The sequence below is a fragment of the Segatella salivae F0493 genome (genome assembly GCF_000477535.1).
Lineage (GTDB): Bacteria > Bacteroidota > Bacteroidia > Bacteroidales > Bacteroidaceae > Prevotella > Prevotella salivae.
The window spans coordinates 1-57,671 of sequence record NZ_AWGW01000024.1 but is presented as its reverse complement, the minus strand read 5'-3'; the positions used below and the strand labels follow the sequence as shown (position 1 = coordinate 57,671).

The 57,671-nt window shown below is 44.7% G+C and carries 43 protein-coding genes and 4 tRNA genes (1 of these 47 running past the window's edge); 16 read left to right on the top strand and 31 right to left on the bottom strand.

The window, feature by feature from the left end; translation table 11 throughout:
* The 10 genes from HMPREF9145_RS07200 to fabG form a co-directional block, all read right to left on the bottom strand.
* On the bottom strand, positions 1 to 1,229 hold the 5' portion of the coding sequence (locus HMPREF9145_RS07200; protein ID WP_036907025.1) for a beta-ketoacyl-[acyl-carrier-protein] synthase family protein. The gene continues 550 nt to the left of window position 1, outside the view; the window shows 1,229 of its 1,779 coding nt (coding positions 1-1,229); it begins with the start codon at positions 1,227 to 1,229; its stop codon lies off the left edge, out of view.
* A 32-nt stretch (positions 1,230 to 1,261) separates the two neighbouring features.
* Positions 1,262 to 1,522 (bottom strand): phosphopantetheine-binding protein, encoded by a 261-nt coding sequence (locus HMPREF9145_RS07195; RefSeq protein ID WP_007135963.1) that lies wholly within the window; start codon positions 1,520 to 1,522, stop codon positions 1,262 to 1,264.
* Positions 1,523 to 1,575: 53 nt separating this feature from the next.
* Positions 1,576 to 3,285 carry a beta-ketoacyl synthase N-terminal-like domain-containing protein gene (locus HMPREF9145_RS07190; RefSeq protein WP_036907023.1) on the bottom strand — a complete coding sequence of 570 codons (1,710 nt, stop codon included), beginning with the start codon at positions 3,283 to 3,285 and terminating at the stop codon, positions 1,576 to 1,578.
* Positions 3,286 to 3,308: 23 nt separating this feature from the next.
* Positions 3,309 to 3,740 (bottom strand): acyl-CoA thioesterase, encoded by a 432-nt coding sequence (locus HMPREF9145_RS07185; protein WP_021825725.1) that lies wholly within the window; start codon positions 3,738 to 3,740, stop codon positions 3,309 to 3,311.
* A 37-nt stretch (positions 3,741 to 3,777) separates the two neighbouring features.
* Positions 3,778 to 4,242 carry a hypothetical protein gene (locus HMPREF9145_RS07180; protein WP_021825757.1) on the bottom strand — a complete coding sequence of 155 codons (465 nt, stop codon included), beginning with the start codon at positions 4,240 to 4,242 and terminating at the stop codon, positions 3,778 to 3,780.
* A 17-nt stretch (positions 4,243 to 4,259) separates the two neighbouring features.
* Positions 4,260 to 5,099: an LpxL/LpxP family acyltransferase gene (locus HMPREF9145_RS07175; RefSeq protein WP_036907021.1), complete on the bottom strand. Its 840-nt coding sequence runs from the start codon at positions 5,097 to 5,099 to the stop codon at positions 4,260 to 4,262.
* 22 nt (positions 5,100 to 5,121) lie between these two features.
* Positions 5,122 to 5,364, bottom strand: a complete 243-nt coding sequence (locus HMPREF9145_RS07170) for an acyl carrier protein (RefSeq protein WP_036907019.1) — start codon at positions 5,362 to 5,364, stop codon at positions 5,122 to 5,124.
* 16 nt (positions 5,365 to 5,380) lie between these two features.
* Positions 5,381 to 6,475 carry a methyltransferase gene (locus HMPREF9145_RS07165; protein WP_021825674.1) on the bottom strand — a complete coding sequence of 365 codons (1,095 nt, stop codon included), beginning with the start codon at positions 6,473 to 6,475 and terminating at the stop codon, positions 5,381 to 5,383.
* A 176-nt stretch (positions 6,476 to 6,651) separates the two neighbouring features.
* The gene (locus HMPREF9145_RS07160; protein ID WP_021825694.1) at positions 6,652 to 7,881 is read right to left on the bottom strand and encodes a beta-ketoacyl-[acyl-carrier-protein] synthase family protein; all 1,230 of its coding nucleotides are present in this window, start codon (positions 7,879 to 7,881) and stop codon (positions 6,652 to 6,654) included.
* 56 nt (positions 7,882 to 7,937) lie between these two features.
* Complete coding sequence (gene fabG / locus HMPREF9145_RS07155; protein ID WP_007135955.1) at positions 7,938 to 8,666, bottom strand: 3-oxoacyl-ACP reductase FabG; 729 nt, start codon at positions 8,664 to 8,666, stop codon at positions 7,938 to 7,940.
* Positions 8,667 to 8,980: 314 nt separating this feature from the next.
* Here fabG and HMPREF9145_RS07150 point away from each other — a divergent pair, with 314 nt between their 5' ends.
* Positions 8,981 to 10,399, top strand: coding sequence for a glycoside hydrolase family 28 protein (locus HMPREF9145_RS07150; RefSeq protein ID WP_036907017.1), 1,419 nt, complete (start codon positions 8,981 to 8,983; stop codon positions 10,397 to 10,399).
* Positions 10,400 to 10,435: 36 nt separating this feature from the next.
* On the opposite strand, the gene tsaA is transcribed toward HMPREF9145_RS07150, so the two are convergent.
* The 5 genes from tsaA to HMPREF9145_RS07125 all read right to left on the bottom strand — a co-directional run bounded on the left by tsaA (position 10,436) and on the right by HMPREF9145_RS07125 (position 17,544).
* Positions 10,436 to 11,119 (bottom strand): tRNA (N6-threonylcarbamoyladenosine(37)-N6)-methyltransferase TrmO, encoded by a 684-nt coding sequence (gene tsaA, locus HMPREF9145_RS07145; RefSeq protein ID WP_021825679.1) that lies wholly within the window; start codon positions 11,117 to 11,119, stop codon positions 10,436 to 10,438.
* Positions 11,120 to 11,180: 61 nt separating this feature from the next.
* Entirely contained in the window at positions 11,181 to 11,858 is a 678-nt protein-coding gene (locus HMPREF9145_RS07140; protein ID WP_021825690.1) for a phosphatase PAP2 family protein, read from the bottom strand.
* A complete protein-coding gene (locus HMPREF9145_RS07135; protein ID WP_081697707.1) occupies positions 11,855 to 13,669 on the bottom strand; it encodes an LTA synthase family protein in 1,815 nt (604 codons plus the stop codon). The genes HMPREF9145_RS07140 and HMPREF9145_RS07135 overlap by 4 nt, the downstream gene beginning before the upstream one ends.
* A gap of 623 nt (positions 13,670 to 14,292) precedes the next feature.
* Positions 14,293 to 16,620: a tetratricopeptide repeat protein gene (locus HMPREF9145_RS07130; RefSeq protein ID WP_021825692.1), complete on the bottom strand. Its 2,328-nt coding sequence runs from the start codon at positions 16,618 to 16,620 to the stop codon at positions 14,293 to 14,295.
* 9 nt (positions 16,621 to 16,629) lie between these two features.
* A complete protein-coding gene (locus tag HMPREF9145_RS07125) occupies positions 16,630 to 17,544 on the bottom strand; it encodes an ABC transporter substrate-binding protein (RefSeq protein ID WP_007135948.1) in 915 nt (304 codons plus the stop codon).
* A gap of 114 nt (positions 17,545 to 17,658) precedes the next feature.
* Between HMPREF9145_RS07125 and radA the strand changes: the two genes are divergently transcribed.
* The 4 genes from radA to HMPREF9145_RS07105 all read left to right on the top strand — a co-directional run bounded on the left by radA (position 17,659) and on the right by HMPREF9145_RS07105 (position 23,134).
* Positions 17,659 to 19,041 carry a DNA repair protein RadA gene (radA, locus tag HMPREF9145_RS07120; protein ID WP_021825650.1) on the top strand — a complete coding sequence of 461 codons (1,383 nt, stop codon included), beginning with the start codon at positions 17,659 to 17,661 and terminating at the stop codon, positions 19,039 to 19,041.
* 17 nt (positions 19,042 to 19,058) lie between these two features.
* Entirely contained in the window at positions 19,059 to 19,712 is a 654-nt protein-coding gene (queC, locus tag HMPREF9145_RS07115; RefSeq protein WP_021825715.1) for a 7-cyano-7-deazaguanine synthase QueC, read from the top strand.
* 331 nt (positions 19,713 to 20,043) lie between these two features.
* Entirely contained in the window at positions 20,044 to 21,294 is a 1,251-nt protein-coding gene (locus tag HMPREF9145_RS07110; RefSeq protein WP_021825653.1) for a phosphoglycerate kinase, read from the top strand.
* A gap of 292 nt (positions 21,295 to 21,586) precedes the next feature.
* A complete protein-coding gene (locus HMPREF9145_RS07105) occupies positions 21,587 to 23,134 on the top strand; it encodes a Gfo/Idh/MocA family protein (RefSeq protein WP_021825724.1) in 1,548 nt (515 codons plus the stop codon).
* A gap of 391 nt (positions 23,135 to 23,525) precedes the next feature.
* Here HMPREF9145_RS07105 and HMPREF9145_RS07100 read toward each other — a convergent pair whose 3' ends face one another.
* The 4 genes from HMPREF9145_RS07100 to HMPREF9145_RS07085 all read right to left on the bottom strand — a co-directional run bounded on the left by HMPREF9145_RS07100 (position 23,526) and on the right by HMPREF9145_RS07085 (position 30,114).
* Complete coding sequence (locus tag HMPREF9145_RS07100; protein WP_021825740.1) at positions 23,526 to 25,421, bottom strand: RecQ family ATP-dependent DNA helicase; 1,896 nt, start codon at positions 25,419 to 25,421, stop codon at positions 23,526 to 23,528.
* 9 nt (positions 25,422 to 25,430) lie between these two features.
* Complete coding sequence (gene recJ / locus HMPREF9145_RS07095; protein WP_021825720.1) at positions 25,431 to 27,182, bottom strand: single-stranded-DNA-specific exonuclease RecJ; 1,752 nt, start codon at positions 27,180 to 27,182, stop codon at positions 25,431 to 25,433.
* Between the two features lie 172 nt (positions 27,183 to 27,354).
* Positions 27,355 to 28,560, bottom strand: a complete 1,206-nt coding sequence (locus HMPREF9145_RS07090; RefSeq protein WP_007135940.1) for a C1 family peptidase — start codon at positions 28,558 to 28,560, stop codon at positions 27,355 to 27,357.
* 153 nt (positions 28,561 to 28,713) lie between these two features.
* Positions 28,714 to 30,114 (bottom strand): aminopeptidase P family protein, encoded by a 1,401-nt coding sequence (locus HMPREF9145_RS07085; protein WP_021825681.1) that lies wholly within the window; start codon positions 30,112 to 30,114, stop codon positions 28,714 to 28,716.
* A gap of 103 nt (positions 30,115 to 30,217) precedes the next feature.
* Between HMPREF9145_RS07085 and HMPREF9145_RS07080 the strand changes: the two genes are divergently transcribed.
* Positions 30,218 to 31,060 carry a patatin-like phospholipase family protein gene (locus tag HMPREF9145_RS07080; protein ID WP_021825742.1) on the top strand — a complete coding sequence of 281 codons (843 nt, stop codon included), beginning with the start codon at positions 30,218 to 30,220 and terminating at the stop codon, positions 31,058 to 31,060.
* Between the two features lie 321 nt (positions 31,061 to 31,381).
* On the opposite strand, the gene HMPREF9145_RS07075 is transcribed toward HMPREF9145_RS07080, so the two are convergent.
* From HMPREF9145_RS07075 to nspC, 10 genes are all read right to left on the bottom strand, one after another.
* Entirely contained in the window at positions 31,382 to 31,759 is a 378-nt protein-coding gene (locus HMPREF9145_RS07075) for a YccF domain-containing protein (RefSeq protein WP_021825667.1), read from the bottom strand.
* A gap of 153 nt (positions 31,760 to 31,912) precedes the next feature.
* Positions 31,913 to 32,524 carry a 4'-phosphopantetheinyl transferase family protein gene (locus HMPREF9145_RS07070; RefSeq protein WP_021825648.1) on the bottom strand — a complete coding sequence of 204 codons (612 nt, stop codon included), beginning with the start codon at positions 32,522 to 32,524 and terminating at the stop codon, positions 31,913 to 31,915.
* A 3-nt stretch (positions 32,525 to 32,527) separates the two neighbouring features.
* Positions 32,528 to 33,850: a gliding motility-associated protein GldE gene (gene gldE / locus HMPREF9145_RS07065; protein WP_021825762.1), complete on the bottom strand. Its 1,323-nt coding sequence runs from the start codon at positions 33,848 to 33,850 to the stop codon at positions 32,528 to 32,530.
* Positions 33,851 to 33,868: 18 nt separating this feature from the next.
* Entirely contained in the window at positions 33,869 to 34,306 is a 438-nt protein-coding gene (locus HMPREF9145_RS07060; protein WP_007135934.1) for a single-stranded DNA-binding protein, read from the bottom strand.
* A 51-nt stretch (positions 34,307 to 34,357) separates the two neighbouring features.
* Positions 34,358 to 34,903, bottom strand: coding sequence for a hypothetical protein (locus HMPREF9145_RS07055; protein WP_007135933.1), 546 nt, complete (start codon positions 34,901 to 34,903; stop codon positions 34,358 to 34,360).
* Between the two features lie 27 nt (positions 34,904 to 34,930).
* Positions 34,931 to 35,003: transfer RNA gene (locus HMPREF9145_RS07050), tRNA-Gly, on the bottom strand.
* A 28-nt stretch (positions 35,004 to 35,031) separates the two neighbouring features.
* Positions 35,032 to 35,115, bottom strand: a tRNA-Leu gene (locus tag HMPREF9145_RS07045).
* 26 nt (positions 35,116 to 35,141) lie between these two features.
* Positions 35,142 to 35,223: transfer RNA gene (locus HMPREF9145_RS07040), tRNA-Leu, on the bottom strand.
* A 46-nt stretch (positions 35,224 to 35,269) separates the two neighbouring features.
* Positions 35,270 to 35,342, bottom strand: a tRNA-Gly gene (locus HMPREF9145_RS07035).
* A 108-nt stretch (positions 35,343 to 35,450) separates the two neighbouring features.
* Positions 35,451 to 36,614: a carboxynorspermidine decarboxylase gene (gene nspC, locus HMPREF9145_RS07030; protein WP_036907011.1), complete on the bottom strand. Its 1,164-nt coding sequence runs from the start codon at positions 36,612 to 36,614 to the stop codon at positions 35,451 to 35,453.
* Between the two features lie 340 nt (positions 36,615 to 36,954).
* On the opposite strand from nspC, the gene HMPREF9145_RS07020 reads away from it, so the two are divergent.
* The 3 genes from HMPREF9145_RS07020 to HMPREF9145_RS07010 all read left to right on the top strand — a co-directional run bounded on the left by HMPREF9145_RS07020 (position 36,955) and on the right by HMPREF9145_RS07010 (position 41,654).
* Positions 36,955 to 37,893 (top strand): ribose-phosphate pyrophosphokinase, encoded by a 939-nt coding sequence (locus HMPREF9145_RS07020; RefSeq protein ID WP_007135930.1) that lies wholly within the window; start codon positions 36,955 to 36,957, stop codon positions 37,891 to 37,893.
* 314 nt (positions 37,894 to 38,207) lie between these two features.
* On the top strand, positions 38,208 to 40,382 hold the full coding sequence (locus tag HMPREF9145_RS07015; RefSeq protein ID WP_021825654.1) for a TonB-dependent receptor plug domain-containing protein: 2,175 nt from the start codon (positions 38,208 to 38,210) through the stop codon (positions 40,380 to 40,382).
* Between the two features lie 36 nt (positions 40,383 to 40,418).
* Complete coding sequence (locus HMPREF9145_RS07010; protein WP_036907009.1) at positions 40,419 to 41,654, top strand: hypothetical protein; 1,236 nt, start codon at positions 40,419 to 40,421, stop codon at positions 41,652 to 41,654.
* A gap of 299 nt (positions 41,655 to 41,953) precedes the next feature.
* Here the strand turns inward: HMPREF9145_RS07010 and HMPREF9145_RS07005 are convergent, their stop codons facing one another.
* Positions 41,954 to 42,712 (bottom strand): toxin-antitoxin system YwqK family antitoxin, encoded by a 759-nt coding sequence (locus HMPREF9145_RS07005; protein ID WP_021825753.1) that lies wholly within the window; start codon positions 42,710 to 42,712, stop codon positions 41,954 to 41,956.
* 48 nt (positions 42,713 to 42,760) lie between these two features.
* Entirely contained in the window at positions 42,761 to 44,137 is a 1,377-nt protein-coding gene (locus HMPREF9145_RS07000; protein ID WP_021825741.1) for a hypothetical protein, read from the bottom strand.
* A gap of 339 nt (positions 44,138 to 44,476) precedes the next feature.
* Here HMPREF9145_RS07000 and HMPREF9145_RS13945 point away from each other — a divergent pair, with 339 nt between their 5' ends.
* The 7 genes from HMPREF9145_RS13945 (at position 44,477) to HMPREF9145_RS06965 (ending at position 57,372) form a co-directional block, all read left to right on the top strand.
* Positions 44,477 to 45,919 carry a DUF7833 domain-containing protein gene (locus HMPREF9145_RS13945; RefSeq protein ID WP_052026750.1) on the top strand — a complete coding sequence of 481 codons (1,443 nt, stop codon included), beginning with the start codon at positions 44,477 to 44,479 and terminating at the stop codon, positions 45,917 to 45,919.
* Positions 45,920 to 46,178: 259 nt separating this feature from the next.
* Complete coding sequence (locus HMPREF9145_RS06990; protein WP_155945287.1) at positions 46,179 to 49,373, top strand: SusC/RagA family TonB-linked outer membrane protein; 3,195 nt, start codon at positions 46,179 to 46,181, stop codon at positions 49,371 to 49,373.
* 20 nt (positions 49,374 to 49,393) lie between these two features.
* Complete coding sequence (locus HMPREF9145_RS06985) at positions 49,394 to 50,965, top strand: RagB/SusD family nutrient uptake outer membrane protein (RefSeq protein WP_021825708.1); 1,572 nt, start codon at positions 49,394 to 49,396, stop codon at positions 50,963 to 50,965.
* A 138-nt stretch (positions 50,966 to 51,103) separates the two neighbouring features.
* Complete coding sequence (locus tag HMPREF9145_RS06980) at positions 51,104 to 52,537, top strand: DUF4832 domain-containing protein (protein WP_036907005.1); 1,434 nt, start codon at positions 51,104 to 51,106, stop codon at positions 52,535 to 52,537.
* Positions 52,538 to 52,539: 2 nt separating this feature from the next.
* Positions 52,540 to 53,682 carry an acyltransferase family protein gene (locus tag HMPREF9145_RS06975; protein ID WP_021825719.1) on the top strand — a complete coding sequence of 381 codons (1,143 nt, stop codon included), beginning with the start codon at positions 52,540 to 52,542 and terminating at the stop codon, positions 53,680 to 53,682.
* A gap of 12 nt (positions 53,683 to 53,694) precedes the next feature.
* On the top strand, positions 53,695 to 55,449 hold the full coding sequence (locus HMPREF9145_RS06970) for a hypothetical protein (RefSeq protein WP_021825730.1): 1,755 nt from the start codon (positions 53,695 to 53,697) through the stop codon (positions 55,447 to 55,449).
* A gap of 339 nt (positions 55,450 to 55,788) precedes the next feature.
* Positions 55,789 to 57,372: a glycoside hydrolase family 31 protein gene (locus tag HMPREF9145_RS06965; RefSeq protein ID WP_036907003.1), complete on the top strand. Its 1,584-nt coding sequence runs from the start codon at positions 55,789 to 55,791 to the stop codon at positions 57,370 to 57,372.
* Positions 57,373 to 57,671 lie beyond the last annotated feature (299 nt).

Here is a 57,671-nt window from a genome sequence, read left to right as displayed (position 1 = left end):
TCTCGTTCAGAAATTGCCTCAACTGGATGTGCAGAAATCACCAAAGAGGTGTCGTTGCCTCCAAAACCAAACGCATTGCAGAGGATATGTTCTAAGTGAATATTCTCTACTCCAAGTGTAGGCGTGATGCCATTTGCCATCTGACAGCGCCAACCCAAGTTCGCTGGCACGAAATGATGTTGCATTGCTAAGATACAAATAACAGCTTCTATACTGCCAGATGCACTTGTTGTATGCCCCGTAAAAGCCTTAGTGCTGGACACTAACGGCATATTCTCGCCAAAAACTCGCTTTAATGCTACGCTCTCACTCTCGTCATTGTTAGGTGTTCCGGTGCCATGCGCGTTTACATATTGAATATCTTGGGAAGTCAAATGGGCCATTTCGATGGCTAATCTCATAGAGTTTACCGCGCCATCTCCGTCATTTGACGAGGCCGTTTGATGGAAAGCATCGCAGGCATTCCCATAACCTGTTAGAAAAGCGTGTGGAACCACGCCGCGATGTGCAGCCATCTCCTGAGATTCTAATACCACAAAGGCTGCTCCTTCGCCTAAATTCAGTCCCTCACGGGTGTCATCAAACGGACGACAACGATGGTGATCAAGAATCATCAACGAATTAAACCCATTGAGATGAAAGCGAGATAAGGCTTCTGTTCCGCCTGCAATAACGATATCAGCAGCCCCTGTTTCAAGGAGACGAGCACCAAACATGATTGCATTTGCAGCCGATGAGCATGCTGTTGACAAGGTCGTTACCTCAGCAAAGATACCAAAGTGAGCCGCCATTACATTGGTACAGCTTCCGCAGTCATGCTGTTTGAGGAACGCTAAGTTTGTGTTTTCGAGGTCATTAAAACAGAGTTCAGTCAGATCCATGCCTCCAACGGTCGTTCCAGAGACAAGCGTTATGCGCAAAGGAGAGCCCTTTTCTTTCTTCTTTAAGATGTCAGCAATCTCTAATTTGGCATCTTTTAGCGCCTGTTGTATGGCAATGATGCCCATCATTGCAGTGCGACTCATCGGCCGAGACAATGGAATGCCAAGAAGTTTCTTCATCTGTTCGTTTGACAAATCAACTTCTCCAACCGGCAATTCATGATGAGTTGACTGGAGAAACCTCATTTCTCCTATCCCACTTCGCCTCTCAAGCAATGATTGTAACACCTCTTGCTTGTTCAAACCAATTGCAGAAACAATGCCTTCTCCTGTGATTGCTATGTTCATCTCGTTCATTCTCCTTTCTTTAAAAAGGGAGTTTATTTCTTTCTATGTTTGCTTACATAGTCTGCTATCGATGCAACACTTGTAAAAATTGCCTTTCCTTCTGAAGGATTAGCTAACTTTATACCGTATTTTTTCTCCATAAGCACGATTAGTTCTAAGGCATCAATAGAATCCAAACCTAAGCCGTCACCAAAAAGAGCCTCATTTTCGTCGATATCTTCTGGTGTCATCTCTTCGAGATTCAAAGCCTTGATAATCTCTTCTTTCAGTTCTTTTATTAACTCTTCCATCATTACTATTATTTTATACGATACTATTTTTTAATCTTATTTCAGTCTTAAACATATTATTTATAAGCTATATATAGATCTGCTTCGAAATGTTTGTCGTCTTCATAATCAAGCCATCCCGTTATCATGGAAGTGGTTTGGTCGTCCATAAAAGCCGATTCTATGATATGCTGCATGAGCAATTCATTCTTCTTTGGTAGGATATAAAAAGAAGTTTCACCATGATATCCGTTGCGAATAGCAATTTCTCCGGTAACAATATTTGGCAGTGTATACACAAAAACAGAAGGACTGGGAAAATAGTTATCCTTATCTGCGATTGACGTTAAATATTTCTTATCAGACACTATCGATGAAGAACGATTAAAAAAGACTATTGCTCTCGCCTTATTTACATCTTCTTTGCAAGGTCCTTCCTCTCTCTCGGCCTGCAACAATAGTTCAGATGCCACAAAACCTAAACGGCAAAGGCCGTCCATTTTGTAATATTTCGGATAGTTTCCTATCTGCTGTTTATAAATTGCCGTAAGCAGATTGTGCTGAGTTTCGCTCTCATCAACAGCGAAAACCTTTTCATTAAGCCAAACACCTTGAGGAGAAAGGTGAACATGATGCTTCATTTCTACATGCGAAGGAAGTTTGGTTGTTTCGTCAACACACACATTTGGGGCAGTATCTGACTTCACTGAGCGAGCAAAAAGCGTTGCATTACAGCCACCAAAGCCCGATAACAGCTTGAGAAAAGCCTTCTTTTGTGTTGTTTGATGCGTTGAAGAGAGCTTCACTTTACCAGAAACTCCCACTTCTTCAAAGCCTCGTGTGCCAAGAATAAGATGGTCGTCAACCGACTTCATGCAAAGAATCGTCTCTATAATACCGGCTGCTCCCAACGTATGTCCTATGTAACCTTTTAATGCATTCACAGGAATGTGTTGTAATCCAGTGCGTTGAATTGCAATAGCCTCCATTTGGTCATTGAACAAAGTGGCTGTGCCGTGGGCATTGATAAAGGCCAGTTCCTCCGTATCTACGCCCTCCATAGTCGCTTGTAAAGCCTCAACCAGCCCCTCTGCGGTCTTAGATGGTGCGCTGATATGATAGGCATCATTCTTTACATAGCCATGACCAATCTGCCATACGTGGCTATTGGTGTGCAAGCTTGCCTTAGTTTCACGCGCCAAGACTATTGTTGCATACGCCTCTCCTAAGTTAAGACCTTGTCGTTCAATATCAAAAGGCTGACAAGAAAAGGCAGACATCGCGTTTAATGAATGAAAACCCGAGATGATAAAGCGTCTTGGACGATCTGCTCCGCAAACAACGGCATAATCATATGTATTAGATGACAACAAGCGTGAAGCCAAAACGATGGCTGCCAAGCCCGATATACAGGCATTACACACTACAATTGGCGTTTGCTTTATGCCTAAACGTGTAGCAATTCGTTGCGCAACATTGCCGAGATAAAGCGTTTCATCAGCTGTTTTGCCCAACTTTTCAATCTCTCCTTTCGTAGAACTTAGTATGAAAACAGTGCGTGTGTTCTTCACATCAACCCCAGACGCGTTCACAGCGCTTTGTGTTGAGCGCAACAATAGTTCCTCAAAATCAGAAGACAACAAGGAAGCCACAAAACCATGAGGGATATGTTCCGTCATAGGAGCATAGGCATGGAGAGCAGACTCCCCACGCTTTACAGCCTGATAAGTCTCTTCTGAGGTCTCACCTAAAGGCGAAATGATATTATCAGCCAATACATTTACCATGGTGTTTTGATTCATCTTAGCGCTCATCTCTTAGCCTCCACCTGCTTCCAACGCTCTTTCCACGCCTGATAGAAAGGGGGATTGTCCCACACTAACTGATAATCGAGATTCATAAATACCTGTACCGAGTGGCCTGTTGCAATCAAACTATCGTCTTTGGTATCGTGAATCTCATAATCAAAAACTATCTTTGCCGCCGCTGTTGGCCGATAAATGATGTCTATTCGCGGCGTCATTCCATATTTAATAGGCTTCTTATAATGAAAAGTTAGTTCGACTAAAGGAGCAAAATAGCCATGATCGAAAAAGCACATATACGCTAATCCGAATTTCTTTCCAAAGGCTTCACGTGCATCTTCGAAATAAAGAGGATAGGAACCATGCCATACTACGTTCATGGAATCAACCTCACTGAAACGGATTTCAAACTCTTTTGATGCTTTTAATTCTATCATCTTAATGCTAAATCTTATGCTTCTTTATTCAACTTCTTTACTCATTACGTTCCTTAATGGCTATCTTCATTTCTGATTTTGCCAGAAGTTTATCGCCGCATACTATGGTTGCTTCAGCCAAAGTCATGCCAAACACCTCTTCTTTAACCTCCACTCGAGTGGTAATTACATCGCCGACAACGGGTAACTCAATGACTTCAAAGTTGCGAATTCCACCAATAAAGCCCAACTGGATAGCCTTCTTTGAGATAAACTTATTAACATATCCAATACGGGCAGCACAGGTTTGCGCGATGTTCTCCATTAAACCAGATGCCGAGAAATGGTTTTCATCTACGAAGATATTATCAGCTTGGACCTTTGTTTCTGTTATTGTAAGTGCTCTATCAAAATAAACAAGAGAACCAATCATAACAAAAGGCTCTTGCTGTGGTAACAGTTCATGCACATCAATGGCACGAAGTTCAAGCTCAGAAGGATGTTCTACATCGAATTTATTCATTATATTATAGGATTAATCTAAGACCAAAAGTCGTAGAAATTAAACCATTGTAAAGGGTATTGACGCAGAACTGTTTCAAGTTCTGCTACATAACTATTCGACAACTGTTGCATTTGTTCTCGTCGTGGAGCTTTTTTATCATAGGAAAGTGGTGCAACAAACACCTTATAATGCTTCGAAGCGACCTTCACAACATTAACAGCTAAAGCGTCTAACCCCTTTATTGTCGCAATAGAAAGCGGCCCAAGGGGAAAGCGTGCAGTAGCGCCCATGAAACAAGAGGCTATAGATTTTGCAGAGCCTACAATACGATCAGCAGGCATACTGACGATTTCATTATTATCAATCGCTTCGTTTATCAGAAAGAGATGAGTCATATCGTCTCGTACTGGGACCATACGTATATTGTGAAGTCCCAATACTTCTTGACGCCCTTCCATGATAAAGGCTTTCTCTCCCCCATATACTAAAGCATTGAAACGCTTGAGTTTTGAAGTTAAAGTATAGCCCGCAACCTCATAACAGCCTACATGAGAGCTAAAGATTAAAAAGCCTTTTTCCTGTTTTTCCAAACGAAGAAACTGCTCATATCCTTCAATCTCCACCTTAAAACGCTTTCCTGCAAAGACTGCAAAGCGGTCGATAACGATTTGACTGAATAGGCAATGATTAATATATGTACTCCATGCAGCACGCAATTTTCCATATCTCAGCCTATAACGAAAATAACGATAAGCATACGTTCGGCTGTGGTTGGTGTTCAACAACAGACATACGGGCATTACAATAAGTGAAGTGAGCACATAAAGTAATCGTACATCCATCCATTGCAAAGACCAAACTAAGGATCGATGCATCCAACTATTGCCATAAGTAGTATTAGCCAACCTTGCTTTCGATATAATCACAGAACTGCGATAAGGTCACAATACCTTGCATTTCCTCTGGCTTAATCTTAAAACCGAAGTTCTTTTCTACGATAACCACAATGTCGACAAAGTCGAGACTGTCTATACCAAGGTCATCTTTTAACTTTGCTTCTGGAGCAATATCTTCTTCTTCAATTTCCAAATCCTCAATAAGGAAAGCCTTAACTTTCTCTTCTATCTCTTTTCTTTCCATCATATTTTTTAATGATTTATTTTAATTTTACTTCTAATATCGTATGTCCCTGCCCAATACTATCATGAACAGCAACCACCTTTAAGCCCGAACGATTAATTTGTTTCACCATATCATCAGAGTGATACATCTTACTATTGCCATTAGCTATAGCCGTAAAATAAACACTTGTCATAGTTAAACAAAGAGCAGCTGGCTCATATTTCTGACGATCCCAGAATGTTTCCATGATATAAAGTGTTGTATCTGTATGCATCACTTGAGCTGTACGAGAGAGTATACTGTAGATTTCTTCTTCAGAAAAGCAATCTAAGAATTGGCTCATCCATATGGCATCCCAATCTCCTTGAGGTAACTTTGAATGCTCATCAAGTATATTTGTAGGGCATCCAATGATGCGTTTTGCGCCCTCATTCCCGTCAATTTGCTTCGTCATTAGACCTATTTGACCGGGTAAATCGACTATAGTTACATTGACATTTGCGTCATATTGCACACAACGTAAAGCAAAACGGCCCGTATTTCCACCAACATCCATCAGCTGCTTTGGCCGCTTACTGAAAACGATTTCTAAAGCTTTATCAAACGAATGGTCACTATAGAAGTGGTCAAACGCAAACCAACTCTCTTGAACTTGCTTATCAAGTTTTGACAAGCCCTCATAGATTGTAGGCCAATCACCAAGAGTTTTCAGTCCGGCTGGCTTTCCTTCTTTGAGTGCTTCATCAAGAAAGAACATCCCTCTATAGTTTACATCGTGGTTAAAATCAATGTTTACACGCGTAGCTGGGTCGTTAAGTAGAAACCATCCGGCTTTAGATATCGTATAACAATCAGTATCTTTGTCTATCAATATTGTGCCGGCACTAAGTGAAGCCTCTAATAATATCTTCAAAGCATACTCAGATAGCGACGTCTTTGCTTTCAATTCATTCAACGTAAGCCCATCAATACTATCCCGCAAAGCCTCTAACACTCCCCACTTTACCATGAGACGTGACACCTGAAAGATAACAGGTCCCCACGCAATATACTCGGCAAGACGTTGTGCTTCCCGAGCAGACAGCTGCTCTTTTGTATATTTATCGCTTTCCGATTGAAACAAATTCATCTTATATATGTCTTTACTATCTTCCTTTAACCCAGTATAAGTTTACCCTTACTTGGCTTTCTTTATTCGGTTAATAACCTGTTTTGTTCACTCTCTATATGCTTTTATGCAACGCTTTTCATTAGCAACGCCAGCACAAGGAGCACCACCTATATTTATATAGGGCACTCTCTTTTCTACTCCTTAAACTTCTTCAAGACCAAAGCAGAGTTCGTTCCACCAAATCCAAAGCTATTACTCAAAACCAAATTCAATTCAGTTTCAACAGTTGTTATCGCAAGATTCATCTTCTCTGAGTATTCATCTGGATGCTCAAAGTTTATATTTGGAGCAACAAAATCATTCTGCATCATCAGTATACTGTATACAGCTTCCGAAGCACCAGCCATCCAACACTCATGCCCTGTCATGCTTTTAGTTGAAGAGATGAGTGCATGCTTGCCACCAAACATCCGATTTAATGCCATAGCTTCATACATATCACCTTGATGAGTGCTTGTAGCATGGGCGTTGATATAGTCAATATCCTCCGCTTTTACACCCGACATATCCAATGCACGCGTCATAGCAACAACACTTCCCTCGTCTGATGGCTGACTGATTCCCCCGCCATTGCTTGAGAATCCATATCCAATAACCTCAGCAAGAATATTGGCCCCGCGCGCCTTTGCATGCTCATAATCTTCTAATACCAAAGAAGCTGCACCACCACTCGGTACTAAGCCGTCGCGATCTCTATCAAATGGTCTACTGGCTTTAGTCGGTTCATCCATCCGAACAGAGAAAGCGCCCAACGCATCGAATGAAGCCATCGAATAAAAGTTTGTTTCTTGCGCCCCACCACACAACACTACGTCTTGCATTCCCTGCTTTATCAGCATATAACCTAAGCCTATAGAATGACTACCACTGGCGCAAGCAGCACTTATTGTGAAGTTAACGCCTCGCAAATGGAAGATAGTACTGAGGTTCATATTAACCGTAGAATTCATCGATTGAAAGATAAGTCCATAACCAAGCATAGCAGAATCATGCTTCTCATCCATTATCTTTGAAGCCTCAATAACTGGTTTTGCAGAAGAATCATTGCCAAAGATACAGCCAATTTCATTCTCACGAAGATATTCATCGGTGATGTTTGCCTGCTCAAATGCCTGTAAACTCGACATATAAGCATATCTTGCTTCCTCTGGCATGCCTGCACGTGTATGACGATCAAGCATCTTTTTCGTGATAACAGGTTCCTCAACAATTCCTGTTAAGGCTGAACGATAGCCATATTCTAAGCGTTCTGACTGCATGCCTATACCCGATTTACCTTCATATAATGACTGCTTTACGGTTTCTAAATCAGTGCCAAGACATGACCAAATGCCCATACCCGTGATGACAACTCTCCTATTCATTATCGTATATATTGTTTCTTTAACCTATAATATGGTTGCTAATAATTCAAAACTAACTAAGTATAAAGTCCTCCATTCACACTAATGACCTCGCCTGTGATATAGGCTGCCTCATCAGAAGCAAGGAAACCGACAACCGCTGCCACCTCTTCGGGCTTACCAAAACGCCCAACAGGCACAAGCTTTTTCAGTTCGTCTTCTGGCAATTCCTTTGTCATGTCGGTCTGGATGAAGCCTGGTGCAACCGCATTTACTGTTATTTTACGTGGCGCAACCTCTTGAGCAAGCGCCTTTGTCGCCCCAATCAACGCCGCTTTTGCCGCACTATAGTTCACCTGTCCAGGCATTCCTTTCAACCCTGAGAGTGAACTGATGTTGATAATTCGGCCTCCATGCTTACGCGGCATCATGTGTTTAAGCAGTCGACGCGTAATATAAAAGAAACCATTCATATTAATATCAAGCACACTATGCCAGTCTTCATTCGACATCATGAACATAACATTGTCCCGACGAATACCTGCATTGTTCACTAATACAGAGATATATTCTTCTGGATGAGCTGCTTCCCACTGGTCAATCGCTGCTTCTATTGCTTTAGGATCAGCGACATCAAAGGGTAAAAGCTCTGCATGCCCTCCATGAGCTTCAATCTCTTGCTTCACTTCCTGTGCGCAAGCATCATTTGAGTGGTAATTAATAATAACAGAATAGCACTTTGCTAAACGTAAAGCTACAGCTCGTCCTATCCCTCGCGAGGCTCCTGTTATTAATGCATATTTCATATTTAATTGAAGTATTAGTTAGTTTAAATGCTTAAATGAAAGTTTGGTATCTTTATGATTATGCAAAGATATGAAATATTTTTGAAATGATAGACAATCAGAACAAAAAACAACAATCTCGGTGTTCTTTCCCTATTTAAAGCCTTTTCTATAGTCTTTATTTCGTTTATCCTAAGGCTTTTTATTGAAATAGGACTGAAGAAATGACATAATAAGGATGAAAGTAGATTTTATTTTGCAACTTTTCTATGCAAAAGATGCTATATTCAAAAAATATATGTAAGTTTGTAAGGAAAACAAATAACTTAAAACAAATGAAAAAAATCCTACTCTTCTGCCTGTCGTTTCTGTTGACACTCACAGCAACTGCCGCTGAAAAAGACTATGGTAAATATTATCTGAACTTACCAAAAGCCATGCCTCAGCCCACAATGCCTACCATTCCCAACAATCAAGTAAGTCTTACTGACTTCGGAGCTGTACCAGATGGCATTACACTTAACACTGAAGCATTTCGCAAAGCCATTAGTAAACTGACAAAACTTGGAGGCGGACATCTGATTGTTCCCGCTGGAATATATCTCACAGGGCCTGTCTCTTTGAAAGATAATATAGACATTCATCTTGAGCGAAACGCTCTTATTTTGTTCTCTCCCAATAAGAAAGACTTTCTAAAAGCTACCGACAACGAACCTCAACCCAAAGTAGTTTCGGGCATTACCGCCAGCAAACGCACCAACATCAGCATCACTGGTGAAGGCACTATCGATGGAAACGGCCAATGGTGGCGACCGGTTAAACGTGTAAAAATGAGCGATGTAGAATGGAATCAATATAAAGCTATGGGCGGAACTATCACTCCTAAAGGCGACTTATGGTATCCTTTCAACCTCAAAACGCAAGAAAACATAGCCCCAAATGCCCCTGAACAGGAGAAGATGCGTGCTCATCTCATCCGCATTACAGAATGTAACAATGTGCTCATTCAAGGGGTAACTATTCAAAATTCGCCTCGTTTCCACATCGTACCCCAGCGTTGTAACAACGTAATTGTTGACGGAATAACCGTGCGTTGCCCTTGGAATGCTCAAAATGGCGACGGCATTGACGTAGGCAATTGCAGCAATGTGCTCATCGTTAACAGTACCTTTGACGTTGGAGATGACGCAATTTGCATGAAGAGTGGTACTGAAAAGGCCGACCAAACGAACCATTCTTGCGTCAACATTAATATCCAAAACAACACCGTTTACCATGGACATGGTGGCTTTGTTATTGGCAGTGAGGTCATTGGAGGCATGAAAAATATCTATGTAAACAATAACTTTTTCAGTGGAACGAATACGGGATTACGCTTCAAAAGCGCTGTTGGAAGGGGCGGAAAGACTGAAGATATCTTCATCAACAATTGCTACATGAACAACATTCTCAATGAAGCTATCACTTTTGAAACTACCTATTGGGACAATCATGTGGGTGCAACTCAACCCCAGAAACCGGCAAAAGATGCAGAGTTTGTGCCCAATTTCCAAGACATTCACATAACAAACGTAACCTGCCGAGGTGCAAAAACTGCCATTGCAGCCCATGGAGCACCGGGTATGGTGCACGATATCAGTATTGAAAACTCTACATTCTACTACACCGATAAAGCCACAGACATAGATTCTTCCTGCAAAATTACATTGAAGAATATAAAGTTTGGCGCACCAACTATCATGCCGCAACAATAAGTGGAAACGGAAAACAAGTCAAATTTACCCTGCCTTTTACTGCGCTAAAACGGTCAATCGTTTGTCATTTACATAGAAATGAACGTCTATTCCCGCAAAAGGCATTCCATAAACCTTATCAGGATTGTCTTGATATTGTGGGCGTGGATCTTCTTCCAACACTTGTCTGAGCTCGTCTATTCGCGCTACATCCAAGCCCTTTGACAACAAAAAGTCAAGTGCTTCCTGGCTAATGATTACCTCTAAGCGTGTCCATTGATGCTCATCTACAAAGCCGCTACGCGCATCGGCATGCGAATCAGCATAAGTGATATAGGGTTTGATGTCATAAATTGGCGTTCCATCCATGAGATCGGCACCCAAAACATGAATCACTGGGCCTCGTTTTGTTTCCCAATCTATCGTCTCTATTCTCACTGAAGAGAGTCCAAGTGCATTGGGACGAAACGGACTTCTACTGGCAAAAACGCCTACTTTCTCATTGCCACCTAAGCGTGGAGGGCGCACCATCAGACTGCTGGAAGCATGCCGATTGGCACTAAATTCCCAAATAAGCCATAGATAATCAAAGGCTTCAAGACCTCGAAGTGCGTGTGCATGACGATACTCGGGCATGAAAACAATCTCTCCTTTCAACGTCGCCACTAAGCCGCTTTGCTTTGGAATGCCAAACTTCGAACGGAAAGGTGAGTGAAATACGGCGATAGGTTCAATGTTCATAGGCGATGCTTCCTTATTTTTTTCAACTAAAATGCTATTCGTTTAACCGCAATTCATGGCTTTACACACGATAAAAGATAGAGACTATCATGATAATCAATATTGTTATCCCCCCTGTCCACATAGGGATATAGATGCCTTCCAACTTCTCTACATGCGGATTTCCACTGAGTTTTCTAAACAACACATAGCTCACTGAGGCGCCAACCAAGGCAAACAAACAACCAATCAAGATGTCACCAAAGTAGTGAACGCCAAGATACATGCGGCTATAACACGTGAGTAAGGCCCAAAAACAAAAGAAAAGAGCCAATCGCCAACGTCTAAACAAAAAGGTAACAAAGAAGGTTAACCCCCAAGTATTACTGGCATGATTCGATGGAAAGCCATAAGCGCCGCCGCGATATCCATCAACAATGTGCACAATCTTAGACACTGGGTTGTCTAAATTGCTTGGTCTGAGACGGCCTATCCACGGGCGAACAATCTGCGATGTGAAACTATCTGTAAACAGAATGATTAGTCCTATGGCAATAAGAATAGAGAAAACAGCCTTATACGAGTAGTTTTTCAGGAGCACATAAAGCAGAGAAACATACATCGGAAGCCACACCCATTTGTCGCTGATGAGCCACATCACACTGTCAAAATAGGCATTGTGAAGACCATTGACCATCAGAAACACAAACGTGTCCATGGCTTTTAGCCAAAGAAGTATATCTGTAAGTTCACCCATCATCGCCGTGCTATGTCATTATATAACTCTTGTAGATAGGCTTTTCCTTGCTTTTCTATCGTCGCCCTGTTCTGCTTTCCATGATAATACACCACCTTCTTGCTCACATTATCATAGATAATCTGTTGCGATTCGGTAGCGAGGCCCCAGAGATCTGGGAAGGTAAAGAAGGCAAAATGGGGCGCACGAGCGTCAAGCATGTCTTTACTGAACACGAAACGACTATGCTCAAACCCTAACTGTCCTAACAAAGTAGCCGCTAAATCCTGTTGCGAACCATAACTTTCTACGACGCGTGGCGACTTGATTACACCGCCAACCCAAATCATTGGGATTTGATAACGCGCTATGTTAAACTCACTTATGTCTGCAGGATAACAGCCTAAATGGTCTGGAATGAGGATAACCAGCGAACGATTCCAGCGTCCACTGCGCTTCAACTCACGGATAAAGCGACCCACACAAGCGTCAGTATAGGCGAAGGCATTCAGCACTTTGTCGTGTAAACGATGTGTAGGAACGTCAAAAGGTTCGTGAGAACTACTGGTTTGAATGATGCGCATCATGGGCCCACTTGGCTTTAGTTGCAATTCGTTTTCAACCTTTTCAAACAGCAAATGATCGGGCACTCCCCACTTACTTAGACGCTCTTTCAAGGGGAAATCAACGTCAGAGACATGGTCAGTAATTCCCATTCCCATCAAATATCCACGCAGATTGGTGAAGTCTATGTCGCCCCCGTAGTAATATTTCAACCCATATCCGTGCTTCGAAAGCGTGCCGGCAATAGACGGAAGATGATTGGTCTTGCGCGTTAACTTCATCAAACTCATCGTGGGTTGGGCCGGATAGCCACTCAATATGGAGAGTGTTCCGCGGTCAGTACGGAAACTATTGGCATAGAAATGATTGAAAAACACGCCCTCTTTGGCCAATTTATTCAACTCGGGCGTGGCTTTTGTCTTCATGAGTTCACGCGAAAAGCTCTCTAAAATGACGATATAGACGTCAGGACGCTTGGCATTTAACAATGCCGTTACACTGTCGCTCTTCGTATAAAGCATTGGGCGAACCACCTCAGCTGCCTCTTTTTCGCTCATGAAACGATATTGATGGGCAAAGTCTTCTTGCTTAGAATAGCTCTCCAACAAACTGAACACGGGGTTCACCGCCGCATGATTCAAGCGCATATCCTTACTGAAATAGGCCTCACCGACATTCATTGTCGAGGTCTTTATGCCTCCCCTGATGGGCAGAATTAATAGTCCAAGCAAGGCCAACTGCAACAAACTACTCCCTATTTTGCGCCTATTTATCTTAGCTTTTTCACACCATTTATTATCCAACCAGCGCTGCAACAGATAGACTCCCACGGCAAGTAACACCGCAACCAACATCCCTGCAGCCACCCACCAAAGGCTAATGCTCGCCAAAGCACTTGTGGGTGAGGAGATGAAATAATATATAGGTGTGGTGTCAAGTGGGAAGCCCCAGTAGCTATAAAGCACGAGGTTGAGCATGAAAGTCACTGAAAACAATAACGAAAACAAGGCCATATAGCCCCTATTCAGCCACAAAGTGAAACGTCCTTTCGCCCAAATCTCAATCAAAATCAATAGTCCTGTGAACGCCGAAAAATAACCAGCCACAGAGAAATCAAGCGGTAATCCATGCATCATTACCTGCAAAACATCCGACAAACGGCAATGTTTATATAACCCATGATGCACCAACATGAAACAAGGTTTCTGTAGAATGAACAAGAGTGTCCATAGAAAATAAGCAACAATGAATCTTATAGTGTTAATCAGCATTCTTTCTTTTACAATGACGTTCCACAGGTTTGTCGTGCAAAGATACATAAAAGAACAAACAAAACGCGTTGTAAATAGTTTTTTTATATAGATTAACATTGACGTCTTTTCATTTTACTGCAAAGCCGAACAGCCACAACCGAAACGCCGCTCGAATAAAGAAGAAAGCCCCACGTGATGTTTCTTGTTCCTCAATAGGTTGCAAATCGGCTTTTCATTTGCACCAAATAAGTGCATGACTTGACGCAGATGACCACACATTTTGACGCACATCACGCGCTCAGCTGACGCAAATCAGAAACTCAGTTCCAAGCCATTGTCATTCAACAAATTACAAAGACTTTTCCAATAGTTTTGAGTTGAACTTTCAACGCCATAAGCGGTTGCACCGAACGCCTATCTAAGACTATCCTATACTGCCTTCCTTCTAAGTTGAAGTAGGCATGCAAAGTGCTCCCGTTTCCCTTGTTATCCCTTACAATAACCATACTATGATGATGGTCAGTGCGTCTTTTCATGTATAAATAGGATGCGTTGCGATTACTTTTTACAGCGAATCCTTATTGAAAAATCAAGCGGAAAGCACGATAAAAAGCGATAACAAGGGAAACGAAGCCTATGGATTATGAAGTTTCAACCAGGTCTTCCATGAGCATACGGTCAATATATGTGATGCCATTATCAGCCAAAAGTTCATGATCTTGCATAAAAGCTTGAGCAATATTCCCACGAGAACACCGCCCCAACCAACTCTTAAAGAGAATCACAGCCTCATTGTTCTTGTTCTGAAACCATTTGCTGTAGCCAGCATTGAGATAGTCTTCGTCTATCATTCCGTCTGTTCCGATGAGGTCATCATAGTAGCGTTCGGCCTGTTGTAGATTGCATTTCAGCAGCAGAATCCAGGCAATTGTGCGCTTCACGGATAGGTTTTCGGTTTCCAAATCGAGTGGATAGAGCAGCTGAAGTGCCTCGTCATAGCGTTTCATGTGCATCAAAGCAAGCGACTGATACCATAGTAATTGCTTGTCACATCCCCTGACATAGAGCAGCTGATAGGCGCGAAGTGCTTCGTCATCATGGCCAGAACGCAACGCCGAAGCCGCGTAACAGCGCAATGTTTTATCGTCAACAAGCGACATATCGAGCATGTTTTCGGGCAACGACGGCTGTTGGGTTGCTTTGTCAAAGCTTAGTTGGCTGACAGCCCCCTGCCCCTCTTCATGTCGCAAGATGGCCACCACCACCATCGAACGGCTGGCTTCATAGGCTTGAGAATCATCGTGTTCATGATTATACAACGCATAACACAGCCGATAATAACGCTGCAATCGCTCGCCGTCAGCATGCAAAAGATGTTGCACATCGGCTTCAGAGGGCTGATAACGTCGTATCAAACGATGCAACAATTCCCATTCTTTCCGCTTCAAAGCAAAGTTCATCAACGCGACAATCTCCTTGTAAAATACACGCAAAGAGATTGCACTGTGCATGAAAAATTGGGTCGTTAGTGTTGTGTCTTGCCCCGTCCAGAACGGATTTCTGAACTCACTTCTGTAAGTGTTTAATTCAAAGAAGCGATATAAATCCTGTAGATATTGCAGGCGCTTAAAGTCTAATTGATTGGCATCTACACTCGAAGGGCGCACAAACATGTTGTCAGAACCATTCATCATCTCACGCACATTGGCGGGCAACTGGTCGTAAACCATCTTGAGTGCAAAGCCAAACGAGTATTTATCTGAACTGCAAAAAGGCCCTGCTCCAAGCATTATGTCGACAAGTTTTGTGTCACCTAACTTATCCAAAGCCTCCTCCATATCGGGATTTTGCTTAGAGAATGGCAAGAACCAATTGCTTACTGACGAGAAGAAAGGAAAGCGTTTCATCTGCGAGAAGCCTCCAAAGTAGATGTCGGCCCCTTGTTTCTGCATCTCCATCATGCGCTGCATACTTTCTTCTGCGCGTTCCATTTCCTGCTCAGCCTTATCGGGATGCAAGATATCTTCTAACGAATCGTCTTCTTTTTCCTCTACTCCGAAGCGATTGAAACGCATCTGTTGCCCCTTCATCAGTGTCGGAATAATGTCTTTTTGCATCTTTTCGTTGTCACGACGAGCATTACTGCAATAGAAGATTTGACACTGCAAGGCATATAAATCGCTTCGCAAAGCAGTGGCATCAGCGTCTTCTATCGTTGTCTTTAACAAAGCAACACTGGCTGGAAAGAATTCAAACGGCTTAGAAGATGCCACTAACGTCCAGCCCACAAAGGCGCGTTGACGCAATTCTTCATCATTATCGGTGGTGCGCCACACCTCTAACAGCAATTTGAAACGCAACGGATCAAAGAGATTTATGCCGCTAAGTGTCACGGCAGATACCAATGTTTGGGCATCAAAAGATTCTATCATTGGACTACAAAGCAACTTTAACATCGCTTCGTAAACCGCCTCATTCCAAAATGGAGAGACTACAATCGCATCGAAAACCGACGAGAGATAGCGCTGATGTTGACGTCGAAGTTCATGTGCTTTGGCTTTTCTTGTGGTCTGAGGTTCAAGAGAAAGCATCGCCAAGTCTTGCACATAGCGTGCAAACTGCTGTAAAACCTCCTCGCCACTAAGCTCAATTTGTCGTGCACTAAGCTCGGCATAACCATGATAACCGCCTTGAGTGATGGCAAGATGTAGGCGCAAATCAAACACAAGTGCATAGAGTTGGTGCAACATTGTGTCGTAGAGTTGAGGGCGCATCGGGTCTTGATAGCCCCTCAACATATAGTCTTTCATCAGTTGATAGCTTGACTTGATTTCGTCAAGTCGGGTATCAAACTTCGTGATTCCCTTTGTTTGAAGCAAATGTTCAATCGATTTCACTGCATAAGGCAGGTATTGTTCATCGATAATCTGCGACAATAGCTGATATATTGCTTGTTGTTCGGCTTGCATATTAAAAAGTTATTGGAATGACTTTGCAGCCGAAATATCTTTTGATTTCGGTGCAGTGAGGTGTTGAAAACGTAGTTTTGGCAAAGCCTTAATCGTCTTATCGTCGGCTTTACAGTATTTCTTTATCAGGTCACTATAATGTTGAATGCCCATCTCATTAATCGAATCACACACCGCATTGTAGGCTTTTGTGAACGCACGCAACTGCTTTTGGCGATGTTTTCCCGTCACTCCGGCATGTCGCAAGGCAATAACACCAAGCGAAAGTCTAAAATCTCGGCTGTCGCGTAGCATCGGATTATCCATTATTCGGGCTTTCGTGGCCTGCGGTTCCGTTAGCCAAAGTGCATCAATCTCATTGTTAAGCAGCATATCTAAGCGTATAAACACGTTGTTAATCTGTACGCGATAGACGCGCGCTTGAGTCTTAACAGTGTCTAAAGTGAGATTCGTGAGGTAGTCGGTAGCCGAAAATCGCGTCATGGCAACCATCTTATCACCAAGTTGATTGAGTCGTTTCAGTCGGGCTTTTCGATTGGAAAAGAGTTGCCAATAGGCATTCGTTGCCGTGAGATAATCAAGTTGTAAACCCCTCTTCTTTAAGCGTTCAGTGCGCACAAGGTCGCTAATCGCCCCCTCAACACGCTTATTTTGCAGTGCCGTGTCACAATCCATTTGTGCATTAAAGAACTTCAAACGCAAGTCCAATTGAGCCGTATCATAACATTGATGGTCTTTCATGATGTACAAAGGAAGGCAATCTAATGTTGGCATTACCGCGATTTTCAGTGCCAAAGAGTCTTCACGGAAGAGACGATAACGCTCTGCCCGCGACAGACGTTGTTGCTCATCATAAGATTGACCGCAGGCCGTGACGAGCAAAAGGAAAGCGAAAAGCACGATTTTATAATTCAGAAATCTCATTGTTTCAATGCATTTTTTATCGAGTTCTAAGCCTTGCAAAAGTAACAAATAATTTTGTAACTATAGAATTTATTACTACTTTTGTAGTGTTTTCAATTAAAATCAGACGGAGAAATGGCTAAAGATAAAATCGCTTATGTATGTAGTAACTGCGGACAAGAATCCACTAAATGGATTGGAAAATGTCCAAATTGCGGCCAATGGAATACATTCAAGGAGATACGTATAGCCAATGACACGGGCACAATGGCTGCAAAGACGGCAGCACATGCCGTGAGACACGCGCTCACGGGCAAGAACAAGCCCCTTCATTTGCGGGAGATTTCGGCGCAAGATGAGCCTCGTATCGACATGCATGATGCCGAATTGAACCGTGTTCTCGGTGGAGGTTTGGTGCCGGGGAGCATCGTTTTACTCGGTGGAGAGCCTGGAATTGGCAAGAGCACCCTGACATTGCAGACGATACTTCACATGGATGATCGCCGTGTGCTCTATGTAAGCGGCGAGGAAAGTACGCATCAAATCAAGATGAGAGCCGAGAGAATTGGAGGCAATAGCGAGGTAATGATACTCTGTGAAACGTCACTCGAAGACATCTTTAACAATATAAAAGAGGTGAAACCCGAACTCGTTGTCATTGATTCTATACAGACTATCTCGACAAGTGACGTCGAAAGTTCACCTGGAAGCATTACACAGGTGCGCGAATGTGCGGCAGCCTTGCTCAGGTTTGCTAAGACAAGTGGCATCCCTGTCATTCTAATTGGTCATATAAATAAGGAGGGAACGCTCGCCGGTCCTAAGCTTTTGGAACACATTGTCGATACCGTCATCCAGTTTGAAGGCGACCAACACTACATGTATCGCATTCTTCGGTCGATTAAAAACCGCTTTGGCAGCACGTCAGAATTAGGTATTTATGAGATGCAACAAAACGGATTGCGCCAAGTTTCCAACCCTTCTGAACTACTGTTAAGCCAAGATCATGAGGGACTTTCAGGTGTAGCCATCTCGTCAGTCATAGAAGGTGTGCGCCCGTTTTTAGTCGAAACCCAAGCCTTAGTGTCTTCGGCTGCCTATGGAACTCCGCAGCGTTCGGCCACAGGTTTTGACCAACGACGTCTCAATATGTTGCTCGCTGTATTGGAGAAACGCGTGGGATTTAAACTCATGCAAAAGGATGTTTTCATCAATATTGCCGGTGGTTTGCGCGTCACTGATTTGGCAATGGACCTTAGTGTGATTGCCGCCGTGTTGTCAAGTAATGTAGACACGGCCATCGAAGCAGGCTGGTGTATGGCTGGAGAGGTGGGACTGAGTGGCGAGGTGCGCCCTGTTAACCGCATTGAACAACGCATTGCAGAGGCTGAAAAGTTAGGTTTTGAACATATCATCATACCGGCTCACAACCTCAAAGGCTTCGATAAGCGCAAATATAAGATTGAACTTCACCCCGTAAGAAAGGTTGAAGAGGCACTAAGAACATTATTTGGATAATATAAACACACAGAGAAATGAAAGATTCTGTTATCATTGTAAGCGGTGGAATGGACAGCATCACCCTGCTATATGACAAAAAAGACGAGATTGCTCTTGGCATTAGCTTCGACTATGGCAGTAATCACAACGCCAAAGAGATTCCATTTGCTGAGATGCATTGCAAGCGATTGGGAATCAAACACATTACAATCAATCTTGATTTCATGCATCAGTATTTCAAGAGTTCACTGCTTCAAGGGGCTGAAGCCATTCCCGAAGGCCACTATGCCGACGAAAATATGAAGTCAACGGTAGTGCCTTTTCGCAATGGTATCATGCTATCGATAGCGATTGGCATTGCAGAAAGCAACCATCTTAAAAAGGTTTTGATTGCCAATCACGGCGGAGACCACACGATATATCCCGACTGTCGTCCCCAGTTTATTCAGGCAATAGACGCTGCCGCCAATGCAGGCACGTTTGTAAATGTGCGTGTTGAAGCGCCCTATACAAACATTACGAAGGGCGACATTGCACGCATTGGCAAACGACTCGGCCTTGACTATACCGAAACTTGGAGCTGCTATAAAGGCGGAGAAAAGCATTGTGGCAAGTGCGGCACGTGCATTGAGCGTAAGGAAGCCTTGCAAGAAGCAGGCATCCACGATGCAACGGAATATGAGGAATAAGCCTCTTGCCAACCAGCTGATGCCAAGCCAGCCATGCCATAACCGCAAGTGGGCTTTCAATGTGCCGCAAATCGTCTCGCCTTTTGACGCAAAAGGCGCTGTCATTTCATGCAAATGACGCGCTGTTTTGACGCAAATCACATTTAGAAGAAAGGCAAGCGATGAAAAAACCTGACTAAAACAAAGGAATTTGTAAAGTCTATATTGCAGTTGAGTGGCCTCAACTACGAAAAACTCTTAATTCTTAATGAATGATTTTTTGATATGGTTGGAAAAGTGTATCTTTGTAAAGTAATAGAGAAACAATATTAACTTAAAACATAAAACAAAAATGACAATCGAACAATTCAACTTTGCCGGCAAGAAGGCAATCGTTCGTGTGGACTTCAATGTCCCATTGGATGAGAACGGAAATGTAACAGATGACACCCGCATTCGTGGCGCTCTGCCTACATTAAAGAAGGTATTAGCCGATGGAGGTGCACTCATTATGATGAGTCATATGGGTAAACCTAAGGGCAAAGTAAAGCCAGAACTCTCACTTTCTCAGATTGTAAAGAATGTCTCTAAAGCCTTAAATATTGACGTAAAGTTTGCCAAAGACTGCGCTAATGCAGATGCAGAGGTGGCAGCATTAAAGCCAGGTGAGGCGCTGTTATTAGAGAATTTGCGCTTCTATCCAGAGGAAGAGGGCAAGCCAGTAGGCGTGGAAAAGGGTACTCCTGAATACGAAGAAGCTAAGAAAGACATGAAGGTTCGTCAGAAGGAATTTGCCAAAAAGCTCGCTTCTTACGCTGATTGTTATGTGATGGATGCCTTTGGTACCGCGCATCGTAAACACGCTTCGACGGCTGTTATCGCTGACTTCTTCGACAAAGATCACAAGATGTTAGGCTATCTTATGGAGAAAGAAGTAAAGGCAGTTGACGCAGTTCTCAACAACATTCAACGTCCATTTACAGCTATTATGGGTGGTTCGAAGGTATCAACAAAGATTGGTATCATCGAGAACTTACTCGGAAAGGTTGACAACCTCATTCTTTGTGGTGGCATGACCTATACATTTGCTAAGGCACAAGGTGGCAAAATTGGTAAGAGTATCTGTGAAGACGACAAACTTGATGTTGCATTAGACGTTATCAAGAAAGCCAAAGAAAACCATGTAAACTTGATACTTGGCACTGATTCTGTTATTGCTGACGACTTCAAGAATGACGCTAACCAGAAGGTTTGCCCATCAAACGACATTCCAGATGGCTGGGAAGGCATGGACGCTGGTCCTGAAACACGCAAAGCTTTCGCTGCAGCAATCAAGGGATCTAAGACAATTCTGTGGAATGGTCCAGCCGGAGTGTTCGAGTTTGACAACTTCTCTGGCGGCTCACGCGCTATTGCTGAGGCCGTTGCTGAAGCCACAAAAGAGGGTGCTTTCTCTCTCATTGGCGGTGGAGACTCCGTTGCTTGCGTCAACAAGTTTGGCTTAGCAGACCAAGTTTCCTATATCTCTACCGGCGGTGGTGCCCTGCTTGAGGCTATCGAAGGCAAGGTTTTACCAGGTGTAGCAGCTATCCAAGGTGAGTAAAACAACGCTGAATTTAACATTATCACAGAGCATTCGGGCAACCAAAAAGTTGTTTTGAATGCTCAATAACGAAGTGAAAAGAACATCTTCCACAGCAATTCATTGCATGGAACATCGTTCTTTTCATTTCCATTTCAATCACACGCAATGCACAACGAGGCTCAATCAGTAGGCGAAAACCACCATGAGCGACCGCCTTTAACAAGGAGTCAGTGTGCAACACCCGACCTATGGTAATCAAAAGGAATTGAGAATACCAAATTGTTAACAATAAAACATATATCAAAAAAACATGAAACTAAAAACATTATTAGCTACTGTCTGTCTACTTGGCAGTGCAATCTATCCCTCAACTGTGTCGGCCCAGTTCAAATGGCCCTACAAAATAATGAATGGAAAGGCTGTAACAGGAGTGCCAACACGTGAGGCTGGCCAACAAAGTGCACTCAACTTGGTCACACCTAAGCTGAAAGTGGTGCGCGTTGCCTTTGTAGGTTTGGGCATGAGAGGCCCTGGTGCCGTTGAAAGATGGACCCACATACCCGGCATTCAGATAATGGCCTTGTGCGATTATGAACAAAAACGCGCCGAAAGATGCCAGGATTTCCTTCGCAAAGCAAGTATGCCTGCTGCAACAATCTATTCAGGTGAGGACGGCTATAAAGCGCTTTGCAAACGTAAAGACATTGATCTTGTCTACATAGCTCCCGATTGGAAGCATCACTTTCTCGTAGCCCGTGAGGCCCTGTTGAATGGAAAACACGTGGCCATTGAAGTGCCAGCAGCGATGAATATGGCTGAAATCTGGGAACTTATCAACCTTTCTGAGAAGAAGAGATTACATTGCATGATGTTGGAAAACTGCTGTTATGACTTCTTCGAACTTAACGCTTTGAACATGGCACAGAAAGGAGTCTTCGGCGAAATCCTTTATGCTCAGGGTGCATATCGCCACGATTTGACTCCCTTCTGGAATGCATATTGGAAACAAGGTCCACAAGATAAGCTCGGCTGGAGACTTGATTATAACATGAAACACCGTGGAGACGTCTATGCAACTCACGGCTTAGGCCCTATCGCTCAAGTCTTGGATATCCACAGAGGCGACCGAATGAAGACGCTTATCGCCATGGATACCAAATCGGTTAACGGCAAAATGCACGTTGAACAGATGTCAGGTGAGAAGTGCAATGACTTCAAAAATGGTGACCAAACGACTACACTCATCAGCACAGAGAACGGAAAAGTTATGGAGATTATCCACAATGTGATGACTCCTCAGCCTTATAACAGAATGTATCAACTAACAGGTACCAAAGGCTTTGCTAACAAATATCCTATCGAAGGCTTTGCTTTGTCCTCAAAAGAACTATCAAAAGCCGGTGTAACTCCATCTGCAGATGACCTCTCGGGACACTCATATCTTCCTCAAAAAGATGCTGATGCACTGGTTCAGAAGTATGAAAGTCCGATTGTAGCCAAGTATGAAAAGGAGGCAAAAGAAGTTGGTGGACACGGCGGAATGGACTTCATCATGGATTCACGCTTGGTATATTGTCTGCAAAATGGCCTGCCCTTAGACATTGACGTCTATGACTTGGCTGAGTGGTGTTGCTTAGCTGAGCTTGGTTCTATATCCATGAATAACGGTAATATCCCTGTAGAGGTGCCCGATTTCACCCGTGGTGAGTGGAACAAGATACATGGTTTCCACCATGCTTACGCCAGTGCTGCCGACGAAAAGAAGGCTGCTGACGAGGCTGCTGCCTTCACTTTGAAGCTTAAGGAGCAAGGCAAGAAATACTGGGAAAAGGTAGATAAGGCTGCCAAAAAGAAGTAAAAAGAGGCACAGGTGACTGTGCAAACGCATAACTTCATCGCAAGCAGTGTGTCAATGGTTCATCCATCGTTTGGCACACTGCTTTTTGTTTTCTTCAGTTCCAAAGTTGTTTGCAGGATAATTTTTAGTGTAACGTGGCATGGATAAACGATGTTGTTATCCCCTATCCCACCAATCCACCTTTTGATATGGCTGAAATCATCGCGTGAAATCGCTCATATCGCCGTGTGAAATCACCCAAATGGAGACTCAAAATGACAAGAATCACAACCTCCTATACAACAATGTTGATTTACAAGTGTATGATATTGATTATCAGCGCAATAACGATTGCAAGGCACAAGGGCGTGAGGCATTCAGAAAAAGGAAATCAAAGCTGCCGCCAGCGCCTCTATTCCACCCAAAGATAGCTGCCTTCCAACTGAATCAACTCTTCGTGAACAAGGTATTCCAAGGCTTCATCCAAATGGCGTTCAGGCAGATGCAGCGTATCGAGGTCTGTGAGATGATGACGCTGATGGTCTGAAAGAAAGTCAAGAATGGCCTGCCTGCAAGTCTCAATCTTTTGCTCACTCGCCGACTTTTGGCCCCTATCAAGACACACATCACATCGTCCGCAATCCTCCGAGTCAGTCTCTCCGAAGTATCGAAGCAATTGTCTGCTGCGACAAATCTTGTCATTTTCGGCATAGGCAATAACGGCTTGGATACGTTTTTCAAACTCCTTTTTGCGGTCTTCATACACAGCTTTCCCTATCACCAATTGCTCGCCGTCTACCCTACTGCGTAGAAAATTGATGTAAGGCATCTTGCGCTGTGGAATAAAATGCAGGATATGACGCGCATTAAGGTTCTTTAAGATGAGATAAAGCTGCTGTGGAGTGAGCCCAGTTCTTTGTGCAATGAGCTGCTCATCAATATAGACATAGTCGTTGAAAAGCCCTCCATAAAGGCGCATCAAGGCATCAATGACGAGGTCTTCTCTCGCACTAAGGTTATCCAACAGATAGAGTTGATTGCGCGATAACAGGAACATGAGTCGCGCACTATTATTGGGATCATTCTCATAAAGAATGTAACCCAGTCGCTCAATGATGCGAAGCGAAGCATCGGTCAGCGTCAGTGAGAGATGATAGGCACTACAAAACTCCGCAATGTTGAATGAAAACGTGTGCCCACCCCCGCTTCCTACACCAATCTGATAATAGTAAGCGAGCGAATCATAGACCTTACGAATCTCGTCTTTTTCAGGGAAATTATCTCCAATACGCTTATGAAGTTTGCGCGCATCGGCCGAGTTATAGAGCAAAACAGCATAGGCTTTCTTGCCATCTCGCCCCGCACGACCTGCCTCTTGGAAATAAGCTTCGAGCGAATCTGGGCTATCCATGTGGATAACCACCCTCACATCGGGCTTATCAATGCCCATACCGAAGGCATTAGTAGCTACCATTACGCGAGTGTTATCACGCTGCCAGTCTTGCTGTCGGATGTCTTTCGTGAAATGTTCTAAGCCAGCATGATAGAAGGTTGCCTTGATATCATTGTCTTTGAGCAGTTGAGCGATCTCCTTTGTACGCTTTCTACTGCGCACATAGACAATGGCACTGCCCTGCACCGCCTGTAAGATATGGATGAGTTCCGCCTCTTTGTCTGACGCAATTCTAACGACATAACAGAGGTTTTCGCGTTGAAAGCTCATGCGAAAGACATTCTTCGCCCTAAAGTTTAAACGTTCCTGGATGTCGTCAACAACGTCAGTTGTCGCCGTAGCGGTAAGCGCAAGGATGGGCACTTCGGGCTTAATCTTGCGCAGTTCTGCAATGTGTAGATAGGAAGGTCGAAAGTCGTAACCCCACTGACTGATGCAATGTGCCTCATCAACCGTGATGAAGCTGACGTGCATGTGGCGGAATTTAGACAGGAAAAGTTCGGAAAAGAGCCGTTCAGGAGACACATAAAGCAACTTCAACCCACCGAAAACAGCGTTCTCAAGCGTCTTGATAATCTCCTGACGCGTCATGCCTGAGTAGATGGCGGCAGCCTTTATGCCCCGTTGAAGCAGATGATCCACCTGGTCTTTCATCAGGGCTATGAGGGGAGTTACAACGATACAAACTCCCTCTTTGGCTAAGGCTGGCACCTGAAACGTGATAGATTTACCTCCGCCCGTAGGCATAAGTCCCAAGGTGTCGCGTCCTTCGCCTATGCTATGGATAATGTCTTTCTGAATGCCTCGAAAGTCATTATACCCCCAGTACTGCTGCAACAGCTGCCGATATTCCATGTCTTGTCACTACTCCTCAGTCGGAAGAGCCGCTTGTGGGTGTTCTTCTTCAGGACGGATATCTTCAATCTGCAACTGCACTTGATTGCGTTTGAACACATTTGCCTCAATAGTGTAGGCAATATCAAAGGCGCGTTTGCTCTTGATATAACGCACAGAACCACTTTGTCCGAAGGCAATGCCATTGACAACCGTGCTTGATTTAGAGTCAACGAGTTCGAGTTTGATGTGCTCTTGCTCGCGTCCCACAACCTTACTCGTGCCATAATCATAGACGCCTTGCGTGAAAAAGAGCGGTTTAGTGCATTCAGGTCCGAAGGGAGCAAAGCGTTTTAAGTCGTTGAATAGCTTCTTTGTGATGTCTTTAAAGTCAAGTTTTGCATCAAGATTAATGGTTGCTTCCGTCAGTTCGGGGGCGATATGGTCTTCTACATACTGCTGAAACTTCTTGCGGAACAATGGAATATCATCCCAACGTAGCGTCAAACCAGCCGCATAAGTATGTCCACCGAAGTTCATCAACAAGTCTCGGCAGTGCTTGATAGCCGCGTAAACATCGAATCCAGTAACGCTGCGTGCCGAGCCAGTAGCCAGATCTCCGTCGCGCGTTAGCACCACTGTAGGCCGGAAATAGATTTCCGTTAGTCGCGAAGCAACAATCCCTATGACACCTTTTTTCCAGTTTTCATCATATAAAACGATGCTGGAGTGATGCTTTTGGCTTTCAAGTTTTGAGACAATCACATTGGCCTCTTCGGTCATCTGCTTATCAATGTCCTTGCGTTGCTCGTTATATTCGTCGATGTGTTTAGCCTTCTTGAGCGCTACATTATAGTCTTTTTCAACCAAAAGGTCAACACTTTCCTTTCCATTCTCCATGCGTCCAGAGGCATTTATGCGTGGACCAATCCTGAAGATGATGTCACTCATCGACAACTCTCGGCCGTTTAGACCGCATATATCGATAATGGCTTTCAGGCCGATACTTGGGTTTTGGTTGAGTTGTTTAAGCCCATGGAAGGCCAAAATGCGGTTTTCATCGGTGACAGGAACAAGGTCTGCAGCGATTGAAACGGCACAAAAGTCGAGCAAAGGGATTAGCCGTGAGAACGGAATACCATTGTTCTTAGCCCATCCTTGCATAAACTTGAAGCCTACTCCACAGCCACACAGCGACTTGAAAGGATAGCTGTCATCGGGCCGTTTAGGGTTAAGGATGGCAGCAGCTGGCGGCATTTCCTCATCCGGTACATGGTGGTCACAGATGATAAAGTCTATACCGAGCGACTTTGCTAAGGCAATTTCCTGAATTGCTTTAATGCCACAATCTAATATAATGATGAGTTTTACACCCGTTTCCTTTGCATAAGCTATTCCCTTTTCACTCACCCCATAGCCCTCATCATAGCGATCGGGGATGTAATAATCAATGTTTGAATAGAACTGTTGCAGAAACTTATACACCAAAGCCACGGCAGTACATCCATCGACATCATAGTCTCCATAGACCAAAATGCGTTCCTTTCGGCCCATAGCATCATTGAGTCGATCCACCGCGACATCCATATCTTTCATCAAGAACGGATTAATCAGGTCGGCTAATTGCGGTCGGAAGAATCGTTTTGCAGCCGATTCTGTCGTTATTCCGCGCCTTATCAGCAGCTGTGCAAGTATGGGATGAATGCCCAACTTGCCCGAAAGCTCATCTGAAGCCTGCTTTTCTTGTGGTGTTGGTGGTTCGTAATTCCATTTAAAATGCATTTATATCGTTTTTATTTTCTTCTGAATGAGGGTATATCAAGAGGCATACCAGCGGATTTTTCATGTTTCATTACACCAATCCGTGCCCAAAGATACGAAATAAAAACAATAAAAAAGCACAACCGGAAGTTTTTTTTCCAATTGTGCTTTCTAATTCTTTATGATTCAAAGCTTAGATACCGAGCTTCTTACGAATGTCTTTTGGCACTGCATTTTTATTGACAATGAAGTCCATTGTGTTATTAGCGATGTAGTTCTTTGTCATATACCAGATGCCTTTATAGTCGCCTGTTTCACCCCAAGAGTTCTTCACCATGTAGTATTCTTTGCCATTTTGGTCCTTAGCAATACCATAAATCAGCATACCATGGTCGTCAGTTAGCTCCCAGTTATCAAAGCGCTCTTGACGCAGTTTCTGTGTAGGTGTAACCTCAGGAACCTTGCATCCTAATGAGTCGAGCACGTTTTTCTTTTCTGTTTTCGTGAGTTTCAGCCAGTGTGCCATATCACTTCCGCTCAGGCTTTGTGCCTTTTTAGCGTCAATAGAGTATGCCAAGCCATCACGAGTAAAGCCCGGTTCTGAAACATCTCCACCCCAAGCTACGGTGTAACCATTCATTACAGCATTGTCGATGATGCGCATCATATCGTCAAGAGGTAGGTTCCATGACAATGGGTTGCGCCAGTTGTCTTGCACCTCAACAGCAAAAGCGGTCCAGAATGGGTGGTGTGTGTAGCTTGTGAAGCTTTCATAATCGTCTGGATTGATTTCCAAGCTCTGTGCAAATGACATCGGTGTGTAGCTCTTTCCCTGATAAGTGAACTTCTCTGGGCATTTACCGAGGTAGGCATCGATGATTCCATGCAACGCAACCTTCCACTGAGAAGAGAGTTTATCCGTCTTAGATTTAGCCACAGACAACACATAAGGAGTCATCACATCAAAGAATTCGTTGAAGTTATTGAGTGAATCTCCATAGAGCGTACCAGGCAATGGCATTGCGTCTTCAGGGCAAATGCCATAGTGTTTCAAACAATAGATGGGGTCGTATGCACTACCTCCCTGTGCAAATTGGCAGTCGCCATGCATGCGAACCACTTGTACTGCACGATCGAAATAAGTCTTATTGGCTACAAAAGCCTCACATAAGTCATACGTTTTTCCCGTTTTTTTCAGAATCTCGGCCTCCAAAAAGCTCAGTGTTGAATAGTCCCAACATGTGCCACTACGGCTTTGGTTCTTAATGCTTGTAATCTTGTTTTCCTTGATAACAGTGAAAACAGGTTTGTTCGCATTACTCTTTTCTGCTTTCTTCTCTTCTGCATTAACGTTCAATGCCACCACGGCAAGGAGCGCCATCACTAATAATTTTCTCATTTAATCCAGTTGAAATGTTGTTATTATGAATTTTCTCTCACGTTGTTTTTTAATTTTTCTCACGCCGATTTGAATCTCCTCATCCATCGATTTGATTCATTTCTCGCGCCGTTTTGAATCACTTCATGCGCTGTTTTGAATCGCTTCACGCGCTTAATTGTTGGCCATAAACTCCTCAACATCCTTGGGATGATAAGGGATGCGGTCTTTTCCAATAAAGCGGCAGCCCTCTTTCGTGATCAACACGTCGTCTTCTATACGGATGCCTCCAAAGTCTTTATAAGCTTCGAGCTTATCAAAGTTGAGGAATTCTGCACAATGTTTCTTTGCCTTCCAATCGTCGATGAGGGCTGGGATGAAGTAGATTCCCGGCTCGTCTGTAACGACAAAGCCTTCTTCCAAACGTCTACCCATGCGCAGATTATTGGTTCCAAACTGCTCAAGATTAGGCCTTGTTTCTTCATCAAAGCCTACATTGACCTGGTCAAAGCTTTCCATATCGTGCACATCCATACCCATCATGTGACCCAATCCGTGGGGCATGAACAGCGCATGTGCACCAGCACGCACGGCCTCTTCAGTGTCGCCTTTGGTCAAGCCGAGTTCTTTCAGGCGGTCAAACATCAGACGGCATACGTTGAAATGCACGTCGGCATACTTCACACCGGGCTTAGCCACGTCTAAAGTATGGTCATGGCAGGCCTCAACAATGCTGTAAATATCCAACTGACGCTGTGTAAACTTGCCGTCAACAGGCATTGTTCGCGTGTTGTCGCTACAATAGTTGTTGATGGTTTCTGCGCCTGCATCGCACAAAACGAGGCGTCCGGCTTCGAGTTCTTTCATTGATGGTGCCCCATGAAGTATCTCTCCATGCTGCGTATAAATGGTTGGAAAACTAACCATTGCACCATAAGAGTGGGCAATACCATCCACTTGTCCGCTTACAAACTTCTCGGTTACCCCAGGTTTTGTTAGTCGCATGGCCGTGGTATGCATCTTATATCCTATGACAGCTGCACGTTCCAACTCCTCAATTTCTTGCGGTTCTTTCACCGAACGCATCTTAACCACTGCCTTGATTAGCGTCATACTGGCAGCCTCTTTCTGCTGAATCGGATGCACACCCAATAGGTCAAAGATTTGAATCTTTATGTCATGACGATATGGAGGCAGGAAATGTATCTTGCGATGTTTGCTTAAAGCCTCGTTGCATACGGTCTTCAATGACCGCATCGGCAAGGTTTCTGAAGCACCACAACGCTGTCTCATCTCTTCCATGCTATCCACAGAACCATACCAAACGATGTCTTCGATGTCGATATCATTGCCTATCAAGAGGTCTTTATCATTGTCGATGTCGATTACTCCAACAAGTCCATCGCGCTGAAGTCCGTAATAATAGAGGAAAGAAGAGTCCTGACGGAAAGGAAAATACCCATTGTTTGGGAAGTTAGCCGGTGACTCATTGTTTCCAAATAGAATGATGATGCCTTCCTTAACAAGCTTTTTCAGCTCGTCGCGGCGTCTTTTATATGTGGCTGTATCAAACATATCTTTTATTATTTAATTTGCCTACAAAGTTACACAATTTTGAGATTAAAATGCTATCTTTGCAAGAAAATTAAGCGAAATAGTGAAAATTTATCAGTAGATCATGAAGATTAACGGCAAAACAGGGCTTGTTCTCGAGGGCGGTGGCATGCGAGGAGTGTTCACAAGTGGTGTGCTCGACGCGTTCATGAAACACAATCTATACTTCAAATACATTGTGGCGGTTTCGGCAGGAGCCTGTAACGGCATGAGTTATGTAAGCCGTCAACCCCGCCGTGCGCGTGTTTCGAACATTGATTATCTGGCCCGTTACCGCTACATTGGACTGCGTCACCTTGTCACTCAGGGCTGTATCTTCGACCAAAAATTGCTCTACGACAAGTTTCCCAATGAGCTTTTACCATTTGATTTCGATGAATATTTCAAACATTCTCAAAGTTTTGAAATGGTCACAACAAACTGTTTGACCGGTCAGGCTATGTATCTCAGCGAGGCACACGACCGCCAACGTTCGCTCGATATTGTCAAGGCATCGAGCAGTTTGCCCTTCGTGAGTAAGATTGTCAACGTTGATGGACTTCCCATGCTCGATGGAGGCATCGTCGATAGCATCCCTGTTCACCGAGCAATTGAAACCGGACACGACCACAATGTGGTTATCTTGACGCGCAACAAGGGCTGGCGCGACACAGGGAAAGACCGCAAAGTTCCGGCTTTTATCTATAAAAACTATCCACGATTGCGCGTGGCTTTGAGCCATCGTCTTAAGGTTTATAATGCTCAAATGGATCTCATCGACCGCTTGGAAGCCGAAGGTCGCATCACGTGTATTCGCCCGTTGCGCCCTATGGAGGTGGGGAGAATCGAAAATGATGTGATGAAACTTGAGCGCCTTTATGAGGAAGGATTCGCACTTGGAGAGCAGTTTGCACAAGAAAATTTATAGCGTCAGCAAGCCTTTGCCTTTATCTTTATTTGCATCTTTCGCTATTCCATGATATACCAAGCGTTTTCCCATGAGTCTACCAGCCTGTTTTTAAGTCATTCTTGGCGTTTTTTCATGATGCACCAAACGTTTTCTCACGCTGTACCAAGCGTTTTTTCATGATGCGACAGATGTTTTCCCATACTTTTTTCACGCCGAATGAACCTACGAATCAAGCGCAAACTTCACCGCGAAAGCTAAGCTTTCACGCGCTGACGGAGGCCATTTCATCTCCCCTTTTGATAGCTTTTGGCGCATGAAATGACCGCCTTAGCGTGAGACTTAGGCGTTGTCTACGATTTCTTTACCAAACGGAGCCAAAGCCAAGCCCATCAAGCGGAAGTGCATCTTGCCCCAAGGAATCCCCACGATTGTGATGCACAGCAGCAGGCCGAAGCCGAGATGAGTCAGTGCAATCCAAAAACCGCCGACGAAAAACCACAGCATATTCATAATCATACTGAGGCAACCGCTGTCCTGGGGCTTGCTAACCACGTGTGAACCAAAGGGCCACAGGGCAAGAACACCAAGTTTCAGGGTGGCAAAACCAAACGGAATGCCGATGATTGTGACCATCATCAGCAACGAAGATACAAAATATTCGACGGCAATTCCAAATCCGCCAAAGACCAACCAAATGATATTTCCAAGAAGTTTCATGTTGTAATGTTTCGTGTTATGTCGGACAAAGATATTAAAAAAAGGCTGAACGACAAAACAAAACAGAAGGGGATTGTGCCTTATTCCTGCACACAGGGAATGAAAAACAGGCCTTTTTTTCGCATATAAACACGCCTTTTGGGTTGTCCTAACCTATTTTTCATTCCCCACCACATAGGTCAACACATAGTCATCGGTTATGTTTACTTCCACCTGATGACGTGTGTTTGCCTTCAAATTCTCAATGAAACAATGCGTCATCGCACTGTTATCGAGCGTTACCCTCATATCAAAATACTGAAGATTTTGAGCGGAATAGTATTTATAAAGCGTTTCTTTGGCACACCAATTCACCAATTGTGCCGTGACCTCTGCCTGCATTTCGTCGTCGCGCATAAAGCGATGAGCTATGCGACTGACGCGATTGCTGCGATATTCTATGTCAACGGCCACCTCAGAATGAGGCGAAACCATGACGGCAGCATAGCCTTTGGTGTGACTGATACTGATGTTCCATCCTTGAACAAAGGGCTTTCCATCGGCATTATGCGTGATGATTGGACAATCGTTGACCATGTTCCACAGCAGCGAATAGACCGCAAGTTTCTCTAAACGCCGTGCCAGGCTCTTGCATGCAGCAATCTCTTGCTGAAAGATGGTGTGCATTTCGGCCTGCGAAGTAAGAAAATCATCAACGTCTTCTTCAATCTTCCACACGCCCAATCGCACGTCTTTGTCCAGACTTTTCACGAAAAGCAATGGCATGGTTTAGTTTTTTTGGTGAATCGTAACCTTCACTTTTGCGATTCTACGCTCTTCTATCGAGAGGATTTCGAACGTGAAATTTTCATATTCTATCTTCTCATGAGCGCTTGGAAAGTCGCCTTTCAACTCCAAAAGTAAGCCAGCAAGCGAGTCAGCATCGCCCTCAACCTCATCAAATTCGTCGTCATCAAGATTCAGAATCCTACAGAAATCAGCCAGTAAAACCTTGCCTTTGAAGATATATGTATTATAGTTTAGCTTCGTATAGAACTTCTCTTCTTCGTCAAATTCGTCGTTGATTTCGCCGACAATCTCCTCCAAAATATCCTCTAAAGTGACCAAACCGCTCGTGCCACCATATTCATCTACGACGATGGCGATATGCACTTTATTCTCTTGGAACTCGCGAAGCAGGTCGTCAATCTTTTTCGTTTCGGGCACAAAATAAGGCGGACGGATGAGACTTTGCCAGCGGAAGGCGTCGGTTTTTGACAAATGAGGCAGCAAGTCTTTAATGTAAAGTACGCCTCGAATATTGTCGCTGTTGTCCTGATAGACAGGGATGCGGCTGTAATTATTCTCAACAATACACTTCAAGACATCCGAAAAGCTGCTTCGAATGTCAAGATTCACAATGTCTTGTCTTGAGGTCATGACCTCTTTGGCCGTCTCGTCGCCAAAGCGAATGATGCCTTGCAGCATGCTTTGTTCGTCTTTTATATCGTCTTTGTCGGTGAGTTCAAGCGCCTGTTCAAGGTCATCCACACTGAGTTGGCGGTTCTTTTGCTGCATAATCTTTTCGGCATAGACGCCACTTTTGATGAGAATCGTCTCTAAAGGCCAAAAGAGTTTGCGAATGAAGAGCACACCTCCAACGGCAAAACGGCAAAATTTCAGTGCGTTCTGTCGGCTGTAAACCTTGGGCATTATCTCGCCAAAGAGCAGCAACAGAAACGTTAACAGCACCGTCAACACAATGAATTCAAGCCATTGCGCCTTAGGTCCGAAGTGCACAATTGAGTTGAAAATCAGATTACAAAGCATGATAATCGTCACATTGATGAAGTTGTTTGTAATCAGAATAGCAGCAAGTGTGCGCTCACTATCCTCGCAAAGGATGTCAATGTTGCGGTCTTTCACATTGTGTTCGGGTGAAAGTTCTGAAATATCGGAGGGCGAAAGACTGAAGAAAGCGATTTCAGAACCACTGGCAAATCCCGAGGCTAACAATAAAACTACTGTCAGCAGCATACAGAAAACGACGCCAATCGAAGGCGATTGGAACGTCACATCTGCAAAAGATTCAATAAAAGTGGTAATATCCAAAAGTTGTTTTTTTAACTACTAAAATGGTAAACCTCCGTCATCGGGCGTGTTTTCAGCCTCCCGTTGGTTGGTTTGTTGCGTTTGATCGGCTGCAGTTGATTGTCCAGCAGACGTTTCATTAGCGACAGGTCTGGGGGTAAGCAGCTCCATATTCTCGGCAAGAATCTCCGTAACAAAGCGTCGTTGACCTTTCTGATCGTCATAACTGCGGTAACGGATTCGGCCTTCTATATAGAGTTTATCCCCTTTATGCACATACTTTTCAACGATTTTTGCCAAGCCACGCCACGCCATAACAGTGTGCCAATCGGTGTGATCGGGCACCTTAGTACCATTTTGCAGCGTGTAGCCTCGCTCTGTTGTGGCCAATGAAAACGTAGCCACCGCCTGGTCTTGGTCGTAATAACGCACGTCGGGTTCTTTTCCAACGTTTCCAATGAGCATCACTTTATTCATCGTTGTCTATGAGTTTAAGGGTTGAAATGACAGAAATCATGCGGCAAAAGCCTACTTCCACATGCCAAGATACTTGAAATGAAAGTTCTTTCCTTTGGCAGAAGGGAATTGCGAACGACTGTCTACACGGCTGCGCAGATAGTCAACGATTCGGGCATAACAATCTTGTCCAGAGTTAGCTTTGCACTGAGCAACGAAGTGAGTGTCGCGATATTCGTGCTTGCCTGTGGTAGGAACCATGACAACACGCTTGAAATCAAGTGTACCTTCATACCATCCCGGCTGCATTTCAGTGAGTCGTGTCATGGCCGAAGCAGCCAATTCATGCTTATCAATGACAGGAGCAACGGGGCGAACAGCCTTCTTCTCTTTGAAATCAGCCATCGTAGCAGCCATTGTTTTAATAATGATGAAGTAGACACGTTGACGCACTTTATAACGTTTCGGATAGCAAACATCACTGGCAACATAGTCGCGTATGTCTGCCTCTAAATCCGGATTCATTCCTATTTCGGGTATAGAGCTTAAAAAATCAAGCGCCTCTTCCACATTTGGAACAAGCGTTTCGCGATCAAAATATCTTAAATATAAATTCATTGATGTGTATGTTTCCCTTAGAAAAAGAGCGGAAAACGGGACTCGGACCCGCGACCCCGACCTTGGCAAGGTCGTGCTCTACCAACTGAGCTATTTCCGCAGAGAAATAAAAAAGCCTTATTTACGTGTGAAGAGGAGGAGACTCGAACTCCCACGTCACAATTGACACTACCCCCTCAAAGTAGCGCGTCTACCAATTCCGCCACCTCTCCGACATGTAAATGCATTCTGAATAATGTGCCCAGAACAGGACTCGAACCTGCACGTCGTGAAACACACGCACCTGAAACGTGCGCGTCTACCAATTCCGCCACCTGGGCAGGCATCGAAGAAACATTCTTCTTAATGTTATATTCAGAATGTATGAGCGGAAAACGGGACTCGAACCCGCGACCCCGACCTTGGCAAGGTCGTGCTCTACCAACTGAGCTATTTCCGCAATTATCCTTTGCAGGAGCATTTCTCTAAATGCGGTGCAAAGGTAAGACTTTTTTTTAATCAGCAAACTTTTACTGCGTTTTTTTGAAGAAAATATCACAAATCGACCTCAATCCATTCGCTCACGATAATCTTCATAACCATATTCGCGCAAGATTTCAAGCGTTCCATCAAGACGAGCGATACCAATGGCGGGATGAGAGATGCCATTAAACATATTGGTTTTCACCGTTGTATAATGCAGCATGTCTTCAAAAATCACATTTTCTCCCACTTGCGGTGCATGATCAAACTCCCAATAACCCATAAAATCGCCACTAAGACATGAGTTTCCACCAAGCCTATATATATAAGGTGAATGGTGATCGTCTTGCGCTATGTGTTTTGCGCCACGCACAACTGGGAAATAAGGCATCTCCAAACAATCGGGCATGTGGCATGTAAAGCTAACATTCAGGATAATAGTCTTTATCCCTCGGTCTTCAACCACATCCACAACCTGACTCACCAAGGGGCCCGTCTGCCAGGCAAATGCACTTCCTGGTTCCAAGATTACCTTCAACCAAGGATATCGTTGGCGGAATTTTTGCAGCACATCTACCAGCAACATCGTGTCATAATCATTGCGTGTCATGAGATGACCACCGCCAAAATTAATCCACTTCAATTGTGAAAACCACCGCGAAAACTTTGCTTCTATATGCTGAAGGGTGCGTTCAAAGGTCTCCGCCCCACTCTCACAATGACAATGACAATGGAAACCTTCAATGTCAGCAGGCAGCGTTTCGGGCAACTTATCGGCCGTAATACCAAACCGAGTGCCTGGAGCACAAGGATTATAAAGGTCGGTTCCCACCTCAGAATACTCCGGATTGATGCGCAATCCAAGACTAATGGTGGCATTTTCTTTGCGCACCCGCTCATGATAACGCGCATACTGAGTCAGCGAATTGAACTGAAGATGACTCGACAAGCGGGCAATCTCGTCAATCTCATAGTCGGTATATGCCGGAGAAAAGGTGTGCGCCTTACTGCCAAACTCCTCAAAAGCCAACCGAGCTTCTGACAAAGAACTCGCTGTTGTGGCACGAATATACTCCCGAAAAATGGGAAAGGTCTTCCAAAGCGCATAGGCCTTGAACGCCAAAATCACTTCAACATCAGCCTCACGCGCCACATCTTTAATAAGGTTTAGATTGCGACGCAACCGCGCTTCCTCAAGAATATATATCGGTTTACTAATCCCTGAAAATGTATCGAGGTTTAATTTCATCATTCCTAAAAATAAAAGTTCGTGATGCAAAGGTAACTTTTTACGCGGATATAATTGCTTGTTTGATAGAATTTTCATACATTTGCATCATCAAAGAATAAACGCAATGAAGCCCACTTGGTTGGAAAGCCCCACAACAAACACTGAAAGAGCGCGACACTTGCCGATGCTCCACAAGGGCATAAAGGCTCTTTGCTTCTTCCAAACAACTTATTTGAACCCTACAACACAAGGGGATAATCGTTTGAAATGGGCCATATCCAACCCTGAAAACGATTCTCCCACACACCGATTCTTAACGAAACAGCAAATAAACTTATTAATATAAACACTAATAGAAATGAGTGAAAATAACTCTTTTTTGGTTTTCTCGGGTACAAACACACGCTACCTTGCAGAAAAGATTTGTGCCAGCTTAGGTTGTCCACTTGGAAACTTGGTGGTAACAAAGTTCTCTGATGGTGAGTTTGCAGTGTCTTATGAGGAGTCAATCCGTGGCCGTGACGTATTCTTAGTACAGAGTACCTTCCCCAATTCAGACAACCTCATGGAACTGTTGCTGATGATTGATGCAGCCAAACGCGCTTCTGCCCGTCACATCATCGCTGTAATCCCCTACTTTGGTTGGGCACGTCAAGACAGAAAAGATAAGCCTCGTGTCAGCATCGGCGCAAAACTTGTGGCCGACTTACTGAGTGTTGCCGGCATCGACCGCGTCATCACGATGGATCTACACGCTGACCAGATTCAGGGATTCTTTGATGTTCCCGTTGACCACCTCTATGCATCAGGCGTCCTTCTGCCCTATCTGCAAAGCCTACATCTAAAAGACCTCGTCATCGCTTCACCTGACGTAGGTGGCTCAAAGCGTGCCAACACCTATGCAAAATACTTAGGTTGCCCACTCGTTCTATGCAACAAGACTCGCGCTCGCGCCAATGTCGTGGCCACAATGCAGATTATTGGTGACGTGAAAGACAAGAATGTTGTCATCGTCGACGATATGGTTGACACAGCAGGCACCATTACCAAGGCTGCCGACATCATGAAAGAAGCCGGTGCAAAGACTGTACGCGCCTGTGCTTCCCACTGCGTCATGAGCGGTCCGGCCTCAGAACGTGTGCAGAATTCAGCCCTCGAAGAGATTATCTTCACCGACTCTATTCCCTACTCTCACCGCAGTGCAAAGGTAAAACAACTCTCTGTTGCCGACATGTTTGCCGAAACCATTCGCCGTGTGGTAGACAACGAGAGCATCTCATCACAATATTTGGTATAAGATTAAAATTCCTATATGACATCAAGCGGAGAAATGCACCATGCATCTCTCCGCTTTTTTAATTCTATCCCTCCGTAAACCACAACTCGCCTAATATTTTTCAACGCTATTTTTCCCCTCTTTTCCTCACGCAATCTCTGCCTATTCACGCAATGAATCAGTAGAGATGACCTCCTTTTTCATAACAATTTACCGAAAAATAGGTATTGGTTTACATTGCATTTTTATTTACTTTTGCATTGTCCACATCATGTACAACTAATATTAGAGACATATACTACAAATCATTAAAAACCATATCAACGAAAAGTTTAATGGACAATACAAGAAAAAAACAACCCTTCAACCATGTACATTCACCACTTTCACGCTCCAAAAGAAGAAGTCGTTTGATTGCCTTAGGCCTATTTCTTGGGGTTAATGCCTTTGCACAACAGCCTGTTACGTTAGACACGACGGTGGTAATCAAAGAGGTTACGGTGACCGCTCGTAGTGAAATTAGGAAACTAAAGGAGTCGGCGATGCCCATATCTGTCATTGGTCAGCGCCAGTTACAAGGCACAGCATCCAACATCAATGACGCCCTTGCACGCACCGTTGGCGTCACTATCCGCAACACCGGAGGCTTAGGGAGTGCCTCGCGCATTTCTCTTCGCGGCTTGGAAGGAAAGCGAATGGGAATGTTTGTCGATGAAACCCCAATGTCACAACTCAATAACTTTGTAACACTCAACGACATTCCTACCAACATGATAGAACGCATTGAGGTGTATAAAGGCATTGTTCCTTATAAGTTTGGTGGTGCGGCATTAGGTGGAGCCGTAAATGTGGTGACGAAAGAATACCCCCCTGTGTACTTCGATTTCTCCTATGAACTGGGTTCTTTCAATACCCATCAGGTGTCAACAGTGTTTAAGCGAACGGATAAAAAAAGTGGATTACAATTTGGAATAGGTGGCGCTTTCTCGTTTTCAAAGAACAACTACAAGATGTTGCTATCCAATGTAGGCAACCGAATGGTTGAAAGAGACCATGACACCTTTAAGAAAATCATGACAGGAATGTCACTCAAGGCCACGAAATGGTGGTTTGACGAAATGAAATGGGAGCTAATCTTTCTCAAAACACGTCAAGAGATACAAGGAATCGACCTTGATGTGCGCGAGGCTTATAACCATTCTATCATTGGGGTGACTGCACTCACGCTGAAACGAAAGAACTTTTTCTTAGACGGACTTGACTTTGACTTCAACATCGGATATGCAATTGGCAGGTATGGCCTATGTGATAAGGCCATGAACCGCTATGATTGGGATGGCAACAAGTTACCCCCGGTCTCTCCTTATGGTGGAGAACAAAACAATTATCCCTCGGATGGAAACAACCATTCAAAAGAATTGACGTCTAAACTCAATTTAGAATACACGATAGACAAGCATCATGGTGTAAATCTAAACGTTTATTTCGACCGAAATTCACTACGTCCCAAAGACCCGTTAATGGACAAAGCATTGGGCTTTCAATCTAACTTCCCAAGCCGCATGAACACGTTAACCTTAGCCTTGTCCTATGATTTAACGCTCTTTGAAAGCCGCTTTCAAAATGCGTTTACGCTGAAAAACTACAAGTTTTCTTCTCATTCGCGCTCCATAAACGTTTATTCTGTCAGCGCACCAGAACCAGTGAGCGTGTCGAAATCTTATTTTGGATTCAATGATGCCATGCGATATAAGTTGACAAATGACTGGATGGTGAAGGCTTCTTTCAATTCAGAAGTGCGCATTCCAACCAATGAAGAGCTCATTGGTAATGGCTATTCTATCCTCGCTTCGCCTGCCTTGAAACCCGAACGCACGTCGGGAGTGAATGTGGGCATGATATATCGGCATATCAAACAGAATGGAGGATTGGTTGAAATTGAATTTAATGGCTTTTACAATCAACTCAAAGACATGATTCGATTCACCCCCGACTTGATTCCAACAATGGCACGTTATCGCAATTTTGGAAGCGTTCGCACACGTGGAATAGAGTTAGATGTGAAAGCAGATGTATGTTCTTCGGTCTATCTTTATGCCAATGGAACGTATCAAGACCTACGCGATGTGCGCAAAATGAATCCAGGCACGGCAGTAGAAAACCCCACTTATATGAAGCGAATACCCAATATACCTTATCTAATGGGTAACTTTGGAGCTGAATATCATAAAGAAAACCTCTTCGGAGGCAAGAATCAAAACACTCGTTTGTTCTTCGATGCCTCTTATGTGCATCAATTCTACTATGATTTTGAAGTGAGTCGCTATCAGGATAAGAAGATTCCGTCTTCATTTACAATGGATGCTGCCATAGAACACAGTCTAAACGATGACCAATGGGTATTTACGTTCAAGATAAAAAACCTGGCTAATCGCCACATTGTGTCCGAATTTAATCGTCCACTACCCGGAAGATACTTCGCATTCAAGGTGAGATACCTACTAAAATAGAAACTTTATATTATATTACTAATAATCATTTTAATGATGAAAATTTTCAAATTATCTCTTTCAGCCCTCCTTTTGGCGTCACTCTTTATTTCATGTGACAAGGGCAATGACAATCCTCCTGCACCCAAAGGCGGTGAGGGCAGTTTCAAAGGTGTAGTTTTTGCTGCCGGCATTACTAATCCCGAAGGCAATGGTGGCAATGTCTATATGCAAGCGTTACCTGGTTTTCTGCCAGGCACTTACGGCAACACAAACGCTATTCCCGTTGGATTTGGCTCAACACCTATCGTAACTGAGTCGAACAACATCTATGCTTTTCCCGACTACATGGGCAATACGAAAGCTGAAATCAAATGCTATAATCTCAACGAAAAAGGTGAATGGCTGAAGAAAGGAGCACTTCAGATTCCTGCAAATGCCGCAGCTTGTAACATTGTTGAATTGAATAAGGAAAAGGCTTATGTGAGTTTGCAAGGTATAGGCATTGTGATGGTGTTCAATCCAACGACAATGAAGAAGATTGCAGACATTGATCTCAACAGCTATGCCCAAAAAGGAGCGAATGTTTCACCTGCTGCCATGATTATACGCGACGGAAAACTCTTTGTAGGACTTAGCCAAATGAATGCCCAATTCATGCCTACGGCCAACAAATTAGAGTTTGCCATGATTGATACCAAGACAGATAAGGTAGAGAAACATATCGTAAATGAAAGCTTAGGCATGTGTTTTGCCACACGACCCATTGATGCTGGCTCTATCTTTATGGACGAAAACAAAGACATATACTTCAATTGTATGGGGTCATTTGGCATGCTTCCTCAATTGCATGGTGGCATTGCACGCATCAAGAATGGCTCAACCGACATTGATCCAAACTATTCTATACGCCTTGATCAAACAGAAGTGAGTGGCCTTTCAACGAAACATGCCGACTATATCTGTACAGTGATGTATGCAGGAGACGGAAAAGTCTATACCTATATCAGCTCGTTGGGTTTAGATCCTCATGCCCTGGACAATCCATACCTCACGCTTTCCAACCTTCCTGTAGTCATAGACTTGAAGCAAAGAACACTAAGTGTCATCAAAAACACGGAGATTTCTAACCCACAAGGTATCGCTGTAGCCAAATATAAAGACCTGATTGTGTTTGGAAGTGCCAATAAGAAGGCAACAGGTTTCTACACTTACAACCCCAAAACAAAAGAGGTGGCTGGCCCTGTGATTCAAACTCAAGGCAACCCAAGCTTCTTCCACAGCTTTGAATAATGGCCATCAGCTTTTGGAAAGCCTAAGAAGAGCGCTCCTCTTCATCAAAAGTATAAGGAAAAGTTGATGTGCTCACGATGAAAGTTGACACATCCCACTTTGAGAATTATAAGAAACAACTCACTACGCGTTGAGGTTTTGAAAACCCGAGGTTGCCAAACAACAGTTTAGGCTACCTCGGGTTAATATTTTGAATGCGGGAAACAACTCGCCACTCGTTTTGCTTTCTTGGTATCATTTACACAGAAATACAGCCCCACTAAAATCATTTTTGGGTAAGAACTCAATATACTTTGCCCTTATCCCAACTTGATTGAGCCATCAGCGCCTACCTGCAACTTATCTTTTTTCGTTGGTTTCGGCGTCGGTTCTGTCTGTGCCGGAGTAGCCTTTTTAGGCGCTGCAGACCGCTTGGGGGCTGCCTTTACCGGCTTGTTTGTGCGTGGTGTGCGTCTCGGAGCCACGTTTCCATAATGCGTGGGAGCCGAAGGGGCAACACCATAAGGGGCAGATTCCACCACCTCTTTATAGCGATAGCCATCAGGACTATCGGGATCAGACACCTTTCTCAGTGAGGTGTAATAGACTTTATTGCCCACATAGCTCGTGTCGGTCATCATTAAACCGGCTTTATAGCGGCGTTTGTGGAGGATAGCCCCATTGACTTCATAGACAATCTCCGAGCCTTCTTTCTGCCCATCGCGATAGAAGGAGCGCACATACAATTTAGGTTGCGCGTTCTTACTTTCAGAATCATGATATTGTAGAAACAAACCATCCAATATTCCGTTGCGATAGGTCTCGACAAGATTAACATGTCCGAAGCTATCATACTCGTAAGCACGGCCATCTTTCTCGCCATTCACATAGTCGGCCTCACTGGTTTTCAGGCCGTTTTGCCCGTAGGTGACCCAATGTCCCACCTGCTTTTTGGTCTTTTTATCAATAAACCCCGACACGCGTAGCTTGCCGTCGGCATCGTGTTCCATGTATTTCTCTTGCGCTTGAAGGGTGGTAAACCCAAACAAAAGCACTAATACTGACAATATTTTCTTCATTGTTGCTTTATATTTTTATTGTTTTAACCGCGTTGAGGGCAACATTTTTTATTCTGGCTTGAATGAATATCGATCTATAACATCCTTACCTCGCTCCACCTGTCCAGTCTTGATATCAAAGCCATAGAGTGTTTTATGATAACCATTTGAAGCATCCGTCCTGCACATCACCCATATTTTGTTTCCACTGCGCACAGCACATTCGGTGCGTATCACACTTGCTGGCACCGCCTTTGTCCACAAAACACCGCCGCGAGTGCTACGCAACTGATAGATAGTATTGGAATTTGTCGTGACATTTGGATTGAAAGAAAGCAAGATATACTCGTTGTCGGCAAAAGGAAGTGCACCATAGAAGCCCTCAATCTTATCCGTAGAAGGCCCAAAACTGAGTGAACGATACCCCATTCTTTCAGGGTATATCTGACTCCTATAAAGGTAATCGTCTAATGCTTGCGGGTCGCCATTGTGGAAAACAAAGCTTAGATGCCACACCTGTAGCAACCCATCTTCGTTTGAATTGGCGTTAGACTTATACACTTTCAAGAAGTATGTCGTCGAGTCGCGCATCTCTCCATGCAACTCACTCGGTGGAAGCATGCACGCATAAGAAAAGGCTGCATCGTCATAAAGCCTGTTGGTGGCAGGGAAATAATAATAAGGTATGGCCTTAATGTCGTTCACCAAGAAGCCCTCTCCATTGTCTTTATCGATAAAATCAATTTTAGAGAACCCCGATTCCATCACCTTTTTACCCTCAAACATAGACTTTGTGATGTTCTTTATCTCTAAGTTTGCGGGGTCGATGCTATATACATAGTGGCCACCCACAATGAGATAGAACTTCTTTGCCTGATAGAAATATTGCAAATCCGTTTCATATTCCTTGTAACCTTGCTTGTCTGCATTCTCATTTGAAACCAGAAACTTCTCGTTAACGACTTCACCTGTCTTCACATCGCGCAAGCCAATGTAATAGCCATTGACATATTTTGGATTGTCCTCATACTTATAGGAGAGATAATTTCGATGCGAAAAATAAACGATATAGGCTTTATTCTTATGACTCAGCAACGCATATTGTTCATAGTTTTCATCCACAGTGATTGAATCAGCCTTGCTTCCAAGGTAGTCATAACTATTTGAAGGAGAGAAGAGTAGCTGTTTGATAATCACAAACAAGAACAGAAAAGAAAGGACAAAAGCTATCGCTATAAACTTTTTTCTCTCTGCACCAAATGGGTTATAATTATCTGCTTGCCCCGAGTCGAAGTTGTAATGATGATTGACATTGATGTTGATATCGTCGTTGTCAAGGAAGAATTCCGTGCCACAATTCCTGCAACGAAACTTCTCTTCGCCTATTTCATCATACTTTTCACTGCCACACTGCGGGCACTTTATAGGTTTTATCTTCTTTGTCATGCGTTGAGTGAATAACTTTTATCAAATATTAAAAAGCGGCACTAAGGTAAGACTTTCTTTGAAAACATCCAAATTTCCGACCTAAAAAATCATTTCTCATGCCTCGCGCTCTTGCGAAAATTGTCTTAAAATCATGGCCTATGTGATACAATCGTATGATACACGCCGCCTAACCTCCGTTTTTCCTCCTCAAAAACTTGCAAACGCGGGGTGAGATTTTGTATCTTTGCAGAAGCTATCCCCCCACGCGAGACCGCCTGAAACCATTCGGCACGCGCCGTGGCAACATAGCGATTGTAAACAAATTATTCAGGATAATCAATCTTTAACCCGTTCATCATGGTAAAGCATACAAACCAACAAGGGACTGCGGCATCCCCAATGCTCCGCAACTGCAAGCGAACAAACGTATTTGTGCGCTTAGATCTTGAAATGCTTAATAACTTTGACATGACTGTTGTCAAAGAAAAATATGGTCTTGAAGGCTGGGGTATCGTGATTTATATCATGAAATTTCTTGTCGAACGCCGTACCGATTGCCGCGCACCGATATATGCTGTGAGCGACATTGCACGTGCCTGCCACCGCCACAAAAGTTTCATCTTGCAGCTCATTGGCGACTTTCCTTCGCTCTTCACTATCGAACCCGGAAACCAGGTGTTTTCAAGTCCGTATTTAACTCAATTTTTCCGCGAAAATTCTACAAAAAAAGAGAAAACAAAAATAAATTTAGATAAATTAACAAATGAGGCGTCTGATAATCAGGAACTTAACCCTTCTAAGAACAAGAACAAAGAACAAGAACAAATAAAAGACGAAGAAAAAGAAGTAGAAAAGTTCGACGTCGCCGCCGATGTTTTTGAAAAGAATAAGTCGTTGGAAGCTGATGCCAAGAAGGCTTGTTCCGCCATGGCTCAACCCTCAACGGCAAAGGTAGCACAAAGGCGCTGTTGTGGCAAGAAAAAGTCGGCTGTCAAAGAGGCTAAAACAGCTGCAACAAAGACAGAAAAAGCCACAGATGACGATGCAAAACAGGCTGAATTGCAGCCTAAATCAAGTGCTTCTGTCGTGAGAAATGCCAGAAACGACGCCGGCACCGACGCTGATTCCCAATCTTCGCCAACCATTCCCGCTGCCCAATCGACAATAGCCCAATCGACAACAGCGGCCACGCCATCGTCAAATGCCTTCGTGAACACCTTGCGCAAAAAGATTAGACAGGCTTCGGCAGCCGCTGCCAAACGGGAACAAACAGCGGTGAAGTGTGTAAAAAACGCAACAAATTCCTTGACTGACAACGCTAAAACATCACTGCACTCAAATGGCAAGGCAGCGAAAAGCACAGCGGCTCCCGACCTCACAACAGCCCCTCAAGCGCCCACTCCGCCTGCCACCAAGGCCCAGCAGCCCGCTGCCGAGACCCCAACTACAGCCCCCTCGGCCCCGCTAAGCATTAATCGTGAGTTGCTCGCCCTACTCTATCACGACGAGGACTACATGGCCAGCCTCGAACACATGGCCAATCTCGCCGTATACAAGAATCCCACCTTGCGCCGCAACCTCCTCTACTGGTTCTGGCACTACTGTCAAATGCATGGGAAAGCCATGCGCAGTGCCGCCGATGCCAAAGACTATTTGGCCAACCTCATGCGTCCCGGCAGCAACACACGCGCCCGCTTCATGGCCTATCAAAACCACTTTTACGAGCAAAACCATCAGGCGGAACAAGGCTGCGGCCATGCGCCCACACGACAAGTGGGCCGCAATGTGGGCCGCGTATGAGGCGAAGTGTGTGACAATATTATGAGATGTGATGCAGGGAGGCAATGTAAGGTAAACAGCCATAAACAAGCAACTATGATTGACCATGGCCTAAAACCAACGCAAAGCAGTGTAGAAGCCACATAAAGGTGAGACGGAATTGTAACTAAAAATCAACGAAGACATATCTATATTAACTTAAAATAATATGCTACAAAACTCTAAACATGGTAAGAGACGTATGCCTATAATGCATCTCTCTTTATCCACCTTGTTGTTGATGGCACCTTTAAGTCTCATGGCCTCCCCCTTGGAGGGTCATCGAGTGGCCGACATCAACGAAGCAATGATGGCACAGCAGCAGTCATCGAAAGTAATTCAACGCACAATTACAGGCACTGTGACCGATGCCAACAGCGAACCCATCGTGGGAGCGACCGTGGTTGAGCACGGCAAAAAGTCGGGAACAATCACCAATGGCGACGGAAAGTTCACGCTCACTGTTACCCCCGGCAACACCCTCACGATCTCTTATGTAGGTTTTGCGACCCAAACCGTGAAGGCACGCGATGCGATGCGTGTCACCATGACAGAGGATGCGCAGGGACTTGACGAGGTGGTTGTGGTTGGTTATGGCACAATGAAGAAGCGCGATCTTACGGGAGCAGTCTCCAGTGTCAAGGGAACCGACCTTGCAGTAGCCGGTGTTGCCTCGGCAGCCCACATGCTTGCAGGTAAGGCAGCAGGTTTATATGTGCGCCAAAACTCGGCACAACCTGGTGGCGGTCTTGACATTCTCATCCGTGGTGCAGGTTCGGTGAACGCCAGCAACGACCCACTCTATATTGTCGATGGCTTTCCTATTGCTAAACTCGACCAGCAAAAGGGCAACAACGACCGCATGGATCCTGGAACGCAGGGCGTGCTCAACTTCCTCAATCCGAATGATGTGGAGAGCATAGAAGTGTTGAAAGACGCTTCGGCTACAGCCATTTATGGTGCACGTGCAGCCAATGGTGTGGTTATTGTTACCACCAAACGCGGACGCGAAGGCAAGGCGACTGTGAACTATTCATACAACTATAGTTACCAGCGTTACAGCGATAAGTATGACATGTTATCGTTACATGACTGGATGATTGAGAAGAACAAAGCCAGTTGGGAATATTGGATTTGGGAAAACAATGTTGGTCCTTGGGGTTCAAGAACACTCGAAGAGGCACTTGCCGCACCAAAGAGTGGCTTGGCATATACACGTCCTTACACCGACGCTCAAATCGAAGCAGCTGGCAAGGGCACCGACTGGGTGGGCCTGATTACGCGCAACGGCCGCATTCAAGAGCACAACCTTAGCATTCAGGGCGGTTCAAAGGACACACAATATATGATTTCTTTGAACTACTATGACAATGAAGGTATCATCAAAAACTCGGGAATGACGCGCTATACCGTGAAGAGTAACATTGATCAGCGCTTCTTAAATATCTTCAAAACCGGTGTAAACCTGACGCTCACACGCATTGATAACGACAACACTCAATTGGGATCAAAACAATATGAGAAGTCGGGCATCATCCGTTCGGCTGTACAGATGGGACCAAACATCCTGGCTTACGACCCCGTGAGAAAGATTTATCCTGTCAATCCCCTATTAGGAACGCAGCCAAACCCCTACTCTCTGCTCAACAATGTAGACCAAGGACGCACTGACCGATTGCTCGGTAACATCTATGTTGAAGCCCGCCCACTCGATGGTTTGATGCTGAAACTCAACGCAGGCCTTGATAGAGCCAACATCAGTCGTAAGACTTATGAGCCTAAAACAACTTTGTCGGGAAAGGATCTTCAAGGCAATGCCAACATCTATACCACCGACAATAACCAATATTTGCTTGAGGCGACTGCCACATATAGCAAGACTTTCAAGGAGATGCACAAGCTAAATCTGCTTGCCGGAACATCTTTCGAACAGTTTAATGTAGAGTCTTCAAACGCAGGGAACAACAACTTCCTGACCGACGGCTTTATCTACAACAACCTGAATGCCGGTGTTGGCACGAAGTCGGTAGGCTCAGGGTGTTCTAAAAACAAGATGGAGTCCTACTTCTTCCGTGTAAACTATATCCTCAAAGACCGCTACTATCTCACTGGAACCTTCCGTGCCGACGGCGCTTCTGTGTTTGCCAAGAACCACAAATGGGGCTACTTCCCCTCTGCTGCCCTTGGCTGGACCTTTTCAGAAGAGCCATTCATGAAGCCGCTTGCATCGTGGTTGACCATGGGTAAGATGCGCCTCAGCTGGGGACAGACGGGTAACTCGGACATTGGTTCTAATGCCTTTGCAAGCTATTATGCTCAACCCGCCTACAACCGCGGTGATAACACGCAACTCATTGGTGTGTTCCAAGGCAAATTGGAGAATCCAAACTTGAAGTGGGAAACCACAACTGAGTGGAACTTTGGACTCGATTTTGGCTTCCTGAACAATCGAATCTTGGCAAGTGTAGAGTTCTATCATCGTGTGATTTCAGATTTGCTCAACTACAAACCACTGAATTATTACCACGACATTTCAAGCGTAATGGCGAACATTGGCAAGACACAGAGCACGGGTTTAGAAATCACTATCAACACCACGAACGTCAAAACACGTGATTTCAAATGGACAACCAACCTCACTTTCACTACATATAAGGACCGCTGGAAAGAGCGTACACCCGATTGGAAGCCTGCTGTCTATGAGAAAGTTGACGACCCTATACGCCCCATCTATTCGCGTCGTGCCGACCACATCTTGCAGATTGGCGAGGCAGTACCGGCAGCTCAGCCCGATCTTCGCCCTGGAGAGTTGGTCATCAAAGACCTCAACGGCTATAAACGTGATGCAAATGGTCAGCCCGAAGTAGACGCTAACGGACGCTTTATCCTTACAGGTGGCCCCGATGGAAAGATTGATGATGCCGATGTTGAACTCATTGGGTCTCAAGATCCGGGTTGGATGGCCGGCATGGTCAACACCTTTAACTATAAGGACTTTGACCTAAGCTTCCAACTTAACGGTATGTTTGACCGACGAATGGAGGACCCCACGGAGATGACTTATGGCCTTGGTGGAGGCGAACTGGCTCAATATGGCTACAATGCACTAACGATTATCAAGAAACGTTGGACCTGGGATAACCCTTCAACGAAGTATCCTTGCTCCTTCAATAGCTGGAACACCACCTACACCCACGGCGACTGGTATTATCAGAATGCATGGTTTGTGCGCCTTTCTAATATCACACTCGGCTGGAACATGCCTAAAGCGTGGGTTGCAAAGACGAAATACATCTCACGTATACACCTTTCTTTGAGTGCAAGTAACCTCTTCTGCCTCACTCCCTACAAGGGTTTAGACCCAGAAACAGACTATTATACGGCGGCTTATCCTAACGCACGCACCTATAGTATTGGAGTAAATATCACATTCTAAAACCCTAAACGCATTCAACAATGAAAAAGAATAACTATATATTTGCACTGTTACTGGCTTGTGCGACAATGACTTTCAACAGTTGTTCAGACTTAGAGCCGGTCGACTACGCTGAAATCAACCCCTCAAACTTCCCGAAAACCGAGAGCGATATAGAGTCGTTAGTCTACTCTTGCTATTATCCTCTGCGCGGAAGCTGGTGGGATGGCATGTTCTCTACCTCAGAACGCGGCATACAATTCCTCAATGATGCCACCACTGGGATATTAACGGGAACGTTTGGAGAACAAAAGAAGTGCTCGGAACTAAACTATTTCCCTGAGACTACAGGCATTACGTGGTTCTATTACACACGAAGCAAGCAATATTCTGGGGGATATTCGCAGAAGATTAGCCGCTGTACGCTTGTGCTTGACGACATTGCAAACAGCAATCTCGATGAAGCCACAAAACAAAAGTATGAAGCTGAGGTGCGCTGTGCACGTGCTTTCCTCTCTTATATGCTTTATGATATGTATGGTCCGTTGGCCGTTGCGCCATTGGAAGTATTGAAAAATCCCTTGGCCGAAAAGCCGTTGCCCCGACTTTCGCGCGCTGAGATGGTGAAATTCATCGAAGACGACTTGCTCTTTGCTGGCGAACACCTTCCTCTTCCGGGCAATACCGAGTATGGACGCTTTAGCCGTGGTTTGGCAAAGATGCTGTTGATTCGCCTCTATTTGCATGAAACGGGCGACTATAAGTACCCAGAAGGCCTCACACATGGCGACAAATCAAACTATGACAAGGTTATCAAATTGGCACGAGAACTAAAGGAATCGCAGTATGGCTATGCCCTACAGAGCGATTACAACGCTATGTTTGCACGCGGAGGTCAAGGTGCTGGCAACAAGGAAATCATCTTTGCACTGCCTTGTACCTATGAAGGACCAACCCAAAACCAGTGGCACATGATGGTGCTTCCCACCAACTATGCCGACCATGGCATGGGTTCTGGCTGGGGAACCGTTACCAGTACGTGGTATTTCTACAACTCTTTTGAACCCGGTGACACTCGCCGTCAAGGACTGGTCACCTCATATAAGAGTTCGGATGGCACGATTATCGACCGCAATACGCCTCAATCGCCATTGGCAGCTGGCCCAATTCCTTTGAAGATTGGCTATGACACAGGCGTGAAAGGCTCGGGAGGATTCACCGATATCGATATCGTGTTGTTCCGTTTTGCCGATGTTTATCTCTCATTGGCTGAAGGATTGTGCATGCATCAAGGGGCTTCGACAGCCGATTTGCATGAGGCTATCGACAATGTGAATGTCGTTCGCAACCGTGCAGGCTTGCCCAACCTCAGCTATGCCGACTATCCAACAGCCGAAGACGTGCTCAATGCCATCTTGAAAGAGCGTTGGCACGAGTTCTGGTGTGAGAATGGACAATATCGTTCGGATTTAATTCGCTATCATCGCCTTGTGCCTTTGGTGAAAACCATTAACCAATCGCCTTATGCAGAGGAATATAAAGAGATTTATCCACTGCCACTTGAGGTGATTACCGATGGCAAAGGCTTGGTGAAACAGAATCCCGGCTACTAATCAAAACGGCGAATCTTGGCGTTTATGCCTTTGCAACAGGCCATGAAAACCTGTCTCATGCGCTTAGTAACAAAGCGTAAACGCCAAGACAAACGCAAAACATATACACATAAAATGAATCATAGTAAACACGAAAAAATGAATAAATTCTTAAACATATCGGTGCTGTTGCTGTCGCTTTCGATGATGGCTTGTGGCAGTAGTGACGACGATAAGCCGACACCTACCCCCACTCCCGACAAGGAAAAGGTTGAGTTGGAAACAGTGAAATACACACCTTCAAAGGAAAACTTCTTCAATCCTGAACGTGGTATGTATGTCATGGTGGAGAGCGACATGGCTACTCCCCTCTCAGAATCACGGCTTAAAACGGCTAAAAGCGAACAGGAGTCGCTCGTTCAGATTGTTTATTATCTGAAAGACCGACGCAATCAGGCCCTCACAACGGCTGATTTGGCAAAGATAGATAACGATTTAGCCACCGTGCGTAAGGTCGGAATGAAGGCGATTCTGCGTTTTGCCTATACCTCATCTAAGGATGAAGCCGATGCACCTATGGTGACAATCAAGCAACATTTAGACCAACTGAAACCGCTGTTGACCAAAGACAAGGACGTCATTGCCTGCGTACAGGCTGGTTTTATCGGTGCTTGGGGCGAATGGTATTACTCTTCCAATGGCCTGAACAACAATGCCTCACGCAATGAAGTGTTGGCAAAATGGTTGGAGGTGCTGCCTACCGACCGCTTTGTTCAAGTGCGTACACCGGCTTATAAGCGTAATTTCACGGCCATTCAGACGCCACTTGATGCCTCAACCGCCTATAAAAATAGTCCGCAGGCACGCATTGCGCACCACAACGACGCTTTCATGGCCGATGAAACCAACATGGGTACCTATGAGGATGTAGCGAAAGACAAAGCCTATTTGGCACAAGAAGGCCTCTATACTCCTATTGGCGGTGAGACGGCGCGTCCCTCGTCAACCACTCCTCCCAGTCGCGGCAAGGCAGCTTTAGACGAGTTGAAGACGCTGCATTGGTCGTTCTTGCACGATGGTTACGACCGCGTGGTGTTGAAACAATGGGAGAAAGACGGCGTGATGGATGAGATTCGCATGAACTTAGGCTATCGCTTGGTGCTCATGCGCGGTAAATATTCAACCCAACTCACACCGGGAAGCGACCTCAACGCTATCCTTTCGATCTATAACATCGGTTTTGCAGCAATGCATAATCCACGTAAAGTGCAGCTCATCCTGCGTTCAAAGGATGCTACTTACATTGCAACCCTGCCTGATGACCCACGAACCTGGAAGCCACGTCACCTGACCAATCTCACGGCTAAGGTGCAACTGCCGGCTGATATCCCTGCAGGCGACTACCAGTTGTTGCTCTTCTTGCCCGACGCAGAGCCTTCTATCGCTGCAAGAGCCGACTATGCGGTGCGCTTAGCCAATAAAGAGATGTGGGAAGCAACCACAGGTTACAACAATCTTGGTGTTACTATCAAGGTTGAAAAGACGGGCACAGCACCACAAAGTACGGCAGCTGTGAAATTCATTAAGCAGTAACGATGGAGTCAAACACTACACTTCAAAAGCCAAACAGACTGCTTTCGCTCGACATTTTGCGTGGAGCAGACTTGGCAATGCTCGTGTTGGTGCAGCCCATTTTGCTCAAAGCGCTCGAGACAATGCAGCCTGCCGAAGGAACAGTTGGCCGTTTTATCATGGGTCAACTGTTGCATCTGCCGTGGGAAGGCTTCTGCTTTTGGGACATCATCATGCCCTTGTTCATGTTCATGTCGGGCATAACGATTCCGTTTGCCATGGCACGTTACAAGCGTGGAGAGCGCATTGATGGCAGCTTTTACCGCCGCATCTTGAAACGCTTTGTGGTGCTTTGGATCTTAGGCATGGTTTGTCAAGGCAACCTTTTGGCGTTTGACTTGCAACAACTACACCTCTATTCCAACACCCTTCAAAGCATTGCAGTGGGCTATGTTGCCGTGGCTTTCCTCTATGTTTTCTGCTCTTTGCGCACGCAAATCATTGCAGTGAGCCTCTCGTTCTTGGCCTATATCGCCATCTTTGCCATTTGGGGAAACTTCGATTTCACCATCGACAGCAACATTTGCGAGGCCATCGACCGCGCGGTGTTAGGGCGTTTCCGCGATGGAGTGATTTGGCAGGGCAACCAATGGCATTGGGATCCCACCTATCATTATACGTGGATTATGAGTTCTCTGAACTTCATCGTGACGGTTTATCTGGGTACTTTGGCAGGCTATCTGTTGAAAAGTGAGCGCACAGCGATGCAAAAGTTCTACTGGCTCATTGCTGGTGGTGTGGCCATGATTGCCGTATCGCTTTGCATGCACCCTTGGATTCCCATCATCAAACACATCTGGTCGAGCTCCATGACCCTCTTTTCAGGGGGCATTTGCTTTATCCTGATGGGCTTGTTCTATTACATCATCGACGTGAAGGGATGCAGAAAAGGCTGGATGTGGCTGCGATACTATGGCATGAACTCACTGGCTGCGTATTATATTGGCGACCACATTGACTTCAATTCTATCACCGACTCTATCTTCTTTGGCTTCCAACAATGGCTTGGCGACTATCATCGTGTGTTGCTGGTTGCCGTGCAAGGGGTGTGGGTATTGCTCATTTTGAAGCTGATGTTCAAATTAAACTATTTCATAAAAGCATAAAACCGATTGATTATGTTCAAAAAAATAAGCTATCTTGTCCTTGCAACAGCAATGCTGTGTGTAATGGGTTGCAGCGACAATGACGACAAATTTGTTTCTAAAGACAAAACAGGACCAAAGCCAGAAATGGACCTTATGGTGGTGCCTGATAATTATAAATATGGTGACAAGATTGATATCACGGGCCTCTTAACCGATGAACGCAACCTGGAACACTATGAACTGCTGTTGTTAAACAGCAAGGGTGACACCCTGACTACAAAGTATCAGATGTTGCTCGGCAAGCAGTTTAGCATGGATGACAACATCCAAATACCACTGCCTAAGAATGCTTCGACCGACGATTTGCTGTTGGTGGCGAAGTTAGACAACACACGCAATGGCGAGACGGTAGAGACTTTCACGATTCCTTCCGTATCAACGCCTACGTTTGAAACGCTGAATCTCATTCTCGGCAACGGCAATGTTATCGAACTAACCAAGCAAGGCGAGGTCTTCACTACGCCCAACGAGCAGCTGTTTCCTGCCAAAGTGAAAGCCATTATCTCTACAACAACGAGCAAAAACGGCATTTATTGGGGAACGCAAAATGGCGAAATTGCTTCAATGGCCAATGATTCTATCACGATAGGTGGCGACGTTGAGTCTTCGTTTACAGTGTCTTTCAATCCTAAAACGTTTGAACTCTCCTTTGGTGAGCGCCATGTTTGGAAACCGCTTCCCACGACAGACTGCTACTATATCTTAGGAACCATCTCAGGACACTGGCAAGATGGCGAGATAACAACCGAGAAAACAAAGATGCGCATGCACGGATATGAAAGCAAAAACGACACATACTACACCTGGACTGCCCCAGAAGGCGACAATCCTGAAGTGGGAATGTGGGGCCAAACGGCTGCAGGCAACTTCCGTTTGAAACAAGGTGGCCACAATGGTTACATCCTTTGGGACGGACATAAGCTTGTTCAGTCGGCTACTGACGATGCATCGAAGAGCTTCCACCTCACTGCCGGCGGTGCGTTTACCATTAAAGCAAATCTCACTTCGGGCACTTGCACGAGCGTAGAAATTACGGGTAGTGGCAAATCCTTAGTCTTTGCAAACGATAAAGTGACGGTAAATGGCACGGTAGCAACGCCTGCTATCGGCTTCTGTGGACAGCAATTGCATCTCAAAGCAGGTGAATCTTACATCTATGAAGGCACGATGACACTGCAAAAGGGACAGAAAATCACGTCAGACTTTGACTTGTCTGGCTACACCTGCAACCCCGATTTGTTTAACGGAGGCGGTAACGCTACGTGGACATTAAAGGGCAACAGCGGCGCATATTATGTTCGCATGGACATCTTTAGCGGTGCCTTCTATGCCTGCCCCGTAGGCGGTTATCCCGATGTTTTGTATATGGATGGCTGGAGTTGGGCACCCACAAAGAACTCAACGGCTGTGGTATGGTCTGACGAAAACGTGCTGCCGGTGGTACACACAACGGGCAATCGTTACGAAGGTACCTTCTATAACTTCGGTTGGGGAGGTGATGTGGCCTTCTATGTTGTGCATCCTTCTACCGGACATAAATATCGTTTGCCCAATAGTTTCTTCCCCGCTCCCGTACGCACGGGCACTGATGGTTTCCTCATTCCTACGTCAGCAGGAAAATATAAGGTTGTCATCAACTTGAAAGACGGCATAAACGTGGCTGCAAATGGCGTGGTTTCACCGAAAGGAAACAGTCATTTCACCATGGATTTCGTGGCAGAATAGGCGGTAAAACGACACAAAACAGACGCGTCCCTGGGGTTGGATGATTAGCCAAAAGCAAAAAACGCCTTTCCAACCCCGCGGAAAGTCTGCCAGCAACGAAAACGATTTTTCCCATCACGTGGATGACTTGCCGACAACAAAAAGTGCATTTCCCACATCTTGGAAAACCTGTTTATCGCAAAAGCTGACTTTCCGAGCCTTCAGATGAACTGCCATTTTCAAAATAAAGGCATTCAACGGCTCGGACAAGGAGGCTGAACTGCCACTGCAAGAACATCTGAATCGTCATGCCGACGGAAACTTATAATGCTCAAAGAAAAAACATTTTATTTCATATTCATGCACCTACGTTATTCTTTTTTACTGCTCATGGGACTACTCTGCTCGTCATTGCAGGCCCAACAGCGCACCGATATTCCCATGCTTCCCAATGAAGCGTGGTGGGGAGGAGCAACAGCGCTTGGCTCGGCGATGCCCTTTTCATCGCTTGCCCCCTTTGATCTTTCCAACCAAAATGCCAACAACCAGGTGTCGGGGATGCTCATTTCTGACCAAGGACGCTTCATTTGGAGCGATAATCCCTTTATCTTCTCGGTCAACAACAACAGCATTCACCTTGATTCACGCTATGAAAAGGTGGGCGTTAAGCAGCAAGGAAAGACCTTGCGCGATGCCTATCTTGGTGTGATGAGAAAGCATTTTCCACCCGATAACAAACTGCCCGACGGGCTCTTCTTTTCAAATCCGCAATACAACACGTGGATAGAACTGATGTATAACCAAAATCAGACCGACATCTTAAACTATGCTCGCCACATCATCGACAACGGATTTCCTCCCGGTATCTTGATGATTGACGACAACTGGCAGCGCTATTATGGCAACTTTGACTTCAAAGAAGAACGCTTTTCCAATCCACGCGCCATGGTCGACAGCCTACATGACATGGGCTTTAAGGTGATGTTGTGGATTAGTCCGTTTGTATCTGCCGACAGTCCTGAATATCGCGCGTTGGCAAAAGAGGGGCTGTTGCTGCGCGATGCCACCGGAAACCCAGCCATCATTCAGTGGTGGAATGGGCAGAGTGCATGCTTTGACCTTACCAATCCGGCAGCCCTTGACTATTTGGAAAAGACACTTCGCAAGATGATGCACGACTATGGAATCGATGGTTTCAAATTCGATGGAGGCGATAACACGTTTTATGACCGCGCCGATTTGCGTCCGTTTGTTCATGGCGCACGTTCGGTTGACCAGACAAAAGGCTGGGCTGAGTTAGGATGTCGCTTTAATTTCAACGAATATCGTGCCTGTTGGCAAATGGGAAACCGCCCACTCGTGCAGCGCTTAGGCGATAAAGAATATTCGTGGAAAGCCGTTCAGCAACTCATTCCCGATATGATTTCGGCAGGTTTGCTGGGCTATGGCTTTGCGTATCCCGACATGATAGGCGGTGGTTCGTTTGCCTCCTTCCTCAACATTGATGCCGATAAGTTCGACCAGGAACTCATTGTGCGCTCTACCCAAGTGCATACCCTCATGCCCATGATGCAATTTTCGGTGGCCCCATGGCGCATTCTAAGTGCAGAAAACTTAGAAATTGTGCGCAACATGGCCCGTCTTCATGTCATGAAATCGCCATATATCACACTTTGTGCACTTGAATCTGCGCGCACAGGTGAGCCAATTGTGCGCAACTTGGAATATGAATTTCCCCACCACGGCTATGCCAACGTGAAAGACCAATTCATGCTTGGCCACCAACTCATGGTGGCTCCGATGACAACATCAGGCACCTCACGCACGATTATCCTGCCTCCCGGCCGCTGGCGTGACGACCAAGGCCGCGTCTGGCGTGGCAATCGTGTCATCAAACAGCAAGTTCCCCTCTCACGCTTGCCTTATTTCGAGCGAATAAAGTGATTTTTTATCCAATCTTTGTAGATAGGTTTGATGAACCTATCTACAAAGACTTAATTCCCATTTTATTTCTCTTTATCTAAGTAATTTTTGTAAATGAAACAACATTTTTACAATCTATAGATGCAATTTCTTTCATTTTCTTGCTTTATATTATATATTTTTTTTAATTTTGCACCTGTAAATGGAAAGTTGAGTGTTAATTAGTGTAGATTATAATAATTTTATTGGTGTAAGACAAAAGATTTTCTTTTGTTTTAATATTTTTATAATCAATTATTTGTCTATTTCAAATAATTGTG

Coding starts and splice junctions, on each gene's coding strand:
- HMPREF9145_RS07195 (WP_007135963.1), bottom strand. CDS start 1,522: ATGATGGAAGAGTTAATAAAAGAACTGAAAGAAGAGATTATCAAGGCT.
- HMPREF9145_RS07190 (WP_036907023.1), bottom strand. CDS start 3,285: ATGGTAAATGTATTGGCTGATAATATCATTTCGCCTTTAGGTGAGACC.
- HMPREF9145_RS07185 (WP_021825725.1), bottom strand. CDS start 3,740: ATGATAGAATTAAAAGCATCAAAAGAGTTTGAAATCCGTTTCAGTGAG.
- HMPREF9145_RS07180 (WP_021825757.1), bottom strand. CDS start 4,242: ATGAATAAATTCGATGTAGAACATCCTTCTGAGCTTGAACTTCGTGCC.
- HMPREF9145_RS07175 (WP_036907021.1), bottom strand. CDS start 5,099: ATGCATCGATCCTTAGTTTGGTCTTTGCAATGGATGGATGTACGATTA.
- HMPREF9145_RS07170 (WP_036907019.1), bottom strand. CDS start 5,364: ATGGAAAGAAAAGAGATAGAAGAGAAAGTTAAGGCTTTCCTTATTGAG.
- HMPREF9145_RS07165 (WP_021825674.1), bottom strand. CDS start 6,475: ATGAATTTGTTTCAATCGGAAAGCGATAAATATACAAAAGAGCAGCTG.
- HMPREF9145_RS07160 (WP_021825694.1), bottom strand. CDS start 7,881: ATGAATAGGAGAGTTGTCATCACGGGTATGGGCATTTGGTCATGTCTT.
- fabG (WP_007135955.1), bottom strand. CDS start 8,666: ATGAAATATGCATTAATAACAGGAGCCTCGCGAGGGATAGGACGAGCT.
- HMPREF9145_RS07150 (WP_036907017.1), top strand. CDS start 8,981: ATGAAAAAAATCCTACTCTTCTGCCTGTCGTTTCTGTTGACACTCACA.
- tsaA (WP_021825679.1), bottom strand. CDS start 11,119: ATGAACATTGAACCTATCGCCGTATTTCACTCACCTTTCCGTTCGAAG.
- HMPREF9145_RS07140 (WP_021825690.1), bottom strand. CDS start 11,858: ATGATGGGTGAACTTACAGATATACTTCTTTGGCTAAAAGCCATGGAC.
- HMPREF9145_RS07135 (WP_081697707.1), bottom strand. CDS start 13,669: ATGCTGATTAACACTATAAGATTCATTGTTGCTTATTTTCTATGGACA.
- HMPREF9145_RS07130 (WP_021825692.1), bottom strand. CDS start 16,620: ATGCAAGCCGAACAACAAGCAATATATCAGCTATTGTCGCAGATTATC.
- HMPREF9145_RS07125 (WP_007135948.1), bottom strand. CDS start 17,544: ATGAGATTTCTGAATTATAAAATCGTGCTTTTCGCTTTCCTTTTGCTC.
- radA (WP_021825650.1), top strand. CDS start 17,659: ATGGCTAAAGATAAAATCGCTTATGTATGTAGTAACTGCGGACAAGAA.
- queC (WP_021825715.1), top strand. CDS start 19,059: ATGAAAGATTCTGTTATCATTGTAAGCGGTGGAATGGACAGCATCACC.
- HMPREF9145_RS07110 (WP_021825653.1), top strand. CDS start 20,044: ATGACAATCGAACAATTCAACTTTGCCGGCAAGAAGGCAATCGTTCGT.
- HMPREF9145_RS07105 (WP_021825724.1), top strand. CDS start 21,587: ATGAAACTAAAAACATTATTAGCTACTGTCTGTCTACTTGGCAGTGCA.
- HMPREF9145_RS07100 (WP_021825740.1), bottom strand. CDS start 25,421: ATGGAATATCGGCAGCTGTTGCAGCAGTACTGGGGGTATAATGACTTT.
- recJ (WP_021825720.1), bottom strand. CDS start 27,182: ATGCATTTTAAATGGAATTACGAACCACCAACACCACAAGAAAAGCAG.
- HMPREF9145_RS07090 (WP_007135940.1), bottom strand. CDS start 28,560: ATGAGAAAATTATTAGTGATGGCGCTCCTTGCCGTGGTGGCATTGAAC.
- HMPREF9145_RS07085 (WP_021825681.1), bottom strand. CDS start 30,114: ATGTTTGATACAGCCACATATAAAAGACGCCGCGACGAGCTGAAAAAG.
- HMPREF9145_RS07080 (WP_021825742.1), top strand. CDS start 30,218: ATGAAGATTAACGGCAAAACAGGGCTTGTTCTCGAGGGCGGTGGCATG.
- HMPREF9145_RS07075 (WP_021825667.1), bottom strand. CDS start 31,759: ATGAAACTTCTTGGAAATATCATTTGGTTGGTCTTTGGCGGATTTGGA.
- HMPREF9145_RS07070 (WP_021825648.1), bottom strand. CDS start 32,524: ATGCCATTGCTTTTCGTGAAAAGTCTGGACAAAGACGTGCGATTGGGC.
- HMPREF9145_RS07060 (WP_007135934.1), bottom strand. CDS start 34,306: ATGAATAAAGTGATGCTCATTGGAAACGTTGGAAAAGAACCCGACGTG.
- HMPREF9145_RS07055 (WP_007135933.1), bottom strand. CDS start 34,903: ATGAATTTATATTTAAGATATTTTGATCGCGAAACGCTTGTTCCAAAT.
- nspC (WP_036907011.1), bottom strand. CDS start 36,614: ATGAAATTAAACCTCGATACATTTTCAGGGATTAGTAAACCGATATAT.
- HMPREF9145_RS07020 (WP_007135930.1), top strand. CDS start 36,955: ATGAGTGAAAATAACTCTTTTTTGGTTTTCTCGGGTACAAACACACGC.
- HMPREF9145_RS07015 (WP_021825654.1), top strand. CDS start 38,208: ATGGACAATACAAGAAAAAAACAACCCTTCAACCATGTACATTCACCA.
- HMPREF9145_RS07010 (WP_036907009.1), top strand. CDS start 40,419: ATGAAAATTTTCAAATTATCTCTTTCAGCCCTCCTTTTGGCGTCACTC.
- HMPREF9145_RS07005 (WP_021825753.1), bottom strand. CDS start 42,712: ATGAAGAAAATATTGTCAGTATTAGTGCTTTTGTTTGGGTTTACCACC.
- HMPREF9145_RS07000 (WP_021825741.1), bottom strand. CDS start 44,137: ATGACAAAGAAGATAAAACCTATAAAGTGCCCGCAGTGTGGCAGTGAA.
- HMPREF9145_RS13945 (WP_052026750.1), top strand. CDS start 44,477: ATGGTAAAGCATACAAACCAACAAGGGACTGCGGCATCCCCAATGCTC.
- HMPREF9145_RS06990 (WP_155945287.1), top strand. CDS start 46,179: ATGGCACCTTTAAGTCTCATGGCCTCCCCCTTGGAGGGTCATCGAGTG.
- HMPREF9145_RS06985 (WP_021825708.1), top strand. CDS start 49,394: ATGAAAAAGAATAACTATATATTTGCACTGTTACTGGCTTGTGCGACA.
- HMPREF9145_RS06980 (WP_036907005.1), top strand. CDS start 51,104: ATGAATAAATTCTTAAACATATCGGTGCTGTTGCTGTCGCTTTCGATG.
- HMPREF9145_RS06975 (WP_021825719.1), top strand. CDS start 52,540: ATGGAGTCAAACACTACACTTCAAAAGCCAAACAGACTGCTTTCGCTC.
- HMPREF9145_RS06970 (WP_021825730.1), top strand. CDS start 53,695: ATGTTCAAAAAAATAAGCTATCTTGTCCTTGCAACAGCAATGCTGTGT.
- HMPREF9145_RS06965 (WP_036907003.1), top strand. CDS start 55,789: ATGCACCTACGTTATTCTTTTTTACTGCTCATGGGACTACTCTGCTCG.